Genomic DNA, 41,361 nt, shown 5'->3' on the forward strand with positions numbered 1-41,361 from the left:
CGCATGTTGTAGATATTGACTTTGCTAAGATGACCATTTATACCGGTAACTATACGTTCTGGTATGAGTCAAGTCAGTTGGCTTTAAAACAACGCTCTGATCAGAACAAAAAGACTGAGGATAGGGTAAAAGAACTCCAGGAATTCATCCGTCGCTTTAGCGCCAACGCCTCTAAATCAAAACAAGCTACCAGCCGTAAGAAAGCTTTGGATAAGATTAATCTGGACGAGATCCAGCCATCAAACCGTAAATACCCCGGAATTATATTTAACAACCTTGGCCGTGAAGCAGGCGACCAGATATTACAGGTAGAGAACCTGAGCAAAACCTTAAATGGCGAATTGCTGTTTGGCAACATCCGCTTTATGGTAAACAAGGGTGACAAAATCGCCATCCTGTCGCAAAACAGTTTGGCAACCACTGCACTGTACAACGTTTTAACCGGACGTGACACCGATTACAAGGGCGAATTTAAATGGGGCGTTACCATCAACGCGGCAGATATCCCGATTGACAACTCCGAATACTTTAAAGGTAAGGATGACAACCTGATCGATTGGCTGCGCGAGTATTCTCCAGGCGAAAAAGACGACCAGTTTATCCGCGGATTTTTAGGCAGGATGCTTTTCTCGGGCGAAGAAGTATTGAAAAAGAGCAATGTGCTTTCGGGTGGCGAAAAAATGCGCTGCATGTTTAGCCGTATGATGCTGCAACAGGCCAACCTACTAATGTTTGACGAACCAACCAACCACCTCGACCTGGAATCGATCACAGCGCTTAATAATGGCATGAAAGACTTCAGGGGAACCATCCTGTTCACCTCACGAGATCATGAGCTGGTGCAAACAGTGGCAAACCGTATAATTGAAATAACCCCAGCGGGCACTATTGATAAGCTGATGAGCTATGACGAATATATCAACAGCGAGGCAATTGAGAAACAACGTAATGAATTGTATGCTATGGCATAATGTCGGATTTCGGATGTGCAATTTCGGATTTTGAGCGTTAAGAATGATTCAACTCTCTTTTTTAACACTAAATTCCAAAATCAAAAATCCGACGTTCGAAATAAGAAAATATTTCGCATATTTGCATCCCGGTAAAAAAATGACTTGGTAGCTCAGCCGGTAGAGCAACTGACTCTTAATCAGTGGGTCGAGAGTTCGATCCTCTCCCAGGTCACCTTTGACCGCAAATCAGATTTAACACCTGTTTTGCGGTCTTTTTTTTGCTCAAAAACGGCCTTTACGGTATCAAAAACGCAGATTGCCTCATTCATTCGGAGAGTTCGATGTTCCTCTCCGTCAAAAGTCAATTTTTCAGGGAACATCGAACTCACTATATACCTTTTACCCTCTAAATCAGCACCTTGATACAATTCTGGCAATTTTGCAATATTTCTTAATGCCCTTTCTAAAAGGGGTGCAATACTCTCCGTTTTCCCAGACAAATCAAACAGCTTTCCTTCTAAAATTGAGACCTGTCTTTCACAATCATTTTTAATTTTTTTGTAGTCAGCTCCATCCAGATCTCCACTTAGTAATAAGTCCCGTGCCTTATTGATTTTATCGTGATATTCCGAAAGCTGTTTTTTATAGGAGATTAATTCGCTTTTTCCCTGACCTACCTCCTGCTCATAAGCTTCAATAATTAACGCTTTATACAAATCGCATACAGCTGGATTAAGTGCATGTTTTTTAAGGAGGTCTATAAACTTATCGTTAACAGTCTTCGCATTAAACCTGACGCCACATTTTGAGTTGCAATGATAATAGTGGAAATATTTGGTTTTACCCTTGGAAGCACTTCCACTCAACATCAGCCCACATTTTGGACAAATCAAATATCCCCGCAATGGAAGCTCATCCATAGAACGGATTTTTACCTTATTATTTTTTCGTCTGCCATCGAGTACTTCTAAAACTTCATTAAAAAGACTTTCCGAAATTAGAGCCTCATGCTGCCCTGACACTAAATAGGCTTCTTCATCTTTAAACTTCGGAATTACAATTTTACCACAATAAACAGGGTTTCGGATTACCTTCCAAAAATTCTTCCGTCCCATTTCAAGTCCTTTCAACCGTGCCTCACGCCAAATTTGATCTATGTAAAAATCACCGGTTGCAAGTTGTTCAAACACCCATTTCATAATTGTGGCGTTAGGTTCTTTCGGAGAAATAAATTTATTTCCTCGTTCATCGACTCTATTCTCATAACCGATTAACGCTTGTCCCATCCAGCGCCCTTCTTTTCGTGCCCGGCGCATCCCATAAAACGTATTGAGGGCTCTCCGGTCATTATCAACCTCGGGTTGAGCAAGATAGATAGCCAACATTAATTTACTTTCCGGTACAAACATATCAAGCGGTTGCTCTATTGCCTGTGGTTCTACAAAATACCCCTTAAGTATATTGATCATTTGGTAAGCATCACCAGCATTTCGGCTGAAACGGTCCCACTTGGTGAACAAAACTAAGTCAGTATGGCCTTTCTTTTTTTTTAATGTGGTCAAAAGCTTTTGCCATTCAGGTCTTTTAAATGTTTTAGCTGAGTAATCTTCGTAAATTATACTTCTAATTTTTATATCCTTAACACTACAATACCTGGTTAAAACTTCTTCCTGGCTCCGCTGGGAATATCCTTTCTCAGCCTGCTCATCGGTACTTACCCTAATATATAAATCGGCAACTTTCATTTTTTTAAATATAGCTTCACCTCTAATTTAGCTAAAATAGTTAGTAAGTACAAAATATTTTTCGCCTCTTCTATTGTAACAATCATGCCTCCCGATTTCAGTATTTCTACCGCTTTTTCAGGAGTAATCTTACTTTTTTTCGATAATCCAGCATTCATTTTGATAGGGTAAATATCATATCAACCACTTCCCCGGCCTCTTCATCTGTTAAGGGCAGTTCCACTTGCCGCTGCAAATCTGGTATACAGTGCCAGTCTAACTTTCAGTTACCGCTCCAGATTGAATCCGTATTTCTTCAAGTCATCCATCCCTGTTCTTCGTGCAAGGTCCAAGATTCGTACTTCAATTTCACGTACCTGAGCTTCGTCTAATATTTCCATTGCCTGTACTTTTTTAATTTCTTCCTCCAATTCATTCATTTCATTTTCAATTGAAATCTGCTTTTGGCTACCTTTTTTTAGTGTTAATGCCGGGGCATCTTGTAATTCTATTTGCTCTGATCTGTTGAACGCTTTTTCAGGCTTTTTCTCTCTGATTTCACTCATATCGCGCAGGGCCTCTATTTCTTTATTCTTCAGCCCACTGTCGCGTACTACATGTGATGATAAATCCTTTTTGCTATGTTCAGCCTGTTCCCATGTCTTGGCTTCTTCATAATCATCGAACTGAATGCCTGCCCGTTCTTCCATTTCCATAATGTATTCAAATTCTCGGCGCATCCGTTCTTCATCTTCGCCTATATCCTCTTCCCTCAGCTCGCTTTCGTACGCTTCGTTCTCCTCGATGTTGTATTCCTCACAATTGGTTCGTGCCCATTCCATTGCTTCGTCTAGATCGTCGAATACGCAATCTGCCCGCTCTTCCAATTCCTTGATGTATCGCAATTGCTCCTCTTCGGTGAGATGGTGCGGGTCTTGCTCCCACTCCCATGCTTCTTCATAATCATTGAATTGAATGCCCGACCGTTCTTCCATCTCCAAGATGTATTCCACCTGCTTAACAGTATGTTCATTGTTGAGAAATGCGATTATGTGGTCTGCCGCTTCGGGTAGTTCTAATCCTTCTTCGGGTTCGACAGGTTCAGGCTCTAAGGGGATGAACCCCATGATTTTCATTTCTTCATACGGCTCGTCAGATACCCATAGGCTATCCGCTTCCTGTGTATCCTCTTTTAATGGGTCTTTGTCTTTTTCTTGTGGTGCGTGCTTTTCCATGATTTTATTTATTAAGTTGTGTGTTTGAGATATTGCATGAGCATCGTTTCCGCCTGTTCCAGCCATTCGGACAGCCGGGACAGTTGAGCGTTATTTTTAGCCGCTGCAATTGCAGCCATGCTAACCAATTGCAGTATTTCCAGCAGTTGTTCCTTATGCGGAATGAATTTCTCCGATCCCGTTGCCGCAAGGATAATATTGCGTGCGTATGCGGTGCGTGATAGGTCAGCTTCCAGAGCATTGCGATTGATGGCTGCAAATTGTTTCAAGGTGACGTCAATCCGTAGCTCCTTGCGGGGGCGTTTTTGCTGCTTCCATTGCTTTTTGTATTGTGTCCGGTATTGGTGCTTTGCACTGGCTATCTCTTCCGGTGTGCCGTTCAGCACACCGGCTTCTTTGAGATAGTCATACAAGGCTTTGCTCCGGATTTTCATTTATATTAAGAATGGGATGTCAGTATCAACGGCAGTGCTTGTTAATGAAATAGGGGGAATACTGGCGTAACGCCTGAAATTTAAATTACGCCAGTACGGAGACAGATACCCTTTGATTATTGGCACATTTAAAGCAATAATGAGCGATCTGTTCTTAGGCAATAATCGGGCTTCGCTGGCCGTGACGAGATGTTTTGTTTTTTCGCGACCCTTTTCGTCAACATAAGTGCAGGTACCGCTCAGGGCCTCGATATCACGCAAAACGTCTAAGGAGGTATTTCCCGGAAGAAAAATCTTCACTGCGCAATTTGCCGTAATATTTTCAGCTTCGTCCCCGTACCGGGATTTTAATTGGGTGACGCTTTGCAGGCAGGCAAGCGTCGATAAAAAATGCTTTCTTCCGTTGCTCAACGCCAGCGGTAAAATCTTGATATAGTAGGCAGCGCATTCCTCTAAAATTACATGTATCGGCAGTTCTTTCTTAGTCGGTATCCGGGATAAAGCATGCGCGTAGAATTGCTGAAAGAACATCCCCGTCAAAACTGCTGTGTAGTCCGCCGTCCCGACGGTTCCCAAAAGATAGATTGCCGTTGGCACCGTTCTTAATTGATTAAAATCAATTTTGGCGGTTGTTGCCGTGGCTTTTGCAATATGGGAATCTGAGAAGATAACCAGGGCTGCTTTGGCGGATGCCAAAATATTCTGCATGGTTTTTTCGGAGTTTCCGATAAAAGAAAGGTATTCGGTGATGAGTTTTTTATCACCCGTCTGCGCTACCAGCTCGTCCACTTTTTTTGACAATGTAGGGGAAGACAGGCAATGGATGAGGTGCAGGATATTGGCAAAATTGCGGTGCTCTTCGGGTTGATATAGTGTCAACTTAGCCATTAATACTAAAATCGTTTTCACCGACAGCGACCAGAACTTGTCGCCTTTTGAACCGGCATCCAGCGTTGAAGCAACCAAGATGTCAATAATCTTATGCACATCATTAGGGTCTTCTGTATTTATTATCGGATTATACCCGTTGCCGATTGACGGGTTGGACAGATGTATCGGCAGTATTTTAAAATGCTTTGATTGATAGCCGGACGCACCACGCAGCAGTTCTCCGCTGACATCCGTTATAAGCATGCTGCACTTCTTTAAACTGAATAAATTTGGAAAAATCAAGGTACTGGTTTTACCGCTACCCGAGGGTCCGTATATGACTGCATTGGCCATCGACTGCCTGCGTGATAGCCTTCGATTTTTTCCAATCCACAGGCCTTTTCCAAATGGACTAGCTATAGAAAGGGTGCTGCTAAACGATGCGTTTTCACCGCCCGGTTTGTTTAGTAGCATCACTAATGCCTGAAAGAACTCTACAATCAGCATCGCAAGACCTTGCATGCAAAATAATATGATGGAATTTACTGTTTTCATGAGAATTTTTATTGAAATGCTTTTTTTGCTTGTAAAACAATATCCAATGCCATTTTTAATAGAAACTCTGCCACAGCAAGGATGCTAAAGCAAAGAAATTTGAGAATTTGCAGAATGACTTTCATAGCGGCATAAATTGAGTTTCGATATGCACAGTGGTGTTATGAGCCCTATAGATGTTCTCGTAAAAATGTGCAACCCGCATGTATGCGTAATTTTGCCGATAACTGTAGGGTGCATATAGGAACCAGACTTGCTCCCCGGCCAGGTCAGGCAACGGGGCAGTTGATTCCAATTGCTTTTCAATCAAGCTCGGGCTTTTTTCCAAGAGCACCAGCGTTTGAGGATTGTAAAATCTAACCTCACTATTTTCCATCAGATTACTGAAAATGAGTAGAATGCGGCGTTGAACGTCTCGTTTAGATAGCAAGGTTGCTTGTTCGGCTATGTTTCTGAATATAATGGAATGTTGAAAGGTTCTGATGCTATCAAGGGAAGACAAATGCTTTTGCAACTCCTCTTTGAACTGTTCAATGCGTGCATGCCTGATGATAGGATTACCCTGCCAGACATCTTCTTTGGGAAGCGAAACAGTTTCGGTCTTGTTTACATCCTTGTCGCTTATTGCGCATAATTTAATTTCTATTCCTTGAGCAGGGTTTTGGTCAAGGTTGAATGGTGCGAGAAGCATATCAACTGTTGGATATACCGGGAGTCTGTCCGTTTGATCTACCAATACCGTCATGGTTGTATCATAGACTGCTTTAGGCTTGTTACAAGCGCTGAGTGTTATGCTCATTGCCAATACTGCATATTTGATTGTTGAGTTCATTTTAAAAAAGATTTAAGGATTTAAAATTTGTTATGAAGCCAAACGGGTATTCGTCTGAATTGAATCCTATTGGCCTGGCATTATCCTGGCGCCGCATCAGGTTCGTTTTTCGCCAGAGAGCCCATCCCCGAAAGGCGGAAGCAATGACTATTTCCTCTGCCTTGCATCCGTATTCGACAATGGAACCGTTTACATGGCGCAAGTCAGCATTGGATTGCTTGACTGTCTCAATCTCTTGCTCCAGGCGACTTATTTCCGCCTTATTGTCTGCCGCCGCTTTTTTCTGTTGCTCGTACCTGAGCATTTCCATGCGTTGTTCCTGTTTTGGATACAGAAATTTGTTGATGGCAACACTTATTACAAAAAACAGTAATGATAATATCGCGAATGGCAAAGGACTGAAATACAAGGTTGCACCATGATTGTATGTTGAGATCGCTTGTGCAAGATATTGTACCCGCGCGCTTGCCATGTAGTAAAAGATGATAGCAAGGCCAATCAATATACCGCTTGCAATTACTCTTCGCTGCCAGAGGTTTTTCCCAAAAGCGACAAGTCGTTCAAAGAAGTGGGCCAATAAGGTGAGCGAGCAAGCAAATAGCAAGCTTATTGCTGCAGCCTCCAAGTAAGTGTATCCATAGCTTTCAAACGCTCCCATCGAGAACAGGCCATCAGCCAATAACGGAACGCTTATAAGTAGCCACACCATGACAATGCGCTTCGTACTAAAGGTCGGTGGCTGTTTTGTTTGTAATTCACGTTCTATCGCTACTTGCTTTTCTTTGGCAGACACCACCTTGTTTTGAAGAGCATGCACCTGCCGTTCTGTTAATTGGTCATTTTCAATCACCTCAGATATCAAAGTCTTTACCTGAAGCTGTATGCCGATCTCGCCGATAAGTTCCTGGTATTTGAGGTGGTCTTCCTGATAGTAGGAACTGATATTTTGCTCCGCCAAAGAGGGCTTGTTTCGTACGGCGTAGCTTTCCGCATTGATAATAACATGTTGTCCGATCTCTTTAAGTTTTTCTGCCAGAAAAGTGTCGAGTTCAGGTCTGTGATACAGCTTTTTTTCAATTGTTTTCATTATTGTTGAGTTTTAAATATTTGCGTATTTTATTCATTAATGGGCATAGCAATTCCATGAAAGCCTTGTCAGCTTTTTAAAAAGTTGTTAGAAATTGGTTATTAAACTGCCGGATACCGTAAGGCATCCGTTGTAAGTGATGATTTAGTAACAGCTTACTACTTTCTGTTACCTATTTGATAATCTGTGGCGATGGGTGTTTTTTGTTCCAGTTCGTAAAAGTGGAATCGTTCAATCAAGCTGTTTTTTACTACATCGTATGATGAACTACGAAATACCATCCTATTTTTTTCAAATAGCAAGAACTCCTCATTTATCCTAATGATTTTGAAGTGCCGCCACTCCGGATACCATATTGTTTGTGTGTTGATAATTTTATTGAGAATATCAGGGTATTCTATTAGTGCATTGATAACCTTGTTATCAATCGAGGTTATTTTTACTTTTTCCATCTTTATTGTTTTTAGTATGCGTTATTGGATTGATCTCGGTAGAAGGATCTTGCGGGGCTACAAAAGCCTTTTTCATCAATTCGTTTAAATTGAGGTGACGGTTGTCGGTAGAAAAACAAAAGCGAATAGATTTGCTATCTATCTGGTTTTTAGTTATTTTTATTGGCTTCATGATTGTTTTTTTAAGTCCATGTTGCAATTTTATCTATTATTTGAATAGCTACCATTTAGCCATTTTTTATTTTTTTAGCCTTTTTTTTAGCCTTATCATGTCGAAAATTAAAGTCCCTAATATTTTAGAGTATTTTATTCCTAATGATCAGTTTGATTCGACTCTGTATTCTGAGAAAATACATGTGTTATTTTTCACATTAGTTCAGGAGTACTTTAGAAAGGATGTCACTAACGTAACAAACAGATTAAAACCAAGGCTATTCAATTCGATACCTAATAATTACATAAGTCTAGCTTCAGCTATAAAAAGAACCTATCAGATAGATATACATGAAAACTTCTTGAGTACATTATGTTTTCCAGGTAAGAATCGCAAAAATAAAAAATGGACCAAAGGCATAGATAAAGAGAAGTTAGTAACTATTTACCAATTCCTTATTAACCATCCATTTTTAGCAAGTAAAAAAGAAGAAGATTGGATACATGAAATAAGGACCACCTCAATAGTTCTCCCGGTTGATGACAATGAACTCATCACCTATATTTTGGAGAATACAAATTTTAGCAGAATTGGTTCAACTTATAGACGCAGTCATAATGCTAATAGATTTTATGACGGTTTTCCAGTGCGCTATGAAGATCTGGCAGCTGATTTCGATTTCCCAAGAGCCATTTATTTTAATAAAAACGGAATTGCAGATGTCCTCAAAAGACACGAAGAGCAAACCGAAAGCTCTTTTATTATAATAAGTAGCCCCGGAGGAACTGGAAAATCTATTTTAATAAATAGAATTGGATTTAATTTGGCTGGCAAAGGCAAACAGGTTTTTACATTAAATAGCGACTGGATTGAAGATCACCGTAGCCATAATTTACAAACACAAATTAAATTATTTATAAAACATGTGGATGATTGTATAATCATAATAGATGGTGTAGCTGAGTGTATTTTTAGAGAAGAAATTAACTTAAAAAGTATAACGGAAAGTTTCTTAGATAAAAAAGTCTTATGGCTATTTTGTGAACAATCCAACAGATGGAACCAAGTCAAAAATAAAATAAGAGCGATAACATCTAACCGTAATTTCTTTTATTTTCAGCTCACAACACTGACCGACATTGAGTGTAACACGATTGTTGATAAGATGATTGATTTAGAAGAGCATGGTGACCTAACCGTAAAAAATGCATCATTATCAAGACATGAACGATTAGAGATTTGCCAAAATTCCTCCGGTCGGCATTTATTGATAGCTATGCTCCAGACACGGTATGGGAAGAACTTCTACGATATTATTCTCGAAGAGTATGAAAATATTCCTTCAAAAATTGGGAAAGAGGCATATTTAAACATATGCTTCTGGCATAAATGGTACATTAAGATTCCCGAATCTTTATTTATGTCATCAATGTCTTTCGAGACAGCATTAGATCTATCAGATTATAAAACGACTACGGAAGACCTGATTATTAATGATAACATTGGGTTAGCTTCGAGGCACGTCATAATTGCAGACATACTTTATCGAACTTTTATAATAGATAAATTTCAATGTTACTATTATGTAAAGAAAATATTCACTGTAATCGGAGATGATGTTGTCGGAGCGCGCCGTTTTTTAAATCGTTTTTCCGACGAGGAATTCCCTCAGTTGTTTATAACAATTCTAAAAAGAGACAAAGATTTAATTAATGAAATTATTTTGATCATAAATAGCCATGCCACCTTTTTTGACAAAGAATTATTCTTAAATTTTTTGACATTCAAGGCTATGGTGGCAAGAATTATAGGTAATGATGATGAAGCTATTAGCATATATAAACATATCCTTAATGAAATCGATTCAGAATATTCATTTGCTCTTCGGCAAATTGCCTGGATTGAACATGATCGAAAAAACTTTGATATAGCTGCAAAATATGCAATTGATTCTTTTCATTGCTCGAGAGGTGTTGCCGATCATATCATCCAAATAGCCAGGATTTTGTCACAAAATACTATTGAAAATTTCAAAAAAGCTGACTTTTATTACAAAGAGGCTATTAGTGCAAGTAGTTCGAATAAGAAATACAAGGAAGAGTACACCAATTATCTTAATGCATTGAATAGCTTTTCATACCTAAAAAGTTTAAGCGAAAAGCAATTATTACCTGAAAAAATTGTCCGGCTACTTAAACCAAATTTAAAATTTCTAAAAACCTATTTCGGTATAAATTCAGATTTATATAAAGAAGAGTTGTTAAATACATTGCATTCTATAGGGGGTAATAGTGAGGGGAGTTTAGCCAGCCTGGATGAGATTTTCCAAGGCTTCAATCTTGATAACGACCCAATTATGAAAAGTAAATATTATAGCAATATGGCAAGGCTAATGTTTCTCGATTGGAAAGAAAATTATGGTATTACGGATAGCAAAGAAATATATGATATGTTTAATATGAGTATAGATTTAAATTTTGATGATCCCTTTGCACATTGTTGGCTTGGTACCTGTTTTAAAGAAATAGACGCAAATTCTATTATGGCGGAAAAGGAATATAGACTAGCATTCATTTTATCCTCAGACGCAAAACATGAATTTGATAAAAACCATCCTATTTTTTCACATAACCTAGCTCTTTTCATAATGGATGAAGTAATTTTAGGTAACAAGCCCAAGAGTGACCTTGTTGAAGCTGAAGAGCTATTCATTTTCTCTATTAAAATGAATGAGCAAAAAAAGTTAAAATTTACGTGGGCACAAAAGAGTCTTAACAAATGTAGGACGCTTATGGGCAATTTATAAGTCGTTTGTTAACATCATACTAATAGTAAGTATATCTTGCCAGAAACTTTATAATATGCTATAATCAGCACCAGGTAAAAGCTCTTTAAATCAAGGTCGTTTAGTGTCCGGAGATTTTTAGGGCTATTTTAATAAATGGCATTTCGGGTCACTAAATAACCGAAATATGCCAATGTTAACTCTAACAGTACAAAATGCAGCAATCCTAAAAAAGGCGCAAAACAAAATCTATAATCAAAAGTGTTTAACTTCCAAGGAACGTGATGTTTTAGGTAACTTTCTGACCAGCCTCCCCTCGTGCGAAACTCTCCTAAATGAAAAGTTCCCCCTTAGCGAAGAATTCGAAATAAAAATTTTTGACATTGAAGCTATATGGCCCCAGTTGCAAAAATGGATTGCTTTATTTAAAAATCTCCCCAAAAATGGTAATACACACTATCCGAATGCGGGATGGATTGATGCAGAAGAAGATAAGGACTTCTGGAGGAGAAATGTCATCATCAAAGTAGCCTTCGTCCCCTCGTTTCAATATAGCAAGAAGGATGAAGATGAGAACAAAATTATCGGCCTTAATTTGAAAACTGACGGCACCGCACAGTTTGAGTTTTGGATGATAGAAGATGCTGAAAACTTTCCTGATCTCTATAACTTTAATGGCTCATGGAAAGAAGCATATCTGCTTACCGTCAAAACCCTACAACAGGGCTGGCCGCAAACCAAATTTCCCAAGGAATTTGAACAGTTCTTGAAAAAATAAATTGAAAACAAATCCAACCAACGCACACGCGTTGGTTTTTTTATACGCCGGCCACTGCATATCTTTATTTATGGCAATCGTCAAAATCCTTTCGCGGCACACTCCATCGTATAGAAGCCTTATTCAGTACATTCTAGATGAAGCAAAATTGGGCAAGGCAGAGGTTTACACGCACAACCTGCGTTCTGATACGGTAGATGGTTATGTGCAGGAATTTATCGAAAATGAAGCCATAAGGAAGCAATCTCGTTCTGATCAGATATATCTCTTTCATGAAATCCTTTCTTTTTCTGCTTATGAAGATAGTGCAGTTATTACAAAGGAAATGATTGATGACTTTGTACACGAATATATCAGGCTGCGAGGCGAAACGGGCATTATGATCGGTGCCGTTCATCGGGATAAAGAGCATGTCCATGTGCATTTCTGCACATCAGGGCTACATTTTAGAACAGGCAAGTCTTTTGGCATGTCCAAAGTAAAATTGCATGAATTAAAAGTATCCTTTCAGGAATATCATAAACATAAGTATCCCGAACTTACCGAGAGCCTGCCAGAGCATGGCAAGGGAGAGCGGTACAAAAGTCATGTACAATGGCATGCCGCCCAACGCGAACGGATCATTGATACAGTAAATAAGTGTTTTGCCCAAGCAACAAGTCAGCAGGAGTTTTTAGCCCTTTTGCGTGACAGGGAACTCCATCATTATGAGCGCAACAGCAAGCCGACAGGTATAGAATACGAAGGATTAAAGTTTCGCTTTTCCCGACTTTTGTCAGATAAGCAATTTGAAAGCTTACCAATTGAACGAAGCGACGAAGATCAGGCATTAGCAGAAATACAGGCGGTGCGAGAGTGGCAGCAAGACAGAGATGAAAGAAATATGGCATTAGAAGGTAAATCTAGATAGTGATTAATTTTTACTAATATTATTAATAATATCTAAATACAAGTTGTAGGTTTATGATAATTAATTGATTTAATAACATTTACACCAACCTTGTCATGTTTTTTAAAAGAGTATAAATATCCAGACTCGTTTTGATATTGATATCTTTTCATTCATCAAATATTTGTGCATTATTTTTTTGACTAACAAATTGAAATTAACCTAACCTAAACTAAATATTAAAATTCTTTGTACTATGAAACCCACTATTTTATTTATTTCAATTGCAATGCTGGCTTTTTTAAACGCAAAAGATCAGCCAAAAATAAAATTGTCGCTATTACACGATAATAATTATAAAAATAATGCACACAAAATTGAATCAGAACAAGCGTTTGAATTGGCGTCCCAAATTTTTAATTCGACGGAATTTTATAATGCAATAAAAGATTTATCATTTGTATATCCAAACCACTGTTTAACTTGTGAAACGCTAGATTATTCAAGAAAAACTCGCATCCCAGGTAAAGAAGTATTGCAACGACTTTTTAAAAATCCTAGTGCATTATTATCTTTCAATTTAGAGGAGGGTGAATGTCGTGGCCCTCTTGGTCATACTTGTCCAGAGTGGGAAAACAAAGAACATGAAACTACGACATATTACCTTGCTGATTCTTGCAATATGCATGAGTTAGAAACGAAATATAGATTAGCGGTAAATATTTGTCATGAGTACATGCATTTTATAGGATATTGCCATCCTGCAAAAATGGGTATTGAACCCCAAAATGGCGACATACCCAATGCAATAAATTACAGAGATGACATTGCATATAGGGTTGGATGGATTGCCTATTATATTTGCGTTGAATGGCAAAAGAAGAGCCACTCATTGAAATAGAAAAGAAATTACAAGCTGTAATTTAAAGAATATTTTGTCTTAAAGATTTGCGTCAAATGATTTAATTGTCATCTATACTATACTTTTTTTGTCTGATGTTTTTTTTTAGGCTTATTTTGAGTGTTAATATTAGGCGGGTTGATATTGGGTGGGTGGGTTGGCCTCACGTTTCTTTTCAAATCTAACCTAATCCATTGTTGGCCTATAAATACCTTAGTAACTATCACTTCTAAAACCTGTCCTATTACAAGATTAGCCATATAGTTCGCATATTCGTAACCTGCTTTGGTAAAAGATGAACCAGGTATCCTACCAACCAGACCATTTTCAAGCGACACTTTTACAAAATTTTCGTCAATTTGCAATACCTTCCCGTTAAAATTTGTACCAATAACAAGCGCTTCGTGTATTTTAGGCCATGGGTCTTCAATCAGTGCCCTTGGACTACTTACAATAGTTTTATTTTCGTCATCCACACTTAAAACCTTACAATTAATGGTTTTTCCAATTGCAATTAAATTAGTGTCGTAATCTTCTCCGTTCCATGATAATTCTTTTATTGGTGCAATTACTTCAATAGTATTTCTATACAAGCATTTTAAATTTACGCTATCTAAAAAAACAATTTCCAAATCAATAATATCATTTACCAAGGGGTGTTGAATTACGGACCATGGATGAGGTTGAGCAGCCTTTAAGCTAAGAGTAATGTTACAATTATCGAGATCAATGTTTTTTATAGTAAACGGATAGTTTTTGCCAACCGAAAGTATATCAGTACAGGTATGAAAACTTAACCATGAGCAATCGGATTGAACTATAGTCGCATCAACTCCAAGGAACGTAACCAGCGCTATTTCAGTTGAACAATCAAACACACTGCCATCCACGTTCATTCCAGCTACCATATTGCTTGCTTGTACTTTTTTCAAAAACGTTTCATTGGAATAAAGCTTGTTTCTTCTTAAGCAACATATACTTACGTTAGACTTGGAAAGAATTTTATCTTTTGAACGATCGATTCTGTCAATTGAAACTCTTTGATTGCCGTCAAGAACTTTAACAAATTTGCCCAAAAAATCAAAGGCAGGGGGATATGCAACCACATAAATACTATCAGAACCTTTTTCAAGATTAATATTTAAACGTTTTAAATATGGATATAGCCCTTTTCTTGACGACATTATCGCTCTGGCAAGCAAAATAATACTTACTTTGAATGTTTCAGAAAAATGTTCTAATTGATTATCCTCGCCTATTTCACGCTCTGCGATATGTGTTAAAAACTCAACAAACTTTATTAAAGCACCTGTCCTATCATTAGTATCAGCATCACCAAAGAGCCCCTCACCTACATGGTCAAGTTCATTGATTAAAATAGATGAAAATAATCCTGACTTATCAAGGACAAGAAATTTCTTTAATATATCGACAAATTGTGGATCATTTTCAACTTCAGGATTTAGAAAGTATTGTCTAAAAATGGCTTTTCCATGATTGCCTAATCCATCAGCCAATTTATGTAAAAAAGTAAAATCAATTGCTGTAACGTAGGCTGGTTGAATATTGTGCCTAAAGTTTGGGCAGACTATTTTAGTTAAAGCATAACGTGTAGCCGTAAGGATGTTTTTAGTTTGATCTTCGTCCTTCCTCATGCGAATAATTAACTTCCCACTTTTCAATATTGGATTATCGTCTGTTTTAACCCAATTTATTTTAAATTTTAGTGGGTAAGAAGTTTTCATGGATAACACTTTTGTAAAAAAGTGTGTTAATGTTCCGGCAACTTCATTGGCAATAAATTCTCTTTTAAACCACTTAAATAATTTATAAAACGGGGACATTAATAATGTCCTGAGTTTGTAAGCACGTGTAGGGTCTTGGATAATTAAGAATATAATTACACAGAGAAATGCAGGTAAAAGACCATATTTAAGAATAGCAAGTACAAGTTTATCCATCTATGATTTACTAAGTTTATCAATGCAATCCACGCTATCACAAACTATTTTAATTTCCCCATTGACTTCAAAAATACCGTAAATATTATCCCAAGTGATAACCTCGTCACTCATATAACAGTACACTTTACCTTTCAATATTTTTTCGTATAATCCGTGTTTTATCAACAATAATTTCAAATCGTCGTCGTGGATAGCAGGGATATTTATATTTTCGGCCATATTTAAGAAACGAACTATAATTCAAGTTCTTATGTATAAACGTAACTAACTGATAATTTGATTTATAAACTTATAAATATTTCTTGATAATTTGTTATTACGCGGAATAGTATTTTGGATTTTGTTTCTATATTTAAAGGCAACTTTACAAAAGTAGCTTTAATCTAAGTTGTTAATACATAATTTCTATTATGTATAATTTTGAGGGAATAAAATACTTCCAATTAAAAGAGTTTCCGAGCGTGGGTAGATTAGTGTTAGAAAAAAAATTGGGGAATGCTGGTATGGATTAAGGTTTTTTGCGGAAAACAAAATTTTGGTTTAGTGAATATCACGAAAACGAAATTGAACCTGAACAGCCAACCTTATCATTCACTTATTTGCAAGATAGTGTGTCCCTCCGGTGACAGATTGCTATCTTTCCGTCGGTTGACACACTATCTTGCGGGGAGATCCCCGTACCCCTTAGTTGAGACAGTCACAAATTCACCGTTAGCAATACTTCCACACGAAGCCATTCCATTGCTGGTAAATTCCCTTCGCCACCTGGATAATGGCCTTATCGTCAATCTTATTTTGACGGGATGCTTCTTTGATGCTCGGATATTGCTTGATAAAGTTGCCATTCAGATCATATTGTGCAACTGGTTTACTGGTGGAATAATTCTTTTTCCAATTGGAACGATCAGCCGTTTTTAGGATTGATGGCAGCACCCTCCCCCGTGCAACAGCTCGCAATTGCTTTTCACTTTTGGTCACTAAGGCCAAATTTTCAGGCTGGTTGTTATAGCCGTCACCATCACTATTGATTACATATACCCCATTTTTCTTGTAATCAAGATGGGGGTCAATAAACGTTTTATAAATGAGCCTGCGGGTATTGGTATAGTATTGTTGATTTTCTAAAGCCAGGGTCACCCCTAAGTCAATGGTGGGTTCCCCGGTCTTCACATTCCTGTTTTTATTGACCTTCTGACTTAATATGCGTCCTGTAACGAATTGCTGATACAAACGGGGATGCGGAATGATACGGTCAAGAGACTTTATCCTTCCCTTTGTTGAAGCCTGGTAGTATCCCTCAAAACCGGGGATGTCTTTCCATTCTTCTCCGGGAATGTCTATGAGAGACTTATTTTGATGAGGGGGTATCTGATCCAAGGCTGAATGTATTGTTCTCTTAAAGCACAAATATCAGGAATACATTTTTGTTTTAAAGTAGGTATAAAACACTGCAATTATTTCAATACACTTTTTGCCACAACCAGGGCCTCACGGAGAACCTACTGTTTCCTGCGCCTTGGTTTTCAATACTTCCTGCCCTGTATGTGCCGCCATCACTGCATCAAAGAGTTTGGTGTGGTACTTGTTCTTCCCTGCTACTGCCTTATCATATTCTGGAAGCAGGATCGGATATACCTCGGTAACATATTTCATTAGTTGATGGTGGTTATTGACCTGAATTGCCGCCTTTACCTCTTCTTTCACCGTGTACTCTACCATGCAGCCATGGTATGCGAACAATGACTTTATTTTGAGCAGCAGTTGTTTGATCGCGCTTGAATGATGATGTTCAGGTGGGATTTTCACCATAATCAGTCGCGGACGGTATTGGTGGATATAGCGCTCATACCGTGAAGCAATTAAGGCTGCCTTATCATCAGTCCATCGATCTCTGAAAGAATGGGTATGCCAGAAGACCAATTCCCCACCACTGAGAATAGCTACGCCGGTTGTGGTGGTGCCCAGGCTAATACCGAGAATAACCATTCCCGTATTTTTTATAGTTATTAACGCTATTGACAAAGATTGCTGCATGGGAGCTCGTCACCCTGTGGTCAGGGATTGAGCAGGCGCTGTTTAGGAATGTGCGTAAGAGTTCATGAGGGACTTCTTTGGTGAATGCCAGGAATTGAGTGAGATGAGCGGGATCGTTCAACCGCTCTGCTATTTCGTTGGCAAGTTGTATTTCAGTTGGTGTATACATAAACGATTGGATATGCTTCATGGTGAAGTATTTGTTACCTAATAATTGTATCGGTCGTACGCTCGATTTTTTTTATTTTTTTCGATCTTTCGTTCGATATAAGGAATATTCCGACAGTGAAATACCACTGTCATTTTCAATTGGACAGCCTAAAAGACATAAGAATGATTAGATTCTACTGACTTGTCCTATTGAAGATTAAACAGGGTCTTTTCCTGCTGCCGCAATTCTTTCAGTTGTTCACTGAAATACTCTGGATAGAGTTCATTGGGATAGGTACGATAAATAATACTAAGTTTTATTAAGTTAATGGTTGTGGGGAGTTTGTCGCCTCGTTCCCACTGCGACAGCAAGGTGCCGTTACTGAGGCCCAACAACTGTGCTACCTGTGCCGGTGTATACCGCATGAGTTTGCGGTGCATTTGTAATCGATTTGGAATAGGCCGATTTCCTGGTTCCATGCTCTCCAGTGTACGGGCGAATGCATTATAGGATAAGTGAAGTAAAATAGTTCTCAAAGCATAGTGTTGGGGATAACTCCAATGGTATGCAATATGATGGTTTTGATATATCATATTATTCATGAAGAGCTATGCTAAGTATAAAAAAGGAGGTGAATTATTATTATCAGACTATAACCATATCTGGACAAAATTTGTCTTCCTGGATGAAAGCGGTACATTGGACAATCGTACCCAGCCTTTATTCACCATTGGCTTTATAAAATGCTCTGAACCCTATTACCTGGCCAATAAACTCACGTATCAGCGGACTAAAGAAAATTTTCATGATGAATTAAAGTTTAATAAACTTTCTGCAAAAAATATAGGATTTGCAAAATTTGCTATTGATAGTTTCTTCTCAACCAGAAGCCTTAATTTTTATTCCTATACCTTGGACAAGGAAGGTCCCTATTTTCAATCGGAACACACCAAGGATCACTGGCAAGCCTACGAAGACATATCTGTACGCGTACTAAAATCCGCCATTGCCCAAAATGAGATACTCATCGTCATTGCAGATCATGTTTCAACTCCCAAAAATATACGGTACGAAGTGAATGTAAAAAATAGGATTAATGCTACATTAAGCAGGTTAAGCATTGCCGGGGTTTGTCGATTTAATTCAAAATCTAATGATTTGTTACAAGTAACCGACCTTATTATTGGTGCTATTAATTACGATTTGAAACATGAACTAGGATTTATTCCGGTTGGTGATCAATATAAACTTGAGCTTGTTCAGTACTTGAAAAACGCCATCGGGATCAGTAGTTTCATAAGCGGGCACCGAGACTTTACCTTTAATATCTTTGTAGATAAGGATATTAAGGCAAGATTGGAAATTGAAAAAGGGCCATCGTCCTAACGGTCGACGCCCTTCTTCGGTACTTCTCTAGTGTATACTATGCATTATAGAAAAGCAAGTGCCTATACTTGGCTTTCATGCGATTTAGGTCTTAGCTGCCGACAGATACTTTTCAACACCTTTGCAATGCTATTAATAAAAAAGCCATCTGCTAAGACAGCTCAAATTTTATAATATTTATCACTTCTATTGATTAATGTGATTTAGCCATTTTTTCAGTAAGTTCTTTTAGCTGATCGGAATGATAGCTTTTAGCTAACTTTTGAGTTAAGCCCGCGACGACAATAGACTGCCCTATTGAGCCGCACTTATATTGTAACCGCGCCCATTCGTTTTGTGTCGCAGCTAAAATTCCTATGTAAAAATCATGATTAATATCTGCACTGATCGTACCGGTTTCGATTTGCCCATCCTGATTGAAATCAATGCTTCCGTTACCAGGTATGGGATCATTAAGGTTACCGCCTGGGTTGATTAAGATCAGGTTGTAGCCTTGCAGAGTACTCCCCGCGTTTATACCCTTTGTTTCCGATAGATGGCTCTCGTCTAATGCCGGCAGGTCAAAAGGCTGATAAGAAAAAAAATAATTTCCTTGGTAATTAATGCCAGTTATCTGGTAAGCATAGTTCATAACACTGACATGATTTGGTTTGTAATTGGTATCTTCTTCTCCTCCATGGCGTAAACCCAGATTATGGCCTAACTCATGGATGAAGGTGCCTATCTTTTCATCATCAGTACCACCATCTTTATTGTTCCAGTCGCCGAGCGTTACCACAAAATCTGATGTACCTATGCCTAATGCGTTTCCACTAGACTGATCTGGACTGTAATTGTTGGCCCATACCATGTAATGAAAAACCGCACCGCGAAGCGGGTTAAAATAACGTTGTTTGATTGCTGCGAATGCGTCATCTAACGGATTAAGTTCCTCTTGATATAGAATCTGTTGCCCAAGTATCAGGTGGATGGTAATACCTTTAATGCCGTCCGGATTATCTACCGGTGCATCGCTGAACGCCTTTTCAATGCCAGCGATCACATTCGGGTTAGGCCCCAAGCCATTGGTGGCACTTGCACGCGTCATATAGTCCATTTGTACGAAAATATCCTTATGCAATGGCGAAGCACCCAAACTTTTGAGGTTTATTCCATTAATCGTGCCCACTTCCCAACCATCCAGTAATCCATCGCCGTCAGTGTCAGGGTTGTGCGGATCAGTTCCGATCTTTAGTTCATCTGCATCACTCAAACCGTCTCCATCTGAGTCTTCGGGGGTAATATGCAATTCATTAATAGGCGCGAGTCCTTCAACAGCGTTATGCGAGGGATTGGTCGGATCAGATGAAAAAGCCTTATTGCTATTATTTGTGTAGGCAGGTATTTTCTTAAGCGCTTGCAGCTGCGACGAAACTAATTTTAAATACATGGCTTGGTTAAGTTCTGCCGTGTAATTTGCCGCGACAAGCTTAATAATTATATTAGCGGAACTCACTACATAGTCGGTAGCGGTCAAACCAATATAATTTACGCGAAGCACATCGTTTTTTTTTGCTGCTATCGTAAAGTTTCCTTTTTGATCCGTCTGGGTACCTACATTACTGCCTTTAACGGTAATCGTCACTCCGGCCAAAGGCGTACCCTTTTCGTCTGTTACTTTGCCGGACACTTTGTTCTGGGCAAAAATGGCGCTCACCGATAGCAGCAGAACGCACATACTCAAAATTAGTTTGTGATACATTTTGATATAATTTTAGGTTATTTTGTTATAGTTGTTGACAAATTATAAGTCAATGCTATGAACCAGCCGTCATACTTCATATGGTTTACTGTTGCCGGAGTACTTGTGCTGGTGTAGGCTTGCGGAACATCATTGATATTGTCATAAACCTGGGACTTGCCATTATAATAGTATTGCTGGTTTTCAGCTGACAACTGCGATACCTGGCCGGCAGCTATACCTCCACTAATACAAAAGCGTTTCGTTGCATTACCCAGCATGATAGATGGGCCGAGTAAACCTTGTATTTGGGAGGAATTAAGGAAGACGCCACTGGCAACACCAAAATCAAAATAACCGCCTGTCCGGATATAGACATGAGCTAAAACACCTGCACCAAATGCTCTGCTTTCATTTTTGTAGATGACCGTTCGGGTCACGCTGAGTAAATTTGGATTATACGTAGTGGTAATTGCACCTGTTGTCGGATTAACAGTTTGTACGGCATCTTTATATTGAAAGATTTGCGATCCGGTCACAAAAGTCTGGTTGCCAAGGGATGAATAGATCACACCTGTGCTAAAATCGATTTTCAGACCCGACTGCACATTGAATTGCTTATTAGTTAAGTCAGTTTTGACGTTCTTGGTTCGAATATGTACATTAAATGCATCAACATCAGGAACAGTCAATTCTGTTATCGTGCTGCTGTAAGTTACTTTTTTGTTTAGTGCTAAGTCATATAATTGTTTAACGCTGCTGGCATGATTACAGAAATCCTGGTAATACTTATTCGGAGTTTGATCTTTCACCACTATCGCCAAAATGAGTGCCGCCAAATCAGTTCCATTAGCGGGTGCGGCGCCGAATGTCAACCGCATTTGGTTTTGAATACAACTCAATGCTGTATAATAGTCGTTCTCACGAAAGTTGATGTCATTAAAAACACGGTTAAAATCGTTCAGACCGGACTCGAGAGAAATTACATTGGCCATAAGGGTTTCATACGGTGTTGGGCCGGTTTTGTGAGGAGTTTCTCCTCCAGCAGACTTTGCTGAATCCTTAGAGGTCGCAGTTGTAACAGCTGGTGTTGCGGTTGATGCAGTCATTTGACTCACAAAAGCTGGTTCTGCATCCATGAACCTCACAGAGCTGTCGGTTTTGAAAACATAGGTAGAGTCTTTTTCACCGATGACTTGTATAACAAGACTTCTACCGGAAGCTGGCCTGAAAGGCCCCTTTAGTGGCTCGAAATACTCCCACTTGTTCACTTTATCTTTCTTAATCTTCAAGATTACGTATGGTGAAAAAGCAGGTTTTAGGCGCAAGTCGTAAACGAGGAGATAACTGGCACTAGTAGCAAAGCCGTTATATTTATCATCGGCTAATAACCTTTTCTTATAACGAAATGGTAATTTGTCCTGTTTTATATTGTCATCTTCACCGACAAAGCAGCTAGAAAATACTGATGTTAATCCGCTGGGACTGATGGCCAACGTCTCCTGGATTTTTTTTGTAGCGTCATCCAAAAGGTCACAGATCGTTTTCACAGCTGGTTTAGTTGCGGCTTTTGTTTTGGCAGCGATGACCATCGTATCCTGTCCTTTTGCACCGACAGGCACGGTCAATGGCGTATCCAACTTCTTCGCGCCTATCGCCCATAGTTTACCACTAAGGAAAGTCAAGTCAACGGAAGATGCCTGTGTCGAAATGATCTGTAGGTTTTTGCTGGCTTTCGCTGAAGGATCAAAGGTAAGGACGAGATCTTTGGTAGTGTCGCCGTTGGTAAACTTCGCAGTATAATTATAAAAATCAGTGGGAAAAACGACAGTTAATGTCTCGGGCACTTTGGCTAAAACTGTTTTCCCATTGGCAGATACTGTCTGGCTTATTGTAATGACAGTTTTACCGTCGGCAACGATCTTGGTGGTTTGGGCTACAGCTAATAATACCGAGCATAATAAAATACTTAGCGAGAGGATTTTTCGTTTCATACAAATAAGGTTAGGCATTAATTAAAAGAGATCAGATCCCTAATAATCAACTGTTTATATTGGTAATATTACAAATATTATTTTTGATAAGCAAGTTGACAATCATAATTTTTTTTTGATTGTTTACTTGTTACCCCCCAACAATAATATTGTCACAACGATCAGCATAGGTATTTTGGTGCTTATAAGTAACAAGCTCCATCAGTCAGATTATGGAAATTACATCATTTTTTCTATTTCATTTATGACACTTTTAATTTGCGATGAATGTATAGTAAGTTCGGAAAGCCAGCTTTCTCGGGCACAAGAAACAACAAAACGGTTTTCAAAGACTTCAAATACCTTATTACATTTAATTTTCAAGCCATTTTCGGATAAATAAAGTTCGGAAAACAATGTTCGCACAACCTTTTCCTTTTCGTAGGGATTCCCTATTTCATAATATAAATAAAGGCTTTTTAAGAGTTCGGAAAGTTTTAACAGGTTAGAGACATTTTCTTTAATTTCTTTGCCGGAATACATGATAACTTCCTGCAATTCCATCAATTTCTTATTGATTGAATCTTCTTCCGTCACAAATGATTCAGGAGTATATACGCCTGTTTTAAGTAATGTGAGTCTATTTTCCTGGAGGTATGTTAAGTCTTCTTTTAATTTCTTTGTTTTACGGTTATTTTCCTCAAGTTGTGATTGATATTCGTTTTCATAAGTATTTACATAATTGTTTGTCCGCGCATCTATTTCAGCTTTTTCAGCGTCAGTAAATGACAATTGAGCTATGTGTTTACCTATTTTGTCTGTTAAGAGTTTGACATTGATACTTTTGACTGGGTTAGGACATTCTTTGCTGCAATGACATCCAAAATACAATATTCCCTTTTTTACATAGGGAGTATAGAGACGAGTGCAACCCTTACACCGAATAATTCCACGCATCGGGTATTCAATGTATTTCGTATAATTAATGCTAACGTTTTTCTTTCCAAGTACCACTTGGACTTTATTAAATAATTCTTTGCTTACGATAGCAACGTGGCTGTTACTTTTCACATACTCATTATTATTGCCCTTCACTTCTCCGATATAAAACCGATTGGTAAGGATATGCTGAATACTGCTTACCGTAGCTGGCCGACAAATCGGATCTATCGGCACCATGGTATCGTCTTCCTCATCTGCCATCCGCTCTTCCAATGTCCGTCTTCTTCGTGTGGGTGGCATCGTAAACCCCTGGGATGTAGCCCAACGAGCCAGAGCCGACATGCTCCAAAGACCAGTTGCATATAATTCAAAAAGTTTAATGATTATCAGCGCTCTTTCTGGATCGATTGGTTTATGTTCCATTTGACCAAGATTGAGAAATCCTACGGGTGCTTTATTAGTACAATATCCCTGTTCACGTTTGTTACGAATATTAAGTTTTACTTTCTCTCTCGTCACCCGAGAATTATGCTCAGCAAACATACCGTCAATATCCATGTGCAATGCTCCGGCGCTTGTTTTGTCATAACTTGCTAACGTGAACCTGAAATCTACCCCCTGCGCAATAAGTTTATTGATGATATTATTGTCGCCTTTATTGCGACTGGCTCTGTCCCAACAGAGAAAAATCACTCCTTTGAAATATCCCTTATTTAAAAACTGTACTAACTGGTAGAATTTGGGGCGCTCAATACGGTATTGAATGGTGCCATTATCACCAAAAACCAACTCACTATCTTCTTTAAAGCCAGAATGTTTTTCTGAAATGATGCCATCAAGACAAAAACCTGGTATCGTAACCAATGCTATGCTTAAATGTTCTCTATAGGCGAATCGTGCATTCTCCGACTTCTGGTATTTCAAAGAATTTTTCTGATTTTCGGGTTCGTCGGTACTTTTGCGGTTGTATATCAAAAAACAATCACGGTATTTTCCGCTCTTAATGGCTTTCAATGTTTGCTCTTCGACATTATTCGTTTGTATTGGTAGTTGGTTCATTAATTGGTTTCATTAATTGTCCATCTTTCATTACATACCCTTCTGCAAGTAACCGATTGTGAATCCCTTGCAGTACGGCTCCGAGTTCACGTAACGCCTCCATGGTTTCTTCACTGAAAATATAGTGCTCGGAATCCAAAGAGGAGCAACGAATAGGTTCCTTACTGCTGGGTAAGAGACTTCGTTGCTCCTCATTAGATATAACGCTATTAGATTGTAATCTCTCACCCAGCATGGGGAGTATATCAGATTCTTCGTGCTGCATGCAAAAAGTATGACAGGGCTTAAGACTGCATTAAAGCGCAGTAATTTATAGCCCTATACCCTTTTGCATCACTATTCCTCTAACTGTAGTTTGTATAGGATTAGGACATAACATGATTGACGATTATGCCCATTCAAAACCGTTCACCCCCATTGGCTATACGAACTTCAGAAATCAACAGCAACTCTTTGGAATTAAATTAAACGACAGATATAGTCATGTATATGCCCTGGGAAAGACCGGAAGCGGCAAAACTTCTTTGCTTTTAAACATGGCTATTGACGACATTTACAAGGGTTATGGCGTTGCCCTTATAGAGCCACATGGAGACGCATCTGCTGATCTTTTGAAAAAAATTCCTGAACATAGGAAGAAAGATGTTATATATTTTAATCCTGGTGATGCCGCTCACCGCACCGGCTTTAATCCGCTTTTAAATGTTCCCATTGAAGATCGCCACCTGGTCGCTTCTGAATTGGTACTTGCCTTTAAGAAGATCTGGGGCGACAGTTGGGGCCCGCGTCTCGAATATATTTTGCGTTATAGTTGCCTGACATTGCTTGAGTACCCTACTGCTACCCTATTGGATATTCAGCCGCTATTATTAGACCGAGCATATCGAAATATGGTATTACTCTATACCGATAATCCGGTAATCCTATCGTTCTGGCACAATGAATACGATAGTTACACCAATTCGTTTAGGACAGAGGCCATTATGCCAATATTGAATAAAGTTGGTGTCTTTTCTGCCAATGTTATTTTGCGGGAAATTGTCGGGCAACAGGAAAGCATTTCCCTGGAGGAGATTATGAATTCTGGTAAAATTTTAATCTGCAATTTATCCAAGGGAATTATTGGAGAAGACGTATCCCAAATCTTAGGGAGCCTTTTGACAACAAGCATTCAAACCGCCGCCATGCGCAGAGCAAAAGTAGCAGCGCATGAACGCAGAACTTTTATGGTTTTTATTGATGAGTGCCATTCGTTTATCACAACATCATTCGCAACGATATTATCAGAGGTACGCAAATACAACGTAGGGTTATTTCTAACGCACCAATACATTGAACAGCTTCCTGACGAAGTACAAAGTGCCATTTTAGGCAACGTAGGAACTATCATTTGCTTCCGGTTGGGAACACATGATGCAAAAATCATAGCCGATGAGTTTTATCCGGTCTTCACTGTTGATGACTTTATCAACCTACCGAGATTCCATATGTATTTAAGGGTATTGATTGACGGAGTGGCGAGTAAGCCGTTTAGTGCAAAAACTCAATTTATTTAAATAAAACTTCCAAAGTTAATGTTCTACAAATGCTAGAATCCTAATATCCTAGCCGCGATATTCACAATATGCTTCTATAAAGGATAAGCATTTAACCTTTATTGATTGCCAATTCCAAATCAAAAATCAGCCATTTTATTTTATCAAATTCAGCATCAATTTGTAATTTCCGTTCTGTTGACATGTGTATGATACCCTCACGCACATCTATTGGCAAATCAGCAAGGTGTTCTTCTTTTATTGGGGGAGTGTTTGTTAACAAATCTTTAAGAGTACTTATCGCTGTAACAATATTTGCTTTATGAAGATCTTCTAAAGTTATTTTGGTCTTCTTCACTGCTTCAATAACAGCAATTATGTTAACACTGATTCGTTTAATATTTGATACTGCTAGTGTAAAATCAATTGCTTGGGCTGCAACATTATTTTTAGTTTCTTCGATAAGGGCATAAACAGCATCAATTCTTCTAATTATCAAGTCTTTTTCAACTCGATTATTTTCTTTTTTGCTTTCCAAAATACTAGCTACCCAATAAGCCACCCCTAACGTGGCTCCTATAGAAATTAAAGAAACCATCGCTCCAACAGTATCGACCTCTGTTTTAACCTTTAAAATAGGCCATCTTTGAATTGTTTTGCCCAGAAGAACTCCTATAACCAATAAGAAAATTGAATAAATAATGCTAATGGTTATCCACCAAGCTTTCCTCATGAGCGTCTTTTAGGTAAGCAAATATGTCGGTCATTAAATATGGCTCTTCGTTAGAAATAAGCTCCAAGTGATTAAGTATTTGATTGTAATCTAAATGATGTTCGCGTATTAAGCCTCCGAAAATTTCTTCTAAAAAAGATGTTCCGTATCCAAGAGTTCCATCTAAATCAACAACAACAATTTTATCGTTTTTAATTGCATCGTCAAAAATACTATAAAACTTTTCAGTCCTAAATTGTTCTCCTGACCATTTTCCTTCTTTTATATACCTGGGGCCTGGAGTTCGGGAAAAATCCCTTGCTATTTTTACTGTAATTCTGTCCATGGCGTTGAGCTTGTTTGAGCGTTTATTTCAAAGTAAACAAAAGTTCCTTCAAAATTATTAGGTAATAATTCGTATTTATCTAGACCAACGTTTGCAAAAACGTTGTTTGTTATAATATGTAGGTTAGAAATCAAGTTTCTATCCATTGCTTCTTTAATTCCAGGTAATCCCTTACCTCTGTAGTGCTTACCTGTCACTGTCTTATGTAGATCACCATTTAATATTTTCCTTAAGACATCAGCGTTATTTTCGGAACTGAATAAATTCATTAATATTTTCCAGTTAAAGAATTTGCTCCCCTCTTTTTTGCTGTTTAGGCTTTCAAAGATACCAACTCCATAATCAATAAAAGAAAATGAAGCGATTTTTTGCTTTTCATTGACATTAACAGAGAGCCACCAGTGTTTTTCACCTTCTTTAGTCGGAGTTGCATGGTTAAACGAATTCTGCATTAACTCTACTAGCGACCGCTGCAATCCTTTATAGATAACCTTGTGTCCTAAAATCATTTTCGATACATTATCCATAATATTTGCTCCTAACTCAGCATCTACGTCTTTCCAGGCATGGGTATGAATTGCATTGTGAGTGCCGATATTGTATCGTTCCCTCGTCTTAAAACTGATCTTGAAAAGCGTTTGAAAAAAACCTGATGCAATTAGAATATTATTAATATTATCATCTGATGGAAAATCGCCATTAAATTCAACTTTTTTCTCTTTAAACTTCACCATTATTGAAAGCAATATTACAATTGCACTGTAATCAATTGACTTAATTTTGTTCATCAAAATGAAAACTTTCCTTTTTTTATCGAAATGGCTTTTAAGTGTTGAAATAAATTCAATTACTTCAATTGGATGAGTAAGGAATGAAAAGTTACCTGGTGCTTTGGATTTAAAATAATCGAAGTGTTTATTTTTATTGTTGACAACTCGCTTTTGAGGTTTTGTCCTCGCATTTTGTATTTTATTGCGCTTCTTTTTATTCTTTTTAAACCGAAGCCTCTTTTTCAATGATGCTTCAGCGTGCTTATTATTCTTATTTTTGAAGTATTTAGTAGAATAAAGTTTTTTCATTTAATGGATTAGGATTTTATATAATAAAAAACCTGCTAATGTATACCGATGGAACAGCTGATTAGCTGCCAACGAACATTACCAGGCTCTTTCAAACAAAGTTAATGAATATCATTGGTAAATTCCGCCATTACATTTACGGCATCTTATTACCCTAAATTGTTTAAATTTAATGGATATCAAAGGAGCCTCGATACCTCTGTGGCAACTCCTGCATATAACTTTGTAGTAGCATCTAACTAGATACGAAATAAAATTTACTTCACTTATCCCCTCTCCCGTTCGCGTGTACGCTTAAAGAAATTGATTCTTTAAACAACTAAATCAGTACACCATGAACACACAAAATCAACACCTTGATGTATTCGCCATCATCACCAATCGGATTATCGAACAACTAGAAAAGCAAGTTATTCCATGGCGAAAGCCCTGGATAGAAGGCGGCCATCCACAGAACCTCTTCAACAAACGTCCCTATTCAGGAATTAACACCTGGCTCTTAGGTTCCTTGGGCTATGCACAAAACTACTTTCTAACATTCAAGCAACTTAAGGCAGTCGGTGCTAGTGTTAAAAAGGGAGAAAAAGGGACAATGGTAGTTTTCTGGAAGAAACTTCCACCAGAGCAAACATCAGAGGACACCGAACAGCAATCAGCCAAAACCGTGCTGCGCTATTATTACGTCTTTAACATTGCGCAGATTGATCATTTGCCGGAGGTCGTGAACATTCCCTATCCAGTGCATCCTATCTCCCAGATCGGCGCCTGTGAGGAGATTATTGAAGTCATGCCACATTGCCCGGTCATTACACATGGCAAGCAAGCTGCTTTTTATGATCCATTGAAAGACCGTATCAATATGCCCAAGCAAGGATCATTTGATAGCGTTGCCAGCTACTACGGCACGCTCTTCCACGAGCTCATCCACAGTACCGGCCATCAATCACGGTTGAACCGAAAAGAAATTGTCGAGCCAAGCAAGTATGGTTCTGAACCGTATTCCATTGAGGAACTAACGGCTGAAATTGGAGCTTGCTACCTCAACTCAGTTGCCGGGATCATCCATGATGAGTTCGATAACAGTGTTGCGTATATCAAAGGGTGGATAGATAAACTAAGAAGTGACAAGCGAATCATTGTCTATGCCAGTGGCCAGGCACAACGGGCAACTGACTACATTCTCAATGTGCAGCTTAATGCAAAAGAATCCATCGAAGAGGCGGAAACAGCAGAGACCCAGTAATGGGTCTTTTTATTGCTGTGTATTTGCTTATTGTTTTCTTGGTTCTCATGCTATGCCTGATCTATAGCCATTTCTATATTGGTATTGGTGCCATAGGCGGTTGTCATTATTCTTTCCAATCTTTTCAAAACAAGGAAAAAAGAGCCGCAAAGATGGTGTCCGCAGCACATACGAGCGCATAATGGTTTGGCGTTTCCGGCCAAACCACCCTGCGGGACTTATAGCTCTCCTGTTGCTGCTCTGGACACCCATTCTTGGGCGTTCTTTTTCCTTCTTCTTTTGAAAACGCTTTAGGGAAGCGGGAATGAAGATCATAAGTAACCGTTTTTTTCACCATTAATCCCATTTACACATGGAACGTACCATCGAACAGGGCACAGCCGTTCAGAACAGCACCCCAAAACCAACCACCAACAAAACTCCACAGCAGAACGGAGCCAAAAAAGATTCCGTTAACGGCATTACTGAAGCCAAACAACTTCCGCCACCGGCTCCAGAGCCGAAGAATGGAGCTTCCCCGGAGCAGCCCAAAGTGCCAGAGCCTGAAGAAGTACCACAAGCTATAGTACCAATGTTGACCCTGGAAAGCACGCTCAAAGCGGTGGATGATCTACACCGGAAAAGTATCCAACGGATCAACTTGATCTCACGTATCAAACAGTTGGAGTCCTTTGAGGTGGTATTAAGCCAAGAACACGATGAATTGGATGAAAACCCCTACCAAGGTTGCAAATTGATCATTGAAGACGACAAGCAACGCCGCTTTATTACTACCACTCCTGGATTAATTCGGTTGGTATCGCAATTCATCTTTAATGCCTGCAATGAAAAGTTGTTAGAGATTGAAGCAAGGATTGTCTTTCCGAAGGGATAGATTCTTAAAGAAAATGCCTCGCCAGGACGGTGGGGCATTTTAAATCTTACTCTTAAGAGCTCCTTTTTATCAGATACAAGGCTTAGCAATGCGTTGTCTTTCAGTGGTCACACAGACAAAATAGAATTAAAATCGATAATTTCGACCTGTTTGCCAAACTGCTCTTTGACCTTTAAATGAGTATCAAATGTAATCTCCTGCCGAGTGAACTTCGCACGCAAATACATGTTTTTATACCATCTATTTATCGCTGCGTCTGACATTTTTGCAATGCTGAATTTGCTAGCATCGTGCGAGAAATACACAAAGCCACATGCATCTTGGGAAGTATGATTAAAAACTGTGACCGGTAACGTGCAATATAGCTCATCTACGGCATATAGCCTCAATATGCTCGAATTAATCGATCTATAGAGATCTTCAACTCTTTTTTTTAATTCGTCATTTTTTTTCTTCAGCCTATTACTTTCTGGCATCTTATCGCTAGGTATGTCTAATCGCTTTAATGTTCGGCGATACAGTCGATCAAAAAATTCGTGGGCAACCAAATAGTGGGCAAAATGAAACTCGTACCGAATATCCGATCTGTTTAATGTAATTGAGTCATTAAATACAAAAATACTGTCTAAGATTAGATCAATAAACTGTGTAGCGCGCTTGTTGTCATAGGTCTCAACAGGTCTGCTTATGAACGTGATTTGGGTTTTGGACTTACCATATCGGCGATTCAATTCCTCTGTATGACTATCATTATCTGAGACTACAAAAACAGTGGCATTCGGAACAAGTAATTGTTTTATTTCTGTTAATATTTCTGCTTTATCATTCTCATCTGCAAGTCTCTCAATTACTATTTCGTTGAGTAATGTTATGAACTCATCTGACGGTTTTGTTCGCCGTGAAAAGACTTTTGACAGATACACTTTAAGATTATTGAAGCGCTTGAGGTATTCCTCAGACTTTTCATCTGCAAAAAATGTGGAGGTTGGGCTTGCCATCAATGCCTTAACTAAGTCCACGTGTTTAAGAAAAAGTGGAGTACTATTTTTCCCGATTTTTCTAGCAAAAAGTAATGATTCGATTTGATTCATGAACGGTGTGGTTGGTTTATCGTATTGACATCAATTCAAATGTAAGGTATAATAAACATGTAAATATCACCATTTGAATCTCGCTACTCAAATTTCCGAGAAAACTTCGGTCAATTGAAATGCGCATTTGATTAATAAATGGAAATAGTTTCTAAAGTTACAATATTTAATATCAAAATTTCCAATAAAAGGAAATAGTTTCTTATATTTGAATATTGTTACAAATTGACTAGAATCCAACAATATCTTCATTTGTTCTTTGAAAAAAGCCCCTACGATATATAACTAGTATACCGTAAGGGCGCGTGAGTTGCTCTATTAACGAGGGCAAAGGTCCTTAAAACAAAGGCTCGCAACCATTTGAACTGTTAACCATTTAATCCCTATTTTTATGCTAAAAGAACTACCCAAAATAGATATTAGCATGCATATAGCTAATAATCAAGCAATTAAATTCACCCTTAGACAGTACGAATTATCGACGGTTGAGGAAGTCTGGCGTGTTAGCTCAGATAGAAAGTTTGCAGTACTGCTATTGGTCAATAAGACAAATTATTATGTATATGATGACATTGACTTCATAAATGTTGGAACGACAAAGCTCAAAGCAGAAAATTTGTTTTTCAATTATTGTATGCGATGGTATGGCAATAATTAGTATTATACTAAAAGATAGGAAGTTTTATCTTCCTATCTTTTTCTTTCAAACAGGAAATAAGGCATTCCTCCCTCCCAAACTCCACAAAAGTACCGCCAGGTTTCCTTCAAATGAAATAGCCACTTTCAGCCACTATATCATTTGAACAGCTCTTTCCGCTTTCGCGGGCTGAACCTGTCATTCCTTTTGAAGTCGTAAGGTCGTTCGTCATGAAAGCTTTCTCTGTATGGTAATACCCTTCACTACGTTCAGCATATTTCAATACAAGCGCTTTCTGTGTCTGGCTCGCCTGCTCTCTCGCAAAAGGCTTCACAAAGTGCATTGTGCTTTATAGCCGATTCTCAACCCTATATTAAAGCACAACACCCTTTGTTCGTGTCAGACATACTATGCAGCCACTACGTTCCCTCTGCATAGACCTTTTGCTCAGCTCGCAGCCAGCTTCGTTGCTCTGCGCTGGCTTCGGGCGGCTCGCAAGAACTGGATCAGTAACATTTTGATAACAATACTGCACCTTTTATTCCTGTGAGCTATATGTAAATCATTTTAATAATATATTTGCCGCTCATAACTGAACATGTCTTGTTCAATTATATTGTGATAAGGTTTAAAGCCCCCAAACAGCGAGTGGATGGGGGCTTAGTATGTTTTGACTTCTTGCAAAATAGTAGACTAGAGCTACAACTATTTTTTTTCCTGTATTAGCGCCATCAATGCTTCCTTATCCTTCACCAGGCTTGCAATCACATCTTTTAAATTCGCAATTTCTTGATCTTTTGACTGGATAACTTTTTCAACTAAGTCCTTTTGGAAGGAGTAGAAGTTTTCAATATGACCAATGCCCTGAGTGCCTTGATTAGGCGCAAAATTCACGACTGTTGGTTCATGACTTAAAATATCAACCGGCGTTACGCCCAATTCCCCGGCTATCTTTTCTAGCATAATCGTATCAAGCTTTGTTTGATTGTTCTCAATACGAGAATAGGAAGCCTGGTTTATGCCAAGCTTTGCTGCCATGTTTTCTTGCGAAAACCCGCGTAGCTCTCTAATCATCCTAATTTTAGCACCGTTCATGTTCTAATGTGATTTATGTAAAAGTATAAAAAAGAGAATAAAGTATGTAATAAATGCATAAAGTATGCTGCATGCACATTGGATTATAGTTGAGGCTTTAAGACCTTTATGTGCACCAAATCCTTATGCTATGCCCCGTATTTTTAGCCTATTGCAACTATTACGCTGTACACCAGTTCTGTTATTTATGCTCCTTTTTGTCACATTCCTTAGTTATTCACTAAGAGGTGTTGCCCAACAAAGTACCGTTGTCACCAACACCACCATTATCCAATTGCACAAAGCCGGTATCAGTAAAGACATTATCTCCACCAAAATCGTCAATTCTGCATGCAGTTTTGATCTGTCGACGGAGGGCCTCATTGCCCTGAAAAAAGAAGGTGTCCCGGATGATATTATCACCATCATGATCGCCAAAGGCAGTACCGCAACACAAAATGCCGCGACCAATCCCGAATTAGCGTTAGAACCAGGCCTCTATTATTTCAACCCTACAACTCATGAATATATTGAAATGGATGCCGCCATCCTCACCAATAGCAAAGCCGGAGGATTGGGAGAGGCCATGGAGCGAAGCGTCAGCGGCTTATTCAATGCCAAATTGAAAGCAACGCTCTCCGGCAAAGAAGCCAATATGAAAATTGCTATGACCAGCCCTTTGTTCGTGTTCGTATTTGATAAGGACAAAACCGGGTTCAATGATAATAACCAGGCAAAAAGCAATGTGGAAAGCCCGAATGAATTCTTCCTGGTGAAACTCACCCAAGGCAAGCGAGACCGTGAAATGGTGGTGGCAAAAGAAAATTCAGTGGGCGGCAATATTGGCATTGATGATAAATTAAAAGTGCCCTTCCACTATAAGAAGGTGCAAAAGGGATTGTATGAGGTATCAACTGATAATCCGCTGGTGCTCGGTGAATATTGCTTCATGTTTGCCGCCTCAACCGCCAGTACCCAAGGCATCACCCATAAAGTCTATGATTTCAGTATCCAATAAACGCTAAGGCAATGAAAAAGAACCTCTCTGTTATGTGCGCCGCGCTAGTGGTACTAAGTTCGGCCTGCCAGAAGAAATACTGCTGGAAATGTGCCACTATCACTTATACCCGCACCGCGCCCTCCGGTTCCGTCTTTACTGGTTATACCAATGACACGACGAAGCATACGTTTAGTGTTTGTGATAAGACCCCTTCAGAAATCAAAGCCTATGAAGTTAATACTTCCTCAATCCTGACCGAGAGCAATATTATCGTGAATACGGTAACGACGACAACCTGTAACCAATAATTCAAAAATATCATGCGTATGAAACACTTCGACTTTTTAAAAAAGCTCATTGTCATTGCTTCAATAACAACAATTGCCCTGTCATGTAAGAAAAGTAGCAGCGGGAGTGGCGGTACACCCACACCAACAAATATGGCATTGGCAGTATCAACCGCAGCCATCACGAATATCACCTCATCGACTGCAACCGGTGGCGGCACGTTGAGCGGCACCGGAGACAGCGAAACAGCAATCAACTGTGGCATTGTCTGGGATACCAACCCCAACCCGACTATCGCATCATCAGGCACCGGGGCAATTTCTGGCATTGGTTCTTTCACCTGCAAACTCACGGGACTCAGCGGTGGCGTAACCTATTATGTTCGAGCCACAGCAATGAATGGCGAGGGACAGCGGGTGTATGGCAATCAGGTGACCTTTACCACGCCGCAACCACCGATAGCCATCGGACAAAGTTATGCCGGGGGAATCATTTTCTATGTTGATAATACGGGAAAACACGGGTTGGTGATGGCTCCAACCGATTTGCCCCTAGAAACAACATGGGACAATGGTACCGTTGGATTACTTACAACCAATACCGCCGTTGGTACCGGCAAAGCCAATACTGCAGCAATAGTTGCTGCTTTAGGAACAAGTTACGCCAACACCTGGGGTACCTATCCGGGCTACGCGGCATTGGACGCCAGCAAAGTGACCGTGAATGGCTATAGTGACTGGTATCTGCCTTCAAAGGATGAACTAACACTAATGGAAACCAATTTGTCAGGATTGGATTTAGGGCCTGCCAAGCTTACCGGGGCTTATTGGAGTTCCAGCACGGAGACCGTGCCTACTTTTTTCGCCTGGGCCGTCTCAGCCACTGCGCCTGCCTTAAAAGAAATGAATCTTCCCGGAGGTGTCCGTCCGATTAGAGCGTTTTAGTTCATATCACTCTGATGCTGCTAGTTGAAAGAAGAGGCTTTAAGTTACGGGACCCGCCTTTGTGAACTATTCTTGTCTACAGACGGGGTATTTAACGGTCTTCAAAATTTTCTACTATAAAAAGAGTTATTCCCGAATATTGACTTGCAACCTGCTCTAACACTACCTTCACGTCTTGCCATTTTAGGCCACCTAAACCGGAGCCAATTTTCGGCAGGGCGATTTTTTTTATTTTATGTTCTGAAGCGAATAAAAGCATCTTTTCCAGAGATTGTTCAATTGCTTGTAGTTCTGCGTTGGTTCGCCAAGAAACTTGTGTCCCAAGATTAAAAACATAGCCAATACCATAATTATGTATATAAACATCTCCAATATTGAATTTTTTTTCAACACAGAGGTTTCTATAGGTTTTATACATTTCAGGGAATTTCTTTTTAAATTGGACGGCGATACCTTTTCCCATTGCACCTGAACAATTGCAACCGTGAGCATAGTTTAAGACATCGTCTATTTTAAAAATGTCACCAGATTCTATATAGGTAATCATATCATCAATATTTCCAATTTTTTTCAAATTCATCCTTGGTTATGAAATCGTTTTGGTCAAAATCAAGTTGGTCTATGCTTTGATCGCAAAGCATAGACCCATCCATCACCGGAACCTCTAGTGACAAAAAACGCTTACCTTTCTGAGATATTTCTATTTGCTGAACAGCACTTCCATCTTTGAAATGAATATAAAACAGGACGTCTTCCTCTGTCCAATATTTTTCTATAAACTGATCTTTCACATTGTTTATCACAAAATTGATTTGCGTTACCTCAAAAAAGTAAGGGTAAAAAAATTAAATAGTAAAGCCCGACATTCCTGTCTCTGTTGTAACTAAAACTTTTGTCGAGCTCTATCTTTAATTACGTTATTTTAATTACACATATTCATATAACTTTCTGGCAAACCCATTGGTTCTAATGTAAATATACCTTCATAAGGATCCCCTTTTTTATAATTGTATATTATTTTACCGTCCCTGTTCATATTAGCTTCAACATAATTTGGAACACCAATATCAGAATCAAAGAAACCAGCTGCCATTGTAGCTATACCATTTTTTATTTTTAGACAACATAAATTATTATAAATATAAAAATTTTCAGTATTCGTATAATCCAGCTTAATACATATCATAAAATAAGTTCTTCCACCATTCTCATATACTTTAGAATTTATAATCTTACCCTTAAACTGAATATTGCCAATACTCGCCAAGCGGGTTTGCTGATCTTTATCCTCTTGTCGAGATGAATTAGATTCTATAATCCATACAAAAGCAATAAAGCAAATAATAACTACAATTATGAAAATTAATATTTTAACGCTTTGTTTCATTTTTTTAAGATAAACATTTATTTGTATTGCAGTAAATTTAGAATTTATTTTTGTTAAGGTACTAATGTGTGCGTAAACCAATTAAGTGCAATGTGGCCCCATGAAGTGTTTTTTGTTGTATTAATTTGTTGGCCTGGTAATAACCAGGTCTTCCCCCAGTGAAGTTCTAATCCTACACTCCCTCCTACAATAACTCCTCCAGATGGGCCAATCGCGATTGAATAACCAAGACTAAAGACCTGCCAGGCATTATCACTAGATTTGCTGTATTGAAACCCCACATTACCATCCCCGACTAAAGGTTTATAAGATGCCGCTAACCCCCAACCAGAATAAGGCCCTGCAAAATCTTTTGGATTATTAGCAAATGACATTTTAGGATTGTTAATAGCTATAAAGTAACTTTTTGCAACGCCTACGCTAATCTCGGCACTCGATTCAAAAACAGCTTGACCTTCTATTCCTACATAGTCAAACCATTGCCCTTTAAAGGGGCCGCCCAGAAACAGCGTATGTTGCACATAGGCATTACCGCTATACCCTGTCCCTAATGTTGCGGTTACCATGGCCGCCTGTTGATAACCAATAGCTACATTATCTAAACTAAAATTACCCTTTATTGCAATAGTAGTATAGCTATTCAACGCTGGTATAGGGACAATAAATACCCCATTATTAGCTACTATAACGACACCACCGCCACTAGAATTATTATTAGTTTTTTTGGTTGCCGCATCGGGATTGGTAGATCCAGAGTTTGCAACTGGTGCATTAGCAGATGGCGCATTCGGAGCATCACTAGCTGGAACTGAACCTATGCCATATAGATTGTTTAACTGGTCTGAAGTGGTGCCATAGCCATCAATGACCTGGTTCTCCATTCCATCCGGATCGATATTCCGAATAGGATTATTTTCACCATAATTGTAAGGAGAAACACGTCTATTATTCTCCCCTAATAGATCCATACTTGTCCATCTTGCTACTACGGGATCGTAGAAACGCGCATTGTAATCGTATTGGACTATTTCTTCTTGTAACTCTTTTTTATTATAAAGATATTCAGTTTTTGGACTACTTATAATCCGTTTTATTTCGTATCCAAAAGGATAGTAATCATCCTGCTGCAGTACAGCTGCCGAGCCGTTTTTTGTATCAAAAGTAACCCTAGTATTACCGAGGTGGTCACTTAGATAATAATTGTAATCATAACCTCCTGAACTAGTTGGCATAGCTTTACCTTCTTCCGTTTGTATAAAGCTAATTGTGGGCGCAGAAGCACCGGTCGCCTTGTCATACTGTATCCCCTCAATGTAATCCGTATTACCCGTAATCGGATTTACTTTCCTCAACTTGTTACCTAACGCATCATAATAATAAGTAATAGTTCTTCCGCCAGTAAAGGTTTGTGGCAAATTGAGTAAATTGTATTGAACGTTTATGTTAGCCAGTGCTGTACCATCCGGAGGAGTGGGCATAACGATCATATTCCCATTTCCATCATATTGGTAACCTGTATAATTACCCGGCCTATAACCATATAAACTGGTATCCGGAGATAAATCGTTTATACCTTGCACCTGGTTGCTTCTATTACCATTATTGTCGGTATAGCTATAGCTTAGCTGATCTATCAGTGTATTAGCCTGATATCGATTCAGCGCTGTGATATTTCCTAAGTAATCATAAGTTATTCCGGTTTCGTCATTATGATCAATAGATATTCCGCTTAACAACCTGTTTAAATTATCATAGACATAAGAATAACTTTTGCCATTCGGTGCGGTGCTCGTTCCCCAGCTCTGGCTAGCTATATTACCATTATACTGAGCTATTGGGGCTATCCCATTTATACCAGCAACATTGTTATATTGCAGTTGTTCTTCAAATAATGGCCCACTGTTGTTTAATAACCATCCCCGTTCATTATAGGCAAATGCTATATTTTGCAAAAAATTGATGCTATCAATACTATGCAATTGCTTGGTCACTACTTGACCTAACTCGTTGTAAACCACTTGTGAAAGTAATGTTCGGGGAGTTGGGGTCGTACCATTGGTAATCTGCTCCCATGTTTTTAGCTTACGGCCCGTATGATCGTAAATGTATTGGTTAGATGTCGTTATTATTGGTATGGTGGTATTGCTGGTATTAAAATGCCTTCGGATAGTAGTAGTAGGTATATTGGTAAAATCATAGGTACTGCTTACTACATCATAGTTGTATGGACTTAATACACCACCTAAATAATGCTGTGCATAACTTTGAATAAGCCTCCCAAGGTCATCGTAATATTTAACTTTCCAAAGCATATCAGGGAGCGTTGCTGGATTGCTGATCGTATTTAACACTGCTGTTTTAGTAGCAGTAGGTAAGCCCCTTGTCCTTGCACTTGCCCCACCTGGAGAAGCAACGGTTACAGGCCGTCCCTGAAATGTGTAATCATCATAATAGTTAACTACAAGCGGTATTACATTACTACCAAATGGAAAAGCATTGTTCGTATATCCTTGAGTTGCGCTGCCTGGACTTGCTGTCTCCCATTCTGCATATGTCCCTACCCCTAACTGATAACTCACGAAATTTTGTAATGGAACTCTTGAGCTGGTATCCACAGTAATACCCGTCATTATCACCCTGCCCAATGCATCATACTTCATAAAACCCCATTGGCCATGTGCCCGTTTGTTAGCATCCCTGTCAAATACTAACCGGTCAAGCAGATTATAAACCATTTCCTCAACACCCTTTCCAGGCAATTGCTTGGCTACCATACGATTCCGTTCATCATAACCATATTGGTAGCATAAATTATTCAGTGTTGTCTGATTACTGGCACTGGTGAGTCCGGTACTGTTATCCGGATTCGCTCCCGGTGTCAATACAAAAGCCAGGTTGTCAAACGGGTCATATACATAATAGGTGCTCAAAACCTCAACTAAGCTGGTGCTAGTATTATAATTATAAGTACGTTTCAGCAACACATGACCTTTTTTGTCCTTGTATTCTTCAACTGTATTTAACCTTGGGTCGTTTATAGTATTAGGAACAGTTTGTGTGCTTAGCCAGTTTTCATTTTGGCTCACGGTTACATACAATTGATTTGCACCATATGCCCCTTGGAATGTCAATGTGCGAGTACCATTCGCGTCTATATTAACACCATATTGATTTGCCCAATAAGTAGTACCATCGTTATTAGCATATATAGTTTTTACGGTATGCCCCGATATAGTATTAGGCGTGATAACGGCCGTTCCTGTCAGCTGCCAGGCATCGCCAGGTGCCCCCTGCTCCAATACACGATTTAAAGGAGATGGTTCAAAAGCTGTTCCGGCTTGTGGTGTAGTAATGGGGCTTACGCCAAATGGTGGAGTAACATAGAACTGCGCTTGCCCCGCCATCGGAGTAAGGGCATCCGTTTTATAGCTCCCATCGTTTGCTGTAGCTCCGGTTAAGGCGTAAGGTAAATATTTAGTGGGTTCCCGTCCAAAGGCATCATAAGCTATAGGTTGCACCACATCATTACCCATAGAAGATCCTTTTACCTGAACCGTTTGTAATGGCCTGCCTAGCCCATCAAAGTATTGAATACCAATCTCAACCTGATTCATATCATTGCTTAAAGCAGTATTGTTGGTGATATTTGGTACCCGTGGCATGAAGGTAATAACATAGTTGTGGTCCTGGCTGGGGTTAAAGCCTGCTGGAGGAACAACCGCCATTTGAAGAGGTGTTGTAGGTGCTCCGGAAAGATTTCTTGTAATAACCGCGTAGCTCGTCGAAGCTGAAACCACAGTGGGTGTTCCGCTGATACTGCCCGAGACTTTGTCAAAAGCTAAACCGGCAGGAAGCGCCGGGCTAATGCTATAGCCACCCAATATAATCTCCCGGATATTATCATTCCCCCAATCTGGCACATATACATTGCCATCAATCCCTATCGTCACCCCCTCTATTATGTTAAAACTGGCCGCTGCACCCACTCCGTCTGTTAAGCCTGCTGTTCTGGGTGTCCCGGCAAGGAGACTCACCGTTCCGTCCGTGCCGATCTTCCGGATATCCCGGTTACCATACTCGGCTACATAAAAGTTTCCTGCTCCATCAAGAGCAACATCCGCCGGAAAGAAAAAATCCGCATTAGCTGATGTTCCGTTCAGATAACCTTCATTACCGCTTCCAGATAGGGTACTCACGACCCCGGCTGGCGTGATCTTGCGGATTACCTGGTTATATTCATCTGCCACATATAGATTACCCGCCGAATCAAAGA

The 41,361-nt window shown here is 39.2% G+C and carries 40 protein-coding genes and 1 tRNA gene (1 of these 41 running past the window's edge); 12 read left to right on the top strand and 29 right to left on the bottom strand.

Annotated elements, in window-relative coordinates; genetic code table 11:
- Both JN11_RS19220 and JN11_RS19225 read left to right on the top strand, forming a co-directional pair.
- A protein-coding gene (locus JN11_RS19220) for an ABC-F family ATP-binding cassette domain-containing protein (protein ID WP_144915169.1) crosses the window boundary here: on the top strand, window positions 1–971 show its 3' portion. The gene continues 658 nt to the left of window position 1, outside the view; only the last 971 of its 1,629 coding nucleotides appear in the window; its start codon lies off the left edge, out of view; it ends in the stop codon at window positions 969–971.
- Window positions 972–1,112: 141 nt separating this feature from the next.
- Window positions 1,113–1,185 (top strand) — tRNA-Lys (locus JN11_RS19225).
- Here JN11_RS19225 and JN11_RS19230 read toward each other — a convergent pair.
- The 9 genes from JN11_RS19230 to JN11_RS19260 form a co-directional block, all read right to left on the bottom strand.
- Entirely contained in the window at window positions 1,151–2,698 is a 1,548-nt protein-coding gene (locus JN11_RS19230; RefSeq protein ID WP_144915247.1) for a recombinase family protein, read from the bottom strand. The genes JN11_RS19225 and JN11_RS19230 overlap by 35 nt on opposite strands.
- Window positions 2,695–2,856 carry a hypothetical protein gene (locus JN11_RS24515; protein ID WP_170227797.1) on the bottom strand — a complete coding sequence of 54 codons (162 nt, stop codon included), beginning with the start codon at window positions 2,854–2,856 and terminating at the stop codon, window positions 2,695–2,697. The genes JN11_RS19230 and JN11_RS24515 overlap by 4 nt, the downstream gene beginning before the upstream one ends.
- A gap of 108 nt (window positions 2,857–2,964) precedes the next feature.
- Entirely contained in the window at window positions 2,965–3,912 is a 948-nt protein-coding gene (locus JN11_RS19235; RefSeq protein ID WP_144915170.1) for a hypothetical protein, read from the bottom strand.
- An 11-nt stretch (window positions 3,913–3,923) separates the two neighbouring features.
- Window positions 3,924–4,346 carry a hypothetical protein gene (locus tag JN11_RS19240; protein ID WP_144915172.1) on the bottom strand — a complete coding sequence of 141 codons (423 nt, stop codon included), beginning with the start codon at window positions 4,344–4,346 and terminating at the stop codon, window positions 3,924–3,926.
- Complete coding sequence (locus tag JN11_RS19245; protein WP_144915174.1) at window positions 4,347–5,771, bottom strand: type IV secretory system conjugative DNA transfer family protein; 1,425 nt, start codon at window positions 5,769–5,771, stop codon at window positions 4,347–4,349.
- A gap of 121 nt (window positions 5,772–5,892) precedes the next feature.
- The gene (locus JN11_RS19250) at window positions 5,893–6,603 is read right to left on the bottom strand and encodes a hypothetical protein (RefSeq protein ID WP_144915176.1); all 711 of its coding nucleotides are present in this window, start codon (window positions 6,601–6,603) and stop codon (window positions 5,893–5,895) included.
- A 1-nt stretch (window position 6,604) separates the two neighbouring features.
- The gene (locus tag JN11_RS19255) at window positions 6,605–7,690 is read right to left on the bottom strand and encodes a hypothetical protein (protein WP_144915177.1); all 1,086 of its coding nucleotides are present in this window, start codon (window positions 7,688–7,690) and stop codon (window positions 6,605–6,607) included.
- 158 nt (window positions 7,691–7,848) lie between these two features.
- Window positions 7,849–8,142: a hypothetical protein gene (locus JN11_RS24520; protein ID WP_170227798.1), complete on the bottom strand. Its 294-nt coding sequence runs from the start codon at window positions 8,140–8,142 to the stop codon at window positions 7,849–7,851.
- Entirely contained in the window at window positions 8,114–8,314 is a 201-nt protein-coding gene (locus JN11_RS19260) for a hypothetical protein (protein ID WP_144915179.1), read from the bottom strand. Before JN11_RS19260 ends, JN11_RS24520 begins: the two co-directional genes overlap by 29 nt.
- A gap of 97 nt (window positions 8,315–8,411) precedes the next feature.
- Between JN11_RS19260 and JN11_RS19265 the strand changes: the two genes are divergently transcribed.
- The 4 genes from JN11_RS19265 (at window position 8,412) to JN11_RS19280 (ending at window position 13,649) form a co-directional block, all read left to right on the top strand.
- Entirely contained in the window at window positions 8,412–11,102 is a 2,691-nt protein-coding gene (locus tag JN11_RS19265) for a P-loop NTPase (RefSeq protein WP_144915180.1), read from the top strand.
- 172 nt (window positions 11,103–11,274) lie between these two features.
- A complete protein-coding gene (locus JN11_RS19270) occupies window positions 11,275–11,859 on the top strand; it encodes a hypothetical protein (protein ID WP_144915182.1) in 585 nt (194 codons plus the stop codon).
- Between the two features lies 1 nt (window position 11,860).
- Entirely contained in the window at window positions 11,861–12,769 is a 909-nt protein-coding gene (locus JN11_RS19275) for a relaxase/mobilization nuclease domain-containing protein (protein ID WP_144915184.1), read from the top strand.
- A gap of 235 nt (window positions 12,770–13,004) precedes the next feature.
- Window positions 13,005–13,649: a hypothetical protein gene (locus JN11_RS19280; protein WP_144915185.1), complete on the top strand. Its 645-nt coding sequence runs from the start codon at window positions 13,005–13,007 to the stop codon at window positions 13,647–13,649.
- Window positions 13,650–13,726: 77 nt separating this feature from the next.
- Here the strand turns inward: JN11_RS19280 and JN11_RS19285 are convergent, their stop codons facing one another.
- From JN11_RS19285 to JN11_RS19300, 5 genes are all read right to left on the bottom strand, one after another.
- Complete coding sequence (locus JN11_RS19285) at window positions 13,727–15,610, bottom strand: hypothetical protein (RefSeq protein WP_144915187.1); 1,884 nt, start codon at window positions 15,608–15,610, stop codon at window positions 13,727–13,729.
- The gene (locus tag JN11_RS24525) at window positions 15,611–15,832 is read right to left on the bottom strand and encodes a hypothetical protein (RefSeq protein WP_170227799.1); all 222 of its coding nucleotides are present in this window, start codon (window positions 15,830–15,832) and stop codon (window positions 15,611–15,613) included. It abuts the gene before it with no gap.
- 492 nt (window positions 15,833–16,324) lie between these two features.
- Entirely contained in the window at window positions 16,325–16,990 is a 666-nt protein-coding gene (locus tag JN11_RS19290; RefSeq protein WP_170227800.1) for an NUMOD4 domain-containing protein, read from the bottom strand.
- 111 nt (window positions 16,991–17,101) lie between these two features.
- Window positions 17,102–17,599: a hypothetical protein gene (locus tag JN11_RS19295; RefSeq protein WP_144915190.1), complete on the bottom strand. Its 498-nt coding sequence runs from the start codon at window positions 17,597–17,599 to the stop codon at window positions 17,102–17,104.
- Between the two features lie 405 nt (window positions 17,600–18,004).
- The gene (locus JN11_RS19300; RefSeq protein ID WP_144915192.1) at window positions 18,005–18,400 is read right to left on the bottom strand and encodes a helix-turn-helix domain-containing protein; all 396 of its coding nucleotides are present in this window, start codon (window positions 18,398–18,400) and stop codon (window positions 18,005–18,007) included.
- On the opposite strand from JN11_RS19300, the gene JN11_RS19305 reads away from it, so the two are divergent.
- Window positions 18,399–19,184, top strand: a complete 786-nt coding sequence (locus JN11_RS19305) for a DUF3800 domain-containing protein (protein WP_144915194.1) — start codon at window positions 18,399–18,401, stop codon at window positions 19,182–19,184. The genes JN11_RS19300 and JN11_RS19305 overlap by 2 nt on opposite strands.
- Before the next feature lie 193 nt (window positions 19,185–19,377).
- On the opposite strand, the gene JN11_RS19310 is transcribed toward JN11_RS19305, so the two are convergent.
- The 4 genes from JN11_RS19310 to JN11_RS19325 all read right to left on the bottom strand — a co-directional run bounded on the left by JN11_RS19310 (window position 19,378) and on the right by JN11_RS19325 (window position 25,143).
- A complete protein-coding gene (locus JN11_RS19310) occupies window positions 19,378–20,925 on the bottom strand; it encodes a carboxypeptidase-like regulatory domain-containing protein (RefSeq protein WP_144915195.1) in 1,548 nt (515 codons plus the stop codon).
- Window positions 20,926–20,942: 17 nt separating this feature from the next.
- Window positions 20,943–22,898, bottom strand: coding sequence for a hypothetical protein (locus tag JN11_RS19315; protein ID WP_144915197.1), 1,956 nt, complete (start codon window positions 22,896–22,898; stop codon window positions 20,943–20,945).
- A gap of 219 nt (window positions 22,899–23,117) precedes the next feature.
- Window positions 23,118–24,878, bottom strand: coding sequence for a recombinase family protein (locus JN11_RS19320; RefSeq protein ID WP_144915199.1), 1,761 nt, complete (start codon window positions 24,876–24,878; stop codon window positions 23,118–23,120).
- The gene (locus JN11_RS19325; protein ID WP_144915201.1) at window positions 24,850–25,143 is read right to left on the bottom strand and encodes a hypothetical protein; all 294 of its coding nucleotides are present in this window, start codon (window positions 25,141–25,143) and stop codon (window positions 24,850–24,852) included. The genes JN11_RS19320 and JN11_RS19325 overlap by 29 nt, the downstream gene beginning before the upstream one ends.
- A 112-nt stretch (window positions 25,144–25,255) precedes the next feature.
- On the opposite strand from JN11_RS19325, the gene JN11_RS19330 reads away from it, so the two are divergent.
- Window positions 25,256–26,434, top strand: coding sequence for a type IV secretory system conjugative DNA transfer family protein (locus JN11_RS19330; protein ID WP_144915203.1), 1,179 nt, complete (start codon window positions 25,256–25,258; stop codon window positions 26,432–26,434).
- Window positions 26,435–26,525: 91 nt separating this feature from the next.
- On the opposite strand, the gene JN11_RS19335 is transcribed toward JN11_RS19330, so the two are convergent.
- Genes JN11_RS19335 through JN11_RS19345 form a run of 3 tightly spaced genes read right to left on the bottom strand, consistent with a single transcriptional unit; the run spans window position 26,526 to window position 28,550 of the window.
- Window positions 26,526–27,146, bottom strand: a complete 621-nt coding sequence (locus JN11_RS19335) for a hypothetical protein (protein WP_144915205.1) — start codon at window positions 27,144–27,146, stop codon at window positions 26,526–26,528.
- Window positions 27,118–27,471: an STAS-like domain-containing protein gene (locus tag JN11_RS19340; protein ID WP_144915207.1), complete on the bottom strand. Its 354-nt coding sequence runs from the start codon at window positions 27,469–27,471 to the stop codon at window positions 27,118–27,120. Before JN11_RS19340 ends, JN11_RS19335 begins: the two co-directional genes overlap by 29 nt.
- Entirely contained in the window at window positions 27,453–28,550 is a 1,098-nt protein-coding gene (locus JN11_RS19345) for a hypothetical protein (RefSeq protein WP_144915208.1), read from the bottom strand. The genes JN11_RS19340 and JN11_RS19345 overlap by 19 nt, the downstream gene beginning before the upstream one ends.
- 334 nt (window positions 28,551–28,884) lie before the next feature.
- Here JN11_RS19345 and JN11_RS19350 point away from each other — a divergent pair, with 334 nt between their 5' ends.
- The gene (locus JN11_RS19350) at window positions 28,885–29,793 is read left to right on the top strand and encodes an ArdC family protein (protein ID WP_144915210.1); all 909 of its coding nucleotides are present in this window, start codon (window positions 28,885–28,887) and stop codon (window positions 29,791–29,793) included.
- Between the two features lie 45 nt (window positions 29,794–29,838).
- On the opposite strand, the gene JN11_RS19355 is transcribed toward JN11_RS19350, so the two are convergent.
- A complete protein-coding gene (locus JN11_RS19355) occupies window positions 29,839–30,108 on the bottom strand; it encodes a hypothetical protein (RefSeq protein WP_144915212.1) in 270 nt (89 codons plus the stop codon).
- 37 nt (window positions 30,109–30,145) lie between these two features.
- Between JN11_RS19355 and JN11_RS24685 the strand changes: the two genes are divergently transcribed.
- The gene (locus tag JN11_RS24685; RefSeq protein ID WP_211360845.1) at window positions 30,146–30,667 is read left to right on the top strand and encodes a hypothetical protein; all 522 of its coding nucleotides are present in this window, start codon (window positions 30,146–30,148) and stop codon (window positions 30,665–30,667) included.
- Between the two features lie 107 nt (window positions 30,668–30,774).
- Here JN11_RS24685 and JN11_RS19365 read toward each other — a convergent pair whose 3' ends face one another.
- Both JN11_RS19365 and JN11_RS19370 read right to left on the bottom strand, forming a co-directional pair.
- Complete coding sequence (locus JN11_RS19365; protein ID WP_144915214.1) at window positions 30,775–31,758, bottom strand: hypothetical protein; 984 nt, start codon at window positions 31,756–31,758, stop codon at window positions 30,775–30,777.
- Window positions 31,759–33,100: 1,342 nt separating this feature from the next.
- Window positions 33,101–33,490, bottom strand: a complete 390-nt coding sequence (locus JN11_RS19370) for a helix-turn-helix domain-containing protein (RefSeq protein ID WP_144915216.1) — start codon at window positions 33,488–33,490, stop codon at window positions 33,101–33,103.
- A gap of 187 nt (window positions 33,491–33,677) precedes the next feature.
- Here JN11_RS19370 and JN11_RS19375 point away from each other — a divergent pair, with 187 nt between their 5' ends.
- On the top strand, window positions 33,678–34,487 hold the full coding sequence (locus JN11_RS19375; protein WP_170227801.1) for a hypothetical protein: 810 nt from the start codon (window positions 33,678–33,680) through the stop codon (window positions 34,485–34,487).
- 208 nt (window positions 34,488–34,695) lie between these two features.
- On the opposite strand, the gene JN11_RS24530 is transcribed toward JN11_RS19375, so the two are convergent.
- A complete protein-coding gene (locus JN11_RS24530; protein WP_170227802.1) occupies window positions 34,696–35,085 on the bottom strand; it encodes a hypothetical protein in 390 nt (129 codons plus the stop codon).
- A gap of 67 nt (window positions 35,086–35,152) precedes the next feature.
- Here JN11_RS24530 and JN11_RS24535 point away from each other — a divergent pair, with 67 nt between their 5' ends.
- The gene (locus JN11_RS24535; RefSeq protein WP_170227803.1) at window positions 35,153–35,701 is read left to right on the top strand and encodes a DUF1566 domain-containing protein; all 549 of its coding nucleotides are present in this window, start codon (window positions 35,153–35,155) and stop codon (window positions 35,699–35,701) included.
- A gap of 91 nt (window positions 35,702–35,792) precedes the next feature.
- Here JN11_RS24535 and JN11_RS19385 read toward each other — a convergent pair whose 3' ends face one another.
- The 4 genes from JN11_RS19385 to JN11_RS19400 form a co-directional block, all read right to left on the bottom strand.
- Window positions 35,793–36,281 (bottom strand): macro domain-containing protein, encoded by a 489-nt coding sequence (locus JN11_RS19385; protein ID WP_246139059.1) that lies wholly within the window; start codon window positions 36,279–36,281, stop codon window positions 35,793–35,795.
- Entirely contained in the window at window positions 36,253–36,492 is a 240-nt protein-coding gene (locus JN11_RS19390; RefSeq protein ID WP_144915222.1) for a hypothetical protein, read from the bottom strand. Before JN11_RS19390 ends, JN11_RS19385 begins: the two co-directional genes overlap by 29 nt.
- A 131-nt stretch (window positions 36,493–36,623) precedes the next feature.
- A complete protein-coding gene (locus JN11_RS19395; RefSeq protein WP_144915224.1) occupies window positions 36,624–37,088 on the bottom strand; it encodes a hypothetical protein in 465 nt (154 codons plus the stop codon).
- 53 nt (window positions 37,089–37,141) lie between these two features.
- A complete protein-coding gene (locus tag JN11_RS19400; RefSeq protein ID WP_211360847.1) occupies window positions 37,142–41,335 on the bottom strand; it encodes a DUF6443 domain-containing protein in 4,194 nt (1,397 codons plus the stop codon).
- Window positions 41,336–41,361 lie beyond the last annotated feature (26 nt).

Source organism: Mucilaginibacter frigoritolerans (genome assembly GCF_007830615.1).
GTDB lineage: Bacteria > Bacteroidota > Bacteroidia > Sphingobacteriales > Sphingobacteriaceae > Mucilaginibacter > Mucilaginibacter frigoritolerans.

Bases quoted from the DNA above. Each gene is read 5' to 3' on its own strand.
- JN11_RS24535 (WP_170227803.1), top strand. From the start codon at position 35,153: ATGAATGGCGAGGGACAGCGGGTGTATGGCAATCAGGTGACCTTTACC.
- JN11_RS19320 (WP_144915199.1), bottom strand. From the start codon at position 24,878: ATGAACCAACTACCAATACAAACGAATAATGTCGAAGAGCAAACATTG.
- JN11_RS19265 (WP_144915180.1), top strand. From the start codon at position 8,412: ATGTCGAAAATTAAAGTCCCTAATATTTTAGAGTATTTTATTCCTAAT.
- JN11_RS19315 (WP_144915197.1), bottom strand. From the start codon at position 22,898: ATGAAACGAAAAATCCTCTCGCTAAGTATTTTATTATGCTCGGTATTA.
- JN11_RS19375 (WP_170227801.1), top strand. From the start codon at position 33,678: ATGCTCCTTTTTGTCACATTCCTTAGTTATTCACTAAGAGGTGTTGCC.
- JN11_RS24520 (WP_170227798.1), bottom strand. From the start codon at position 8,142: ATGGAAAAAGTAAAAATAACCTCGATTGATAACAAGGTTATCAATGCA.
- JN11_RS19235 (WP_144915170.1), bottom strand. From the start codon at position 3,912: ATGGAAAAGCACGCACCACAAGAAAAAGACAAAGACCCATTAAAAGAG.
- JN11_RS19365 (WP_144915214.1), bottom strand. From the start codon at position 31,758: ATGAATCAAATCGAATCATTACTTTTTGCTAGAAAAATCGGGAAAAAT.
- JN11_RS19300 (WP_144915192.1), bottom strand. From the start codon at position 18,400: ATGAATAATATGATATATCAAAACCATCATATTGCATACCATTGGAGT.
- JN11_RS19335 (WP_144915205.1), bottom strand. From the start codon at position 27,146: ATGAGGAAAGCTTGGTGGATAACCATTAGCATTATTTATTCAATTTTC.
- JN11_RS19305 (WP_144915194.1), top strand. From the start codon at position 18,399: ATGAAGAGCTATGCTAAGTATAAAAAAGGAGGTGAATTATTATTATCA.
- JN11_RS24515 (WP_170227797.1), bottom strand. From the start codon at position 2,856: ATGAATGCTGGATTATCGAAAAAAAGTAAGATTACTCCTGAAAAAGCG.
- JN11_RS19295 (WP_144915190.1), bottom strand. From the start codon at position 17,599: ATGGTTATTCTCGGTATTAGCCTGGGCACCACCACAACCGGCGTAGCT.
- JN11_RS19230 (WP_144915247.1), bottom strand. From the start codon at position 2,698: ATGAAAGTTGCCGATTTATATATTAGGGTAAGTACCGATGAGCAGGCT.
- JN11_RS19325 (WP_144915201.1), bottom strand. From the start codon at position 25,143: ATGCAGCACGAAGAATCTGATATACTCCCCATGCTGGGTGAGAGATTA.
- JN11_RS19270 (WP_144915182.1), top strand. From the start codon at position 11,275: ATGTTAACTCTAACAGTACAAAATGCAGCAATCCTAAAAAAGGCGCAA.
- JN11_RS24530 (WP_170227802.1), bottom strand. From the start codon at position 35,085: ATGCCAGAAATTGCCCCGGTGCCTGATGATGCGATAGTCGGGTTGGGG.
- JN11_RS19345 (WP_144915208.1), bottom strand. From the start codon at position 28,550: ATGAAAAAACTTTATTCTACTAAATACTTCAAAAATAAGAATAATAAG.
- JN11_RS19250 (WP_144915176.1), bottom strand. From the start codon at position 6,603: ATGAACTCAACAATCAAATATGCAGTATTGGCAATGAGCATAACACTC.
- JN11_RS19395 (WP_144915224.1), bottom strand. From the start codon at position 37,088: ATGAAACAAAGCGTTAAAATATTAATTTTCATAATTGTAGTTATTATT.
- JN11_RS19245 (WP_144915174.1), bottom strand. From the start codon at position 5,771: ATGAAAACAGTAAATTCCATCATATTATTTTGCATGCAAGGTCTTGCG.
- JN11_RS19240 (WP_144915172.1), bottom strand. From the start codon at position 4,346: ATGAAAATCCGGAGCAAAGCCTTGTATGACTATCTCAAAGAAGCCGGT.
- JN11_RS19255 (WP_144915177.1), bottom strand. From the start codon at position 7,690: ATGAAAACAATTGAAAAAAAGCTGTATCACAGACCTGAACTCGACACT.
- JN11_RS19355 (WP_144915212.1), bottom strand. From the start codon at position 30,108: ATGATCTTCATTCCCGCTTCCCTAAAGCGTTTTCAAAAGAAGAAGGAA.
- JN11_RS24685 (WP_211360845.1), top strand. From the start codon at position 30,146: ATGGAACGTACCATCGAACAGGGCACAGCCGTTCAGAACAGCACCCCA.
- JN11_RS19350 (WP_144915210.1), top strand. From the start codon at position 28,885: ATGAACACACAAAATCAACACCTTGATGTATTCGCCATCATCACCAAT.
- JN11_RS19370 (WP_144915216.1), bottom strand. From the start codon at position 33,490: ATGAACGGTGCTAAAATTAGGATGATTAGAGAGCTACGCGGGTTTTCG.
- JN11_RS19280 (WP_144915185.1), top strand. From the start codon at position 13,005: ATGAAACCCACTATTTTATTTATTTCAATTGCAATGCTGGCTTTTTTA.
- JN11_RS19340 (WP_144915207.1), bottom strand. From the start codon at position 27,471: ATGGACAGAATTACAGTAAAAATAGCAAGGGATTTTTCCCGAACTCCA.
- JN11_RS24525 (WP_170227799.1), bottom strand. From the start codon at position 15,832: ATGGCCGAAAATATAAATATCCCTGCTATCCACGACGACGATTTGAAA.
- JN11_RS19310 (WP_144915195.1), bottom strand. From the start codon at position 20,925: ATGTATCACAAACTAATTTTGAGTATGTGCGTTCTGCTGCTATCGGTG.
- JN11_RS19330 (WP_144915203.1), top strand. From the start codon at position 25,256: ATGATTGACGATTATGCCCATTCAAAACCGTTCACCCCCATTGGCTAT.
- JN11_RS19385 (WP_246139059.1), bottom strand. From the start codon at position 36,281: ATGAATTTGAAAAAAATTGGAAATATTGATGATATGATTACCTATATA.
- JN11_RS19285 (WP_144915187.1), bottom strand. From the start codon at position 15,610: ATGGATAAACTTGTACTTGCTATTCTTAAATATGGTCTTTTACCTGCA.
- JN11_RS19260 (WP_144915179.1), bottom strand. From the start codon at position 8,314: ATGAAGCCAATAAAAATAACTAAAAACCAGATAGATAGCAAATCTATT.